General features: G+C 54.3%; 40 protein-coding genes, 2 pseudogenes and 2 CRISPR repeat arrays (1 of these 44 running past the window's edge). Of the genes and pseudogenes, 32 read left to right on the forward strand and 10 right to left on the reverse strand.

Features of this window, described 5'->3' with window-relative positions; translation table 11 throughout:
- Nucleotides 1-102: 102 nt before the first annotated feature.
- A CRISPR array of direct repeats spans nt 103-4,697; the repeat unit is 32 nt; unit sequence GTCGCACTCCTTGTGAGTGCGTGGATTGAAAT.
- 90 nt (nt 4,698-4,787) lie between these two features.
- A protein-coding gene (locus tag U9M73_RS19375) for an IS3 family transposase (RefSeq protein WP_323078635.1) occupies nt 4,788-5,938 on the forward strand; the annotation gives its coding sequence in 2 pieces (ribosomal slippage) (nt 4,788-5,043 and nt 5,043-5,938; 1,152 coding nt in all).
- Between the two features lie 63 nt (nt 5,939-6,001).
- A CRISPR array of direct repeats spans nt 6,002-6,840; the repeat unit is 32 nt; unit sequence GTCGCACTCCTTGTGAGTGCGTGGATTGAAAT.
- A 296-nt stretch (nt 6,841-7,136) separates the two neighbouring features.
- On the opposite strand, the pseudogene hepT reads toward U9M73_RS19375, so the two are convergent.
- Nucleotides 7,137-7,548, reverse strand: a pseudogene (gene hepT / locus U9M73_RS19380) (type VII toxin-antitoxin system HepT family RNase toxin).
- Nucleotides 7,545-7,958, reverse strand: coding sequence for a type VII toxin-antitoxin system MntA family adenylyltransferase antitoxin (gene mntA, locus U9M73_RS19385; protein ID WP_009223780.1), 414 nt, complete (start codon nt 7,956-7,958; stop codon nt 7,545-7,547). Before mntA ends, hepT begins: the two are co-directional and overlap by 4 nt.
- 129 nt (nt 7,959-8,087) lie before the next feature.
- On the opposite strand from mntA, the pseudogene U9M73_RS22280 reads away from it, so the two are divergent.
- Nucleotides 8,088-8,357 (forward strand): annotated as a pseudogene (locus U9M73_RS22280) (DUF6809 family protein).
- A 23-nt stretch (nt 8,358-8,380) separates the two neighbouring features.
- On the opposite strand, the gene U9M73_RS19395 reads toward U9M73_RS22280, so the two are convergent.
- Nucleotides 8,381-9,679 (reverse strand): arsenic transporter, encoded by a 1,299-nt coding sequence (locus U9M73_RS19395; protein ID WP_323078637.1) that lies wholly within the window; start codon nt 9,677-9,679, stop codon nt 8,381-8,383.
- 430 nt (nt 9,680-10,109) lie between these two features.
- Between U9M73_RS19395 and U9M73_RS19400 the strand changes: the two genes are divergently transcribed.
- The 20 genes from U9M73_RS19400 (at nt 10,110) to U9M73_RS19495 (ending at nt 36,285) form a co-directional block, all read left to right on the forward strand.
- A complete protein-coding gene (locus U9M73_RS19400; RefSeq protein ID WP_323078639.1) occupies nt 10,110-11,786 on the forward strand; it encodes a TIGR02677 family protein in 1,677 nt (558 codons plus the stop codon).
- On the forward strand, nt 11,787-12,995 hold the full coding sequence (locus U9M73_RS19405) for a TIGR02678 family protein (protein WP_260070113.1): 1,209 nt from the start codon (nt 11,787-11,789) through the stop codon (nt 12,993-12,995).
- A gap of 38 nt (nt 12,996-13,033) precedes the next feature.
- Complete coding sequence (locus tag U9M73_RS19410; protein WP_323078641.1) at nt 13,034-17,239, forward strand: TIGR02680 family protein; 4,206 nt, start codon at nt 13,034-13,036, stop codon at nt 17,237-17,239.
- A gap of 11 nt (nt 17,240-17,250) precedes the next feature.
- On the forward strand, nt 17,251-18,687 hold the full coding sequence (locus tag U9M73_RS19415) for a TIGR02679 domain-containing protein (RefSeq protein WP_164744097.1): 1,437 nt from the start codon (nt 17,251-17,253) through the stop codon (nt 18,685-18,687).
- A 290-nt stretch (nt 18,688-18,977) separates the two neighbouring features.
- Nucleotides 18,978-21,284, forward strand: coding sequence for an AraC family transcriptional regulator (locus U9M73_RS19420; RefSeq protein WP_407673959.1), 2,307 nt, complete (start codon nt 18,978-18,980; stop codon nt 21,282-21,284).
- Nucleotides 21,285-21,593: 309 nt separating this feature from the next.
- Nucleotides 21,594-23,231 (forward strand): ABC transporter substrate-binding protein, encoded by a 1,638-nt coding sequence (locus U9M73_RS19425; protein WP_323078646.1) that lies wholly within the window; start codon nt 21,594-21,596, stop codon nt 23,229-23,231.
- Nucleotides 23,232-23,246: 15 nt separating this feature from the next.
- Nucleotides 23,247-24,158 (forward strand): ABC transporter permease, encoded by a 912-nt coding sequence (locus U9M73_RS19430; protein ID WP_009223789.1) that lies wholly within the window; start codon nt 23,247-23,249, stop codon nt 24,156-24,158.
- Nucleotides 24,159-24,187: 29 nt separating this feature from the next.
- Nucleotides 24,188-25,129, forward strand: coding sequence for a carbohydrate ABC transporter permease (locus U9M73_RS19435; protein ID WP_232228317.1), 942 nt, complete (start codon nt 24,188-24,190; stop codon nt 25,127-25,129).
- A gap of 442 nt (nt 25,130-25,571) precedes the next feature.
- Nucleotides 25,572-26,708, forward strand: a complete 1,137-nt coding sequence (locus tag U9M73_RS19440; protein ID WP_323078649.1) for an ABC transporter substrate-binding protein — start codon at nt 25,572-25,574, stop codon at nt 26,706-26,708.
- 95 nt (nt 26,709-26,803) lie between these two features.
- Complete coding sequence (locus U9M73_RS19445) at nt 26,804-27,724, forward strand: ABC transporter permease (RefSeq protein ID WP_323078651.1); 921 nt, start codon at nt 26,804-26,806, stop codon at nt 27,722-27,724.
- A complete protein-coding gene (locus tag U9M73_RS19450; RefSeq protein WP_009223793.1) occupies nt 27,724-28,533 on the forward strand; it encodes an ABC transporter permease in 810 nt (269 codons plus the stop codon). Before U9M73_RS19445 ends, U9M73_RS19450 begins: the two co-directional genes overlap by 1 nt.
- On the forward strand, nt 28,530-29,573 hold the full coding sequence (locus tag U9M73_RS19455) for an ABC transporter ATP-binding protein (RefSeq protein ID WP_009223794.1): 1,044 nt from the start codon (nt 28,530-28,532) through the stop codon (nt 29,571-29,573). Before U9M73_RS19450 ends, U9M73_RS19455 begins: the two co-directional genes overlap by 4 nt.
- Before the next feature lie 5 nt (nt 29,574-29,578).
- Nucleotides 29,579-30,367: a DeoR/GlpR family DNA-binding transcription regulator gene (locus tag U9M73_RS19460; RefSeq protein WP_260070106.1), complete on the forward strand. Its 789-nt coding sequence runs from the start codon at nt 29,579-29,581 to the stop codon at nt 30,365-30,367.
- A 16-nt stretch (nt 30,368-30,383) separates the two neighbouring features.
- Complete coding sequence (locus U9M73_RS19465) at nt 30,384-31,220, forward strand: alkaline phosphatase family protein (RefSeq protein WP_323078654.1); 837 nt, start codon at nt 30,384-30,386, stop codon at nt 31,218-31,220.
- 17 nt (nt 31,221-31,237) lie between these two features.
- Complete coding sequence (locus U9M73_RS19470) at nt 31,238-32,257, forward strand: PHP domain-containing protein (protein ID WP_323078655.1); 1,020 nt, start codon at nt 31,238-31,240, stop codon at nt 32,255-32,257.
- A gap of 77 nt (nt 32,258-32,334) precedes the next feature.
- Nucleotides 32,335-32,484: a hypothetical protein gene (locus U9M73_RS19475; protein WP_009223798.1), complete on the forward strand. Its 150-nt coding sequence runs from the start codon at nt 32,335-32,337 to the stop codon at nt 32,482-32,484.
- A 183-nt stretch (nt 32,485-32,667) separates the two neighbouring features.
- Nucleotides 32,668-33,357, forward strand: coding sequence for a PspA/IM30 family protein (locus U9M73_RS19480; protein WP_174844467.1), 690 nt, complete (start codon nt 32,668-32,670; stop codon nt 33,355-33,357).
- 40 nt (nt 33,358-33,397) lie between these two features.
- The gene (locus tag U9M73_RS19485) at nt 33,398-34,429 is read left to right on the forward strand and encodes a TFIIB-type zinc ribbon-containing protein (protein WP_028538570.1); all 1,032 of its coding nucleotides are present in this window, start codon (nt 33,398-33,400) and stop codon (nt 34,427-34,429) included.
- A complete protein-coding gene (locus U9M73_RS19490; RefSeq protein WP_085169381.1) occupies nt 34,426-35,229 on the forward strand; it encodes a TPM domain-containing protein in 804 nt (267 codons plus the stop codon). Before U9M73_RS19485 ends, U9M73_RS19490 begins: the two co-directional genes overlap by 4 nt.
- A gap of 21 nt (nt 35,230-35,250) precedes the next feature.
- On the forward strand, nt 35,251-36,285 hold the full coding sequence (locus tag U9M73_RS19495; protein ID WP_009223802.1) for an SPFH domain-containing protein: 1,035 nt from the start codon (nt 35,251-35,253) through the stop codon (nt 36,283-36,285).
- Between the two features lie 62 nt (nt 36,286-36,347).
- Here U9M73_RS19495 and mscL read toward each other — a convergent pair whose 3' ends face one another.
- Nucleotides 36,348-36,743 (reverse strand): large conductance mechanosensitive channel protein MscL, encoded by a 396-nt coding sequence (gene mscL / locus U9M73_RS19500; RefSeq protein WP_009223803.1) that lies wholly within the window; start codon nt 36,741-36,743, stop codon nt 36,348-36,350.
- Nucleotides 36,744-37,126: 383 nt separating this feature from the next.
- Nucleotides 37,127-38,035 (reverse strand): DMT family transporter, encoded by a 909-nt coding sequence (locus U9M73_RS19505; RefSeq protein ID WP_260070102.1) that lies wholly within the window; start codon nt 38,033-38,035, stop codon nt 37,127-37,129.
- Nucleotides 38,036-38,225: 190 nt separating this feature from the next.
- On the opposite strand from U9M73_RS19505, the gene U9M73_RS19510 reads away from it, so the two are divergent.
- Nucleotides 38,226-38,414, forward strand: coding sequence for a hypothetical protein (locus tag U9M73_RS19510; RefSeq protein ID WP_036644358.1), 189 nt, complete (start codon nt 38,226-38,228; stop codon nt 38,412-38,414).
- 57 nt (nt 38,415-38,471) lie between these two features.
- Here U9M73_RS19510 and U9M73_RS19515 read toward each other — a convergent pair whose 3' ends face one another.
- Nucleotides 38,472-39,158, reverse strand: a complete 687-nt coding sequence (locus tag U9M73_RS19515) for a hypothetical protein (RefSeq protein ID WP_323078660.1) — start codon at nt 39,156-39,158, stop codon at nt 38,472-38,474.
- Nucleotides 39,159-39,356: 198 nt separating this feature from the next.
- Here U9M73_RS19515 and U9M73_RS19520 point away from each other — a divergent pair, with 198 nt between their 5' ends.
- Entirely contained in the window at nt 39,357-39,569 is a 213-nt protein-coding gene (locus U9M73_RS19520; RefSeq protein ID WP_009223806.1) for a DUF378 domain-containing protein, read from the forward strand.
- Between the two features lie 53 nt (nt 39,570-39,622).
- On the opposite strand, the gene U9M73_RS19525 is transcribed toward U9M73_RS19520, so the two are convergent.
- The 3 genes from U9M73_RS19525 to U9M73_RS19535 form a co-directional block, all read right to left on the reverse strand.
- Complete coding sequence (locus U9M73_RS19525; RefSeq protein WP_323078663.1) at nt 39,623-40,291, reverse strand: SGNH/GDSL hydrolase family protein; 669 nt, start codon at nt 40,289-40,291, stop codon at nt 39,623-39,625.
- Between the two features lie 129 nt (nt 40,292-40,420).
- Nucleotides 40,421-42,256 (reverse strand): ABC transporter ATP-binding protein, encoded by a 1,836-nt coding sequence (locus U9M73_RS19530; RefSeq protein WP_323078665.1) that lies wholly within the window; start codon nt 42,254-42,256, stop codon nt 40,421-40,423.
- Entirely contained in the window at nt 42,246-44,000 is a 1,755-nt protein-coding gene (locus U9M73_RS19535; protein ID WP_323078666.1) for an ABC transporter ATP-binding protein, read from the reverse strand. The genes U9M73_RS19530 and U9M73_RS19535 overlap by 11 nt, the downstream gene beginning before the upstream one ends.
- A 315-nt stretch (nt 44,001-44,315) precedes the next feature.
- On the opposite strand from U9M73_RS19535, the gene U9M73_RS19540 reads away from it, so the two are divergent.
- The 7 genes from U9M73_RS19540 to pgmB all read left to right on the forward strand — a co-directional run bounded on the left by U9M73_RS19540 (nt 44,316) and on the right by pgmB (nt 55,583).
- On the forward strand, nt 44,316-46,154 hold the full coding sequence (locus tag U9M73_RS19540) for a cache domain-containing sensor histidine kinase (RefSeq protein WP_323078667.1): 1,839 nt from the start codon (nt 44,316-44,318) through the stop codon (nt 46,152-46,154).
- Nucleotides 46,154-47,752: a response regulator gene (locus tag U9M73_RS19545; RefSeq protein ID WP_036644364.1), complete on the forward strand. Its 1,599-nt coding sequence runs from the start codon at nt 46,154-46,156 to the stop codon at nt 47,750-47,752. Before U9M73_RS19540 ends, U9M73_RS19545 begins: the two co-directional genes overlap by 1 nt.
- A gap of 113 nt (nt 47,753-47,865) precedes the next feature.
- On the forward strand, nt 47,866-49,203 hold the full coding sequence (locus tag U9M73_RS19550) for an ABC transporter substrate-binding protein (RefSeq protein WP_323078670.1): 1,338 nt from the start codon (nt 47,866-47,868) through the stop codon (nt 49,201-49,203).
- A 216-nt stretch (nt 49,204-49,419) separates the two neighbouring features.
- A complete protein-coding gene (locus tag U9M73_RS19555; RefSeq protein WP_009223813.1) occupies nt 49,420-50,322 on the forward strand; it encodes a carbohydrate ABC transporter permease in 903 nt (300 codons plus the stop codon).
- A gap of 19 nt (nt 50,323-50,341) precedes the next feature.
- Entirely contained in the window at nt 50,342-51,172 is an 831-nt protein-coding gene (locus tag U9M73_RS19560; protein WP_009223814.1) for a carbohydrate ABC transporter permease, read from the forward strand.
- 45 nt (nt 51,173-51,217) lie between these two features.
- Nucleotides 51,218-52,561, forward strand: a complete 1,344-nt coding sequence (locus tag U9M73_RS19565; RefSeq protein WP_009223815.1) for an FAD-dependent oxidoreductase — start codon at nt 51,218-51,220, stop codon at nt 52,559-52,561.
- A 49-nt stretch (nt 52,562-52,610) separates the two neighbouring features.
- Entirely contained in the window at nt 52,611-55,583 is a 2,973-nt protein-coding gene (pgmB, locus tag U9M73_RS19570; RefSeq protein ID WP_323078674.1) for a beta-phosphoglucomutase, read from the forward strand.
- A gap of 255 nt (nt 55,584-55,838) precedes the next feature.
- Here pgmB and udk read toward each other — a convergent pair whose 3' ends face one another.
- On the reverse strand, nt 55,839-56,462 hold the full coding sequence (gene udk, locus U9M73_RS19575; RefSeq protein ID WP_009223817.1) for a uridine kinase: 624 nt from the start codon (nt 56,460-56,462) through the stop codon (nt 55,839-55,841).
- A gap of 246 nt (nt 56,463-56,708) precedes the next feature.
- Here udk and U9M73_RS19580 point away from each other — a divergent pair, with 246 nt between their 5' ends.
- Nucleotides 56,709-57,671: the start of a calcium-translocating P-type ATPase, PMCA-type gene (locus tag U9M73_RS19580; RefSeq protein WP_009223818.1), read on the forward strand. The gene runs 1,671 nt beyond the window's last position; the window shows 963 of its 2,634 coding nt (coding positions 1-963); the start codon lies at nt 56,709-56,711; the stop codon falls past the right edge of the window.

A 57,671-nucleotide genomic window follows, 5' to 3' on the forward strand; every position in this document is an offset into this window, starting at 1 on the left:
GAGTTTTTTGTTGGAATAAACAATAACATTTCGCACTCACAAAACAGGTTCGCACTTCTGGGCATGTGAGGCCTTGTGGCTCAAGGCTTCACAAGGCCCGCAGTCGCACTCCTTGTGAGTGCGTGGATTGAAATTTCGTCGAATCGCACACTCGCAATCTCGCCAGTATTCGTCGCACTCCTTGTGAGTGCGTGGATTGAAATATTGAGCCATACGAGTTTTTGGGCGTTGGTAAATGTGTCGCACTCCTTGTGAGTGCGTGGATTGAAATAATCTTTTTGCCGTCAACGTATACTTTTGCTTTTGTCGCACTCCTTGTGAGTGCGTGGATTGAAATGCCCCGTATTGGCTAGCGTCTACGCCCATCTGTGCAGTCGCACTCCTTGTGAGTGCGTGGATTGAAATGCTACCGATGACTGTACCCGCTGTTAACGTTCCGTCGCACTCCTTGTGAGTGCGTGGATTGAAATACGTAATGGGAGCCAGCTCCAGCAATCGGCTCGGTCGCACTCCTTGTGAGTGCGTGGATTGAAATTAGCCGGTATGGACGGTCAAGCAAATTGAAGAAGTCGCACTCCTTGTGAGTGCGTGGATTGAAATTCCTGTAGGTGAGGGGAAAATCCCTCCACCTAAGCCGTCGCACTCCTTGTGAGTGCGTGGATTGAAATACCGGTATTCCAGCAGCACGCCGCAGGTAATTCGTCGCACTCCTTGTGAGTGCGTGGATTGAAATCAGTCGCCTGTAAACACACCAGCGATGAAGTTGATGGTCGCACTCCTTGTGAGTGCGTGGATTGAAATTTCCCAGACAAACGTAGGCGCGACACTCACAACGGCGTCGCACTCCTTGTGAGTGCGTGGATTGAAATAAACAGCTCGTAAAGCTCCATAGGGCTTAGCTGTCGCACTCCTTGTGAGTGCGTGGATTGAAATATATCTTGCGCAGTTAGCCCAAGGGACAACATGACGTCGCACTCCTTGTGAGTGCGTGGATTGAAATATCTGCTTTACTCTGCTGCGCTTCAAGGTCCGACGTCGCACTCCTTGTGAGTGCGTGGATTGAAATACTAGACTCTGTGCTTGCTCTCCGCCCGGGAGATACCGTCGCACTCCTTGTGAGTGCGTGGATTGAAATTTTTCTTGCAGCTCCAAGGTCAGGCGCTCCGGCGGGTCGCACTCCTTGTGAGTGCGTGGATTGAAATGTCTTCGTCATCCGATCGGAACGGGAACGGCAGCGGTCGCACTCCTTGTGAGTGCGTGGATTGAAATCCTCCGGAGGTTCACGTCCATCTCCCTTAAAACGTCGCACTCCTTGTGAGTGCGTGGATTGAAATTTCGTGTTGTTTTCCGGATTTGCCTTAACCCATACGTCGCACTCCTTGTGAGTGCGTGGATTGAAATTCCTGCGAGAAAGCATTCACCCAAGAACCTCCCTGTCGCACTCCTTGTGAGTGCGTGGATTGAAATCTTTCCGGTCAGCTAAACTGACCTCAGAGAGATTTGTCGCACTCCTTGTGAGTGCGTGGATTGAAATAGAGAATGCGGCGTGCTCGTCCAGGTAGTCTATCGGTCGCACTCCTTGTGAGTGCGTGGATTGAAATATTGAGCCTGTTTTGCTTGCTCTCCGTATCTGAGTCGCACTCCTTGTGAGTGCGTGGATTGAAATTTTTGCGCCGGTAACGCTACCATCTTCGCTAACCGGTCGCACTCCTTGTGAGTGCGTGGATTGAAATTTGTTGACCAGTGTCGTGAAATGCTGATTGAGCGGTCGCACTCCTTGTGAGTGCGTGGATTGAAATAGAGTCCATAGCTGCGTTATATCTTGTAAAATCGGCGTCGCACTCCTTGTGAGTGCGTGGATTGAAATCAGTCGTGGCTTACCGGATCGCGCGCCACAATATCGTCGCACTCCTTGTGAGTGCGTGGATTGAAATCGAAAATCTGACCGGCTGTAATCTTCCCGAGATTCGCGTCGCACTCCTTGTGAGTGCGTGGATTGAAATCGTTATTCCGAAGATCATGGTCGGCGCGGAAGTTGTAACGTCGCACTCCTTGTGAGTGCGTGGATTGAAATATGGCGCGGTAATTAGAGAACCGGACAATCCGCAAGTCGCACTCCTTGTGAGTGCGTGGATTGAAATCTTGTCCTGTACCCTGACCATAGCACCTGTTCTGTCGCACTCCTTGTGAGTGCGTGGATTGAAATGAAAGCGCATTTGCCGGGGTACGCAAGACTGTGGATGTCGCACTCCTTGTGAGTGCGTGGATTGAAATATGAGACAACCCTCCTTTAAGACGGGCAGTTTAGAGTCGCACTCCTTGTGAGTGCGTGGATTGAAATTCCGAGCCAGGGCTCATAGGAGCGGAATGGACGTTCTCGTCGCACTCCTTGTGAGTGCGTGGATTGAAATGCAAGGGCGTTGGTCGGGGCAAAACGCACTGATGTCGCACTCCTTGTGAGTGCGTGGATTGAAATAATGTTGAGTCGTTTGTTACGGGCAAACTGCCGGGTCGCACTCCTTGTGAGTGCGTGGATTGAAATACCAGCTCGGTGACGTTTTGGATCGGCTTGCTCGGTCGCACTCCTTGTGAGTGCGTGGATTGAAATTCCTCGGCCTCTTCAACACTTTCCTTCTGTCGTAGTCGCACTCCTTGTGAGTGCGTGGATTGAAATACCCGGCAAGCTTCGACCGCTTTTTGAGAGGTTTAGTCGCACTCCTTGTGAGTGCGTGGATTGAAATAGGTATCCGGGGCCGAGCTGCTCATGATCAACTACAGTCGCACTCCTTGTGAGTGCGTGGATTGAAATCTTCTATCATCTGCCGTCTTGATCATATGACATCGTCGCACTCCTTGTGAGTGCGTGGATTGAAATGATTATTTACTTCGAGAGAAGTTAGAACAAGCGGAGTCGCACTCCTTGTGAGTGCGTGGATTGAAATTACCAGTCGAGCCAGATCCTCCAGCGCCAGGACGTCGCACTCCTTGTGAGTGCGTGGATTGAAATTTGTCATCATAAAGCCACCTATATAGTGAAGGGGTGTCGCACTCCTTGTGAGTGCGTGGATTGAAATCCTTCGTAGACCTCAAGCACCGGCTCCGCGTCCTTGTCGCACTCCTTGTGAGTGCGTGGATTGAAATTTAGCATCTGGTGTATGATCCTTCACGTGCTCATCCGTCGCACTCCTTGTGAGTGCGTGGATTGAAATGATGCTGCGAACGGTAATGGTGCGCTGGGGGTCGCGAGTCGCACTCCTTGTGAGTGCGTGGATTGAAATACGGCTGTGGCGAAGGTAAACAATTTCAGTGATCTCGTCGCACTCCTTGTGAGTGCGTGGATTGAAATTCTTCGTTTAGGAACAGCATTATTGCCCTTGTGCCGAAGGGTCGCACTCCTTGTGAGTGCGTGGATTGAAATAACGAATATTGGAACATCTTGATAATTCGATGGATGGTCGCACTCCTTGTGAGTGCGTGGATTGAAATGAAGAGTTGAAGCAGGGAACGAACGAGAAATTGGAAGCGTCGCACTCCTTGTGAGTGCGTGGATTGAAATTTTATCTACTGATTATTTATCAGGCAGCTTTAAAGTCGCACTCCTTGTGAGTGCGTGGATTGAAATTATCTGATTTGGTTGAAAAAGTGTATGCGCCGGAGTCGCACTCCTTGTGAGTGCGTGGATTGAAATCCCACTTTTAAGGTATTCCAAACAGGACCAAAGAATGGTCGCACTCCTTGTGAGTGCGTGGATTGAAATTCAATTGTTCGAATCTGTGCGCCGTTGAAATTGGTCGCACTTCTTGTGAGTGCGTGGATTGAAATAGCAAATCTAAATTTAGAAGATCCATTAGATCAAGCGTCGCACTCCTTGTGAGTGCGTGGATTGAAATATCGCCCAGCAGCATGTACACCTCACCGATCTGGTCGCACTCCTTGTGAGTGCGTGGATTGAAATTTTGCAAAAAAATCCAATGCCACCTGCCAACCGAGTCGCACTCCTTGTGAGTGCGTGGATTGAAATCTTACTCACGATCACCATTTGTACGCCGTCATCCCGTGTCGCACTCCTTGTGAGTGCGTGGATTGAAATAGGAGAACAAGTCGCGGATCATTAGGCTCCTTGGTCGCACTCCTTGTGAGTGCGTGGATTGAAATCATTCGTCCAACTGCATTAAATCCATGGCTACATCGTCGCACTCCTTGTGAGTGCGTGGATTGAAATAACCCTGTCCCTAAGCCATCATATCGCCGCAGAAAGCGTCGCACTCCTTGTGAGTGCGTGGATTGAAATCCCATCGCGAAGTCAACGCCCATATAAACGTCAAACGTCGCACTCCTTGTGAGTGCGTGGATTGAAATAAACCGGAAATTATCGCTTTCTCGACATACTCGTCGCACTCCTTGTGAGTGCGTGGATTGAAATAGAGAAGGCACAGCAGGGGCTCTACAAGGCCCGGCACGTCGCACTCCTTGTGAGTGCGTGGATTGAAATCCACCTCTACTAATATACCAATGTTAAGCGCAACGCGTAGCACTCCTTGTGAGTGCGTGGATTGAAATAGCACTATGGGCTATTGATTTGGAATCTAAAGGCATTGTCGCACTCCTTGTGAGTGCGTGGATTGAAATGATGATCGACCAGTTGTTTTTAATAAAAGAGTAAAGTCGCACTCCTTGTGAGTGCGTGGATTGAAATCAATAAGAGGGTTGATGCTGATAGACTAAAAAGTAGACATGGAGAACCGAGAATCGGGTAAAATGAATCTATCCAAATTCGAGGTGCTACCATGACGAAAAAATACGATAAAGAATTTAAACTGCAAACGATTCAGATGATCCAGGAAGAAGGAAAGGTGGTGGCGCAGGTCGCCCGCGAACTGGGGATCAGCGACAACACTCTGTATCGTTGGATGGCGGAATACAAGAAAGACGGCGCACAGGCCTTTCCAGGCAGTGGGCAACTGAAAGCCGACGATAAAGCAATGAGAGATCTTCAGAAACGCCTTCGTGATCTGGAAGAGGAGAACGACATCTTAAAAAAGGCGATGCACTACTTCGCCAAAGACCGGCGCTGATCTATACTTTCATCCACGATCATCGCTTCAAGTGCCGAGTCTCGAAGATGTGCGAAGCCTTTGAAGTATCCCGAAGCGGCTATTACAAATGGACCCAGCGAAAAGCCAGCAAACGTGAAAAGCGACGTCGCAAGCTGGAGCGGCGGATCCGTCGTATCTTTCTAGAATCCCGTCGATTATATGGAAGCCCCAAAGTAGCAAAAGAACTGCACAAGCAGGGCATACGAGTGTCCGAGAAAACAGTCGCTCGGATCATGAAGGAGCTGGGTTTACGTTCTCGCACGGTGAAGAAATACAAGGCCACAACCAACTCGAAGCACAACCTGCCTGTCCAAGAGAACGTGTTGAACCGCGAGTTTAATCCGTCCGCTCCAAACAAGGCCTGGGTGGCTGATATTACGTATATCCCGACCGATGAGGGTTGGCTATACCTGGCAAGCATCATGGACCTGTACAGTCGTAAAATCGTTGGATTTCACATGGATGAGCGAATGACGAAAGAACTCGTGTTAACGGCGCTGGACCGCGCCCACAGCCAGCAGCGACCGCGCGGAGAGGTTCTGCATCATTCGGATCGCGGCAGCCAGTACGCTTCCCATGACTACCAGGCGCGGCTGCGCACCTACAAGATGAAAGGCAGTATGAGCCGCAAAGGGAACTGCTACGATAATGCGTGTATTGAATCGTTCCACAGTGTGCTCAAGAAAGAGCTTGTCTACTTGGAGAAGTTCAAAACACGCAAGCAAGCCAAGAAACGCATTTTTGAATATATTACCTGCTTCTACAATGGAAAACGAATCCATTCCGCGATTGGGTATTCTACGCCCAATGAGTGCGAACGTATGTACCGATCTGCCGCATAATTTTCTCGATTCTTTGTGTCTACTCTATTGACAGAGGTACATGATGTCACAGCAACTGTGCTGGTCGCACTCCTTGTGAGTGCGTGGATTGAAATTTGAGCATCCGGCGAAATCCCTGGTCGAAGTAATTGGTCGCACTCCTTGTGAGTGCGTGGATTGAAATTCCCATCTACAGGAAGAAAGTCTATCGATGATCTTTGTCGCACTCCTTGTGAGTGCGTGGATTGAAATCGTCCGGTGTACCGCCTCAGACCGCGCCCGCCCTCCGTCGCACTCCTTGTGAGTGCGTGGATTGAAATCCGATCCACTGTTTAACCGCTGGGATCACGGCTGAGTCGCACTCCTTGTGAGTGCGTGGATTGAAATTCTCGCGTGCTAGACGGCAATTACCCGGATACGTCGTCGCACTCCTTGTGAGTGCGTGGATTGAAATAGAGAGCTTGTATTACAAGGGAGGGTTGTCCATGATGTCGCACTCCTTGTGAGTGCGTGGATTGAAATATTACGTCAATCTTGGGCCGATGAATCCGCAATCATGTCGCACTCCTTGTGAGTGCGTGGATTGAAATAGCCCGAAGCGGTAACCCCGGCGCCCAGTCAATCGTCGCACTCCTTGTGAGTGCGTGGATTGAAATCCAAATGTAACTCTCTCCACCCCATAGGCTTCGCGTCGCACTCCTTGTGAGTGCGTGGATTGAAATTCACAAGGGCGGCATGTTTGAACAGCTTGAAAACCCGTCGCACTCCTTGTGAGTGCGTGGATTGAAATTCTGGCGACGTTCATGAAATTGTTAGCCGTTGATTGTCGCACTCCTTGTGAGTGCGTGGATTGAAATTCGTATCGCTCCCTAAAAGCCCTAATGACTTTAGGTCGCACTCCTCGTGAGTGCGTAGATCGAAACAGGAGCCGTACTCCGGATGACCGGATTCACTTGTTACTGATTACTCGGGAGTCAAAGTACAGACTGGTCATGGCATTTGTTTGCTTGTGCTCCGGTTGGGAGCGGCTGTTGGTTGATAATTTACAGGATCATAGTCTCGATGCAATGAATGGTCGCAAGTGTCTTTTTCCAAATAGGAAAAAAACTCCACAAACGCATTGCGGGTATTGCGTGGATTTGTTGCAAAAGGGCGGCAGAATGGAGTGGGGGGGGGGTAGATACTAGCCCCTGGAAAACATAGTTTCTTTCCGGAGGCTTTAAGCACCAAAATCTCTGACTTTTGATGCAAAAAGAACGAAATCTCCGAGGTGGTGATCAAGAATGGCCTGGACGATTTCGATTTGTATACTTCGATAATCGTGTACGGCTATGTTACTAAAACCAACCATGGCTTTCAGATTACGGTTAAGTTCTTTGTCAATCACTCCATTATCTAATAGAAGATCAAAAAGCCTCCCGACTGCTCTGAGGGATTCCCCATTTATTTTCTGAGACCAGATGCATGGCTAAATCGATACAAGCTTCACAGGCCCGCTGTAGGTTCAAGATAATGGAATCCTGTTTGGTGTAATTTTCGAGGTTCTCTCGCTTTCCTTCATACTCTTCATGGATCCGTTTCAGGCAACGGTTGATCGTTTCTGTTTTGTTCGCTAGTATATCGCGGTTCAATTGGCTCCCCCTCTCTGGTAATTCTCCATGATTTCTTTGCGCTCGTCGTTAAGCAGGGCATATTCCTTGAGGGCTTGCATAAATGCGGTCTGCCGGACATAAGGCTCGACATCTTGCAATACCTCACCTGTTCCAATGATCTGTGCTTTGAAGACGGGATTCGCCTGGGGAAAATAAATCAGGTCTACCTCACGCCCTACCCGATTGGCTAGTTCAGAAGCAGCCATAAATAGTTCATACGCGGAGTGAGGTGGATCTTCAGAAATATAGGCAATATCTACATCGCTGTCTTGGCGCATCTCCCCCCTTGCTGCTGACCCGAATAATATCACGGTATGCGCATTGAAACGCTCGTTTAAATAATCGATTATGGCGGATATTTGTTGTGGTTCAAGTCTTGGATTAGGCATAAGACACCATCCATTCATTCTGTCAAATTGGAACCTTATCTTGAGCGTATCCAAATGTGCTTGAAAATACAAGTGTTTCGCAGATACGTACCACATGCGGCCACCGATTTTGCTATTCTTTTTTTTTCGATGCCATCCTTTCTGGAATCTCTCTACTACGGTCATCTCATCCCCGAGCAGATGGCCCCCAAAGACCCGCAATACCGCCAACTCAGCAACGCATTATCCGAAGCCAACAATGGCTTGGAGAGAGAAACGATCTGGTGAGGATTTTACCAAATTGAGGCGCTAATCGACTTACAGCAGCAAATTCAAGAGATGGAGATGGCAGCCGCGTTCGCGCAGGGTTTTAGGTTGGGTGTGGGGTTGATGATTGAGGTGCTGTTATTCGTGGAATGAAAAGAGGGGGCAATTTGCCCCTCCTAAAACACCCACAACACCACCCACAACCTCAACAACGTCGCAAACAAAATCGGGATCGTCAGCACGATGTCAACTTTGAAATACGTGCCCCAGGAGATGCGGACGCCCTTCTTGGCGAGGACATGGAGCCAGACGAGAGTGGCGAGTGAGCCGATGGGTGTGATCTTCGGGCCGAGGTCGGTGCCGATGACGTTGGCGTAGATCAGTGACTCGCGGATCGTGCCGGAGGTGGCCGTGTCGGCGATGCCGAGTACGCCGGTCATGACGGCCGGCAGGTTGTTCATGATCGACGATAGGAACGCCGAGATGTAGCCCATGGCCATCGTGGATACGAATAGGCCTTGATCTGCCACCGTTTGGAGGAGCTTGGCCAAGACTTCGGTCAGCCCGGCATTGCCGAGGCCGTACACGACAACGTACATCCCGATCGAGAAGACGACGATGTTCCATGGCGCGCCTTTCATGACGGCCTTCGTATCGACCGCTTGGCTTCGGCGGGCGATGGCCCAGAAGATCAAAGCCACGGTGTCGGCGAGCAAGGATACCGGAAGATGAAGGAACTCGCTCACGAGGTAGCCGATCAACAGGACTCCCATCACCACCCAAGATATGCGGAACAGGCGCTGGTCTTTGATGGCCTCAGATGGTGCTTTCAGCTTGGACGGGTCATAGGTGCGAGGAATACCTTTGCGAAAATAAAGCAGCAGCACCGCCACCGTTGCCCCGAGCGAGAACAGGTTTGGAACAATCATCCGAGCGGCATATTGCGCGAAGCCAATTCCGAAATAATCCGCTGACACGAGGTTCACCAGGTTGCTGACAACCAGCGGTAAAGAGGTAGTGTCCGCGATAAACCCGCTCGCCATAATGAACGGGAAGATCATTTTCTCCTCAAAACTCAAATGGCGAACCATCGCCAGCACAATCGGCGTGAGGATTAAGGCTGCCCCATCATTGGCAAAAAACGCCGAGACCACCGCCCCCAGCAAGCTGACGTAAATGAACATGCGGATGCCGCTGTTTTTTGCAGCCCGGGCCATGTGCAGCGCTGCCCATTCGAACAAGCCGATCTCATCCAAGATCAGCGAAATGATGATGATTGCGATAAACGTTAGAGTGGCGTTCCACGTGATCTGCACGACTTCCCCCACATCGTCAAAGCCGACGACGCCGGCAAGCAGCGCCAACACCGCACCGCCGCACGCGGACCACCCGATATTCAGCCCCTTCGGCTGCCAAATCACAAAGGTTAAAGTCATTCCAAAAATAAGTGCTGCCGCAATGATGTCAAATCCCATCGGTTTCTCTTCTTCCCCCAAAAATCTCTCTCTGTAAACAAGCCGTTTATCATTGTCTCACTGCTTTCCTTTTTTGTACATAGGGTGGAGGGGACTAGCGTCCCAATTCGGAGGATTTCTGATGTCGAATCAAATGAAATTTGGGATCGGCTTGAAGAGCCGGCGGCTGTTTTCTTTTGCTATAGAAGCCCCATTCGATCGAAGACGGAGCATCATTCCCAGCCAAGCCAGGACTAGCCGATGGTTGCTGGCTCTGTTTTACTTGTTATACATCGCATTTCCAAGGTACCGTTTTTTTGTGGTTTCAGTTTGTCCCCGATCCATCAACGACAAGTAATAACATCGTATGACTTCCCCCCTCTCGGCTTGTCACAAGGTGGCGGGTATTTTAAGATGAAAGTAGTTTTCTGAAAGGAACGGGGGGGCGAGAATGGAGTCTCATTTGCCGGGGTTGCCGGTGCAATCGTTGCGCGGGATACCCGAGTTGAAGTATGTCAATGCTGACAACGTGGTTCGCTACCGGGCGATCATGCGTTTTTTCTATCAGGAGTATAAAAGACTGCGGTATTGGCTGAAGCCGGAAGACGTCTTTGAAGCGGTCAAGGCTTGGAACGTGTGGCCGGATTATACACTTGAACTGTGCCAAGGCGACCTGGATCAATTGGTGGAGTGGCAAAACCTGACTGCCCGTCACGACGGTGGACGCTCCTCCACGCTGGAAGAGTATCTCAAAAAGAAGATGCAGTATTTGCTCCGCCCGTATTCCATCGAAATCGAACGGCTGCTGGAGACGCTGGAGAAGGTAACGGGGTATGGCGGTTCGCTGGAAGCTTCCTTATTCGACACGATTGCGGATAAACTGTTTGACATTCGTAGCCAGGTCGGAGAACTGGAGCCGGACGCGGCGCTGGAGCTGTGGAACGTCTTGTACCGTTCGTTTGTTAACCTCCATGAAAATGCGGCGGACTATATCGCTAGCCTGCATACGGCTCGGGCGGAAGAGATGATGGTGACGGAAGCTTTCTTGATCTTTAAGGAAAAGTTGACCGATTACCTGCAAAATTTCGTACAGGCGCTACAGCGGAGCGCTTATAAAATCGAAGGTAATTTGCAGCGAATTAACGATTCGGTACGGGATCTGTTTTTAGAGCAGGTCGTGGAAGGTGAGCTCCGAAAGCCGCGGCTGGAGGACGAACCGGATCGGGAGGAACTGCTGGAAGAACTTCGTCAAGGCTGGACGAATATCCGGCGCTGGTTTGTGGGCGAGGGGGCTGCGCCCAGCGAGCTCACCTTGCTGGAGCGGGCGACGAAGGATGCGATTGCCCGTATTGTACGCAGCGCGATTCGTATTCAGGAACGGAAGCGTTCGGGACTAAGCCGCAAAAAGGAGCTAGAGCACTTGGCCCGCTGGTTTGCTTCGATCGAAACGGTCGAGGAGGCGCACAGGTTGTCCGCATACGCTTTCGGATTGTTCCCGACGAGGCACTTGCAGGGCGAGGATCTGCGCGACTCGGACCGGGCGGACATGTCGTCCTGGGAGGAGCGGCCGATGGTGCGCATGCTGCGTTCGCGCAGCCGCAAGCGCGGAGAGCGTCAGCCGGCGGACGCGGTGCGTGACAACGAGCGGCGGAAGCAGCGGGAGCGGGAAGCGTTCAAACTGCGGCAGGCAGAGGAATGGCGGATGATCGCGGCGTTACTAGAGCGGAGCTCCGTCAAAGTGTCGGAGCTCGGGCCGGTGACGGCCAAGGAGCGGCTACGGTTGCTGCAGTGGATCGGCCGGTGCATGACGACAGGAAATGGCCACTCGTTTGTTACGCCGGAAGGCGTGTTGATTCGGATGAGCAATCCGCGTACGGCGGAGCGGACAATCTTGCACGCGGAAGACGGCGAGTTGGAAATGGCAAACTACGAGCTGCATTTTAGGCTGACGGAAGCGGCGAATGGCTTGGCCGTGGGAACAGCCGCAAAGCAGGGGGCAAACGGGGCCGATATTGCCGCTGCGGAAGCGGCTGCGGCGGCCGATACGGCAGAAGTCGAGGGAGAAGCCGGATCAAGATTTGAATCGGAGGTCCGATCCGAAAACGAGGCGGAAAGGCAGGGGCGGTAGATGGCTGGAGGTGCGCTCAAAAGACTAAGCAAACGGGGAATAAACGCCGAGCAGGCGGCCGAACGAAAGCGCGCGTGCATGCACGCGCTCTTGAACCGTCCGTGGGTTGCAAAGGAGGAAGACCCGGACTTGTATTTTGCCATCCGGGACCATTACGAGGAGCTGCGCGACTGGTTTATGGATAAGGCAGGTTTTCCGCTGATTATGACCCGGACAATCGCCAAGCTGGACAAGACGCCTGTGAAGGCGCACCCGTGGATGGGTTTTCCTGAGTTTCGCGAAAAGCGGGACTACGTTTTTTTTACCTATGGACTGTGGTATTTGGAAGGAAAAACGGAGTTGGACCAGTTCCTGCTCACCGACATCGTGGAGGAAATCCGCGAGCAGATGCTGAGCGCGGGGCTGGAGGCCGACTGGCGGAATTACTATGACCGCTTGTCGATGGCCAGAGCGCTGAAGAAGCTGCGGGCGCTTGGCGTGCTGCACAGCGTCGACGGCGATGAGGGCCAGTGGGCGCAGGACGCGGAGCGCAATGCATTGTACGAGTGTTCGCCTTTGGCCCGATATGTGCTTCGGCGCTTTCCGCGCGATTTGACGGGCTGCTCGCGGCTGGAGGAGTTGGAAGACCCCATTCCGTACGCCGACACACAGGACGGGCAGTCGATGCGGCGGCGGCACCGGATATACCGCCGGCTGCTATTGGAGCCGGCGGTGGTGGACAGGCACTGGGATGAGGAAGATTTGAATTATGTGCTGTGGCAGCGGCGGGCGATCATCGATCAACTGGAAAATATGCTCGGCTGGACCGGGCGGCGTTACCGGGAAGGGCTGTGGTTTTTCCATCCCGAGCTGACCGGCGAGAGCGAGCTGTTTCCGACGATGTCGGCCGCTTCGGATTTGGCGCTGCTGCTTGCGAGCGAAATCCGCAAGGAACTGGCGGAGGGAGGCGTATTGTACGTGGAGGACAACGGCACGGTCCGGTTGACCAAGGCGGATATCGAGACGCTTCTGTACAGGCTACAGCTTAAACATAAAGAGTTTTGGAGCAAGGATCTTCGGGAAGCTGCCTCCCAGGAACTGGCGGAACTGTGTATGAACCATTTAGCCGAATGGGGGCTGGGAGATTGGGAGGGCGAGACTTCGTTCCTGATCTCGCCCGTACTGGCTAGATGGAGTTCGGAATATGCAAATAACGATTTTGATACTTAGGTGTGGTGGATCAACATCCAAACGGGAGGATTTAACTGGTGGAACAGCAAATGGTGGAGCAGGAAAGCGGTCTGAGAGCGGACGGGGCTTCCGGTCAAGGCGGCCGAGCGGCCGCAAGGTGGCAGATGCATCGCGTCGGGATTTTGAATTTCTGGTATTACGATGAAGAGGAATTTCAACTCGAGGAAGGCCGGCTGATCTTGCGCGGCGCCAACGGGTCGGGCAAGTCGGTTACAATGCAAAGCTTCCTGCCGCTCGTGCTGGACGGCGACAAGCGGGCGCACCGGCTTGACCCGTTCGGTTCGCGGGACCGCCGCATCGAGTATTATTTGCTTGGCGAGGAGGACGGCGGTAAGACGGATACGACGGGCTACTTATGGATGGAATTCAAGCATGGTGCGACCGGAGCGTACAGAACGGTAGGCATCGGGCTGCGGGCGAGAAGAAACGCGGCCCAGGTGCAGTTCTGGGGGTTTTTGCTGGAGGATGGGCGGCGCATCGGGCGTGACTTCTGGCTTTACGACCGTAATGGATGGCTGGAGGACGGCGTACGCATTCCTCTCGACCGCAAGGAACTGGAAGCGAAGGTGGGAACGGGCGGCCAGGTCGTTTTGGATCAGAAATCGTATCAGGATATGGTGAACAAGCATATTTTCGGGTTCGCGGATACGGATGCTTATCAGGACTTGCTCCAACTCATGATTCAGTTGCGGAGTCCAAAGCTGTCCAAGGACTTCAAGCCGTCGGCGATCTATGAGATTCTCCATCAGGCGCTGCCGCCGTTGATGGAGGAGGAGCTGCGGCCGTTGTCAGAGGTGCTGGAGGACATGGACCAAATGACCGACCGGCTGGACGAACTGAAGCGGCATCGCGCCGAGATGGTGAAGCTGCAGGAGCGGTACGATTTTTACAACAAGCATGTGTTGTATACGAAATCTGAGGACATGTTGGAGGCCAAAGCTGCTTATGATGAAGTCGCTGCCAGAGTAAGAAGGTCCGAAGAGACGCTGGCGCAAGCGGAGGCGGAAAAGGCGGGGGCTGTGACAGAGCGCAGCGGCATCCAGAACCGGTTGCAGGAGATTGCCGTCGAGCGCGAATTGTTGGAGAAGCATGAAGCTATCGGCAAGCAACGGGAGTATGAGGCGGCCGCGGCGGCTTTGGCGGACACGGAAAAGCAGTTGGAACGCGCAAAGGAAAAAGCGGGCAAGGCCCGCATAAAGCAAGAGCAACTTGAGCGCGGGCTGCAGGAGGCCGAAGCCAAGCGGGACACCGCCGAACGGGAGCAACGGGAACTCCTGAACGAGTTGGAGGCGATTGCGGGCGACATGGAGTTTGCCGGGCATGTCGTATATCACCGGTATTGGACAGCGAACGTGCCGGTGGATGATCTGTGGAAAGAGGCGTGGCGAAAAGATCTGCGCACGCATCGCGATGCTGTGGAACGGGGCCTGGCCAAGGCGGCGGAGGAAAAAATGGCGGCTGCGCTGGTCAAGGAAAGCGAAATCGAGTTGGGTGAAGCGAGCCGAGCGCGGGATGAGGCGGAGCGCGAGCGCGGCGAGCGGGATAAGCGGTTTGCTGACAGCAAGGAGGCGTTTAAGGACGAGATTGTCGCCTGGCAAAGCGGGCTACGGCAACTGCCTTTTAATGAGGAGGCGCTGCGCGAGACGTTTGGGGCGCTACGCGAGTACGGACTGGAGCAGACCTCGCTGGAGCCGGTGCGGGGGCCGCTGCTGGACCGGTACGAAGCGGCCCGGGATCGTTTGGTGGCCCGCCGGCTCGATATGGAGAAGCAGCGGAGGGATTTGTTGGCGGAGCGCTCGAGCTTGCAGGAAGAGAAGCGCGGCTGGGAGCAAAGTCGGGAGCCGGAACCCGGGCGCAGCACAGCACGTGCGAAATTCCGCGAAGCTAATGCAGAGCGAGGCGGGGCGCCGCTCTTCGCTGCGTGCGATTTCCGGCCGCACGTAGGCGATGACACCAAGGCGCGGATCGAGGAAGCGCTGGAGCGTTCGGGGTTGCTTGATGCCTGGCTGTCCCCGGACGGCCGGGTGCAGGAGTGTGGCAATGACGATGAAGAAGCCTGGATCGTACCTCGTCCGCAGGAATTCGGCTATACGCTGGCGGACATGTTGGTTGCCGATCCACCAGAGGGAAGCGGGCTCACGGCCGCGGCGATCGATGCGGTACTGCGCAGCTTTTTGTGGGACGAGGAAGGCGGCCTACTGGATGACGGCGACTGGAGCGGCATGATCGCAGCCGACGGCTCTTACCGGCTTGGCCCGCTCGCCGGGAAGGCGGCGGTGAAGGAGCGGGCGGAGTATATCGGCAAGGAGACGCGCCGCCGTACCCGCATGATGGAAATTGCCCGGCTGGGCGAGGCGATCGCCAGATTGGACGCCGTGCTGCGTGAGCTGGACGAACGGCTTGCCGGTCAGGAGGCAGCGGAAAGGCAGTTGGCGGTAGAGCGCGAGCTTTTTCCCGGCGGGGCGGACCTGGCTGGAGCCCTGCGCGAACTACAGGCAGCGGATTATCGGCTGCAGGCTGCGGCCCGGCAGGAAGCGCAGGCCAATGAGCGGTTCAAGGCGAAGTCGGCGCAGTGGCGCGAACTGCAGCGAGAGTTGGTAGAGCTGACCGCGAACTGGACCCGGTTGAAACGCGAGCCGGATCTTGCGGCGGCGGTTAACGCCTTGCGCGATTATGAAGCGTCGCTTTCGGACCTGCATTCCGCCTGGCGGCAGTACAGGGACGCTCACGCGTCTTGGGAGCGGTTCAAGGATGAGTTGGACGCTTTGATCCTGGAACTGGAGGATGAAGAAGCACTGGCGGAAGAGCTCGGCGAGCGGCAGCGGGATCAGCGCGCTCAGGTGGATACGTTGCGGAGGCTGATCGAGGAGTTAGGGTTGGCCGATGTTGCGCGGAGGCTGGAGGAACTGAAGCGCGAGCAATCTGCGTTACTTGTCCGCTTCAAAGAACAGGAGCGGCTGCTCGATGCGGCTAAAGACAAGGCATCCCGGGCGGAAGCACAGCTGGTGCTGCTGCGGGAGCAGGCAGAAGTGCTGCACGTCGAGTTGGAACGAATGCTGGAGCAACTGCTAGCAGAGCTGCGCCAAGGTCTGGTTGACGAGTGGCGGAGCGTAGCGACTGAGGCGGATACAGCGAACGCGGCGAACTCGGCCGCAGCCACAACTCGGGCAGTTTTCCTGCAGACCTCTGCCAAAGAAATTCTGCGGCAATACGAACCCTTGTTTACCGGGCGTAATGCCGAAAACATCGTTAACCGTTTGTTGGAGCAGTTTAATGCCGCGCGCATGCTGCTGACGGAGTATGTGCTGGAGACGGTTGCGGATGAAACAACCGGACGTTTGTTGCTGCTTTCCATGCGTAACCCCCGCCAGCCGCTGCCGCCGCAGGCGTTGCTGGAAGAACTCGAACAGCAGGAAGCGGAGCAAAGCGCTTTGTTAAGTGAGAAAGACCGCGAACTGTATGAGGAAATCATTCTCCGCAGTGTTGGCAAAGCGATCCGGCAGCGAATTCACCGTGCGGAGCAATGGGTGCGGGAAATGAACAAGCTAATGGAGGAGCGAGACACATCAAGCGGTCTTCGCTTGAAGCTTGAGTGGCAACCTAAAGTCGCGGCGGGGGAACAGCAACTCGATGTCTCCGACCTGGTCGAACTGTTGAAGCGGGATTCTCATAGGCTGCGCGAGGACGAAATCGACGCGATGATCGAGCATTTTCGTGGGCAAATCGTCAGCGCAAAACAGGCAGCCCAGGAGGAGCAGGAATCGCTGCGTCAACATCTCTACCAAGTGCTAGATTATCGCAACTGGTTCCAGTTTGAACTGAAATACAAAAAAGGTGAGCAGATTGGTTACCGTCCGCTCACCGATGCGCGCTTCAACGTGCTGAGCGGGGGCGAAAAGGCAATGGCCATGTATATTCCGCTGTTCGCCGCCACATGGTCGCGGTATTCCGACGCGAGAACCGACGCGCCGCGGCTTATTTCTCTTGACGAAGCGTTCGCGGGCGTGGATGAGGAGAACATGCGGGATATGTTCAAGCTGCTGACGGATATGGGCTTCGACTATATGATGACCTCCCAGGTGCTGTGGGGTTGCTACGATACGGTTCCAAAGCTGGCGATTTATGAGATTTACCGGCCGAAGGACGTCGATTTCGTTACCTTGTTCCGCTACCGTTGGAATGGCAAAATCAAGGAATATATAGAAAGCGGTGCAGAAGAATGAGCGGCGGGCGGATGAACGATCGTTCAGATCAGGCGGCCAAAGCCCGGGACTATTTTTCTCGTCCCGGGTTCAAGAGAATGCTCGAAGCCGTCTGGAAGCGATACGCCAGTCTGGAGAAGGCGGGCGGGCACGCCGTCATCAGTAGATCTACTGCAGCGGAATGCGAGGCGATCAATACCTTTTTTGGCTGGTACAAAAAACCGGGGGACGATATCCGAGTACCACTTGCGGATTTTGAACAGGAATTGCTGGAATCGGCATTTACCTTCACGATTACCGAACTTCATGAAGTCCTGACCGGCGAGCCGCTGCGAACCAAATCGGATCGGGAATTGCTGGCGATGCAGGAGTGGGGGAGGTTGTTTGAGACCCTGGAAGCCCAGTTTGCGGAGCAAGGAACGCCACTCCAGCCGGCTGTGGCGGAATGGTTAAGTGGTTTGCGCCACGGCCGTGCAGCCGGTTACCGCACCTTGCGTGAGCTGTGGCGCGCTGCTCCCGAGACGGCGCAAAGAGAGCTGGCGAGTGCCACATGCGCGTGGAACCTGCTGCTTGCGGGGGATGCAACAGCAGGTTTGGGCGAGAACGGTAGCCCACCATCAGCTGTCCGCCTACCGGTGCTGGCCGCGCAAACTACCGGCGATCCGCATGCGCTGGACCGGAACGTCCCGGCAGGGCGGCTGCTGTTCCAGGCCTTACGCTCCAAGGAGCTTGGGAAGCAGTTTGCCGAAACGGATCAAACTGACCCATCAGATCCCGAGGCGATACCCGGCTTGTCATCCGGAGTGGATACCTTGGAGGCGCGGGAGATTTACCGCAGCGCGGGAATTTTTGATGACGACATATCTTCTCTCGTTCATATTTATTGCCCTTGGGACGGCGGTAACGGGCCATATGTTTTATCGTTAAGGCAAGTTGAGATAACCAGCGTGCTTTCTCCGATCACCGATTTTTATGTGGTAGAGAATCCAGCGGTATTTTCCACTTTGGTTGATTTGAATGAAGCCAATGAATCCGCCTATACTGCGGGACCGATGCTAGTTTGCACCAGTGGACCGGCAAGCGCAGCGGCATTGCGCCTGATCGATCGTTATTTGGAGGAAAACCTGGTTTCCGGCCACCTATATTACTCTGGTGATTTTGATGTTAAAGGGATTTCGATCGGAAATGTTCTGGCTTCCCGTTATGGGGACCGATTTACCGCCTGGCGTTTTAACCGGGAAAGTTACATGGAGGGGTGTGCCTTGGCGCTTCCCAATGGCGTAACCTTATCAACAGAAGAGCGGCTTCGTTTGGCTAAGATGCAGGCCATTTGGGATAACTCGCTGTGCAACACGATGCGCGATGTAGGACGTAAGCTATTTCAAGAGCAAATAATCGTAAATTTGATCAATGATTGGCGAAAAGCGGTCATAGGAGGGGAGATCGGCGGCCGTTTGCATTCCAAATGAAGTGCGCAATATCATGCAACGGATGTACAGAATTAAGCTGGACATTTATGAGCGATATGACGTTAAAGTGAAAGCTGTAAATGTATTCTTCTTAAGACCGGTGCTGTGGTTCTGTCTAGGAGCTGCCTCGTGCTGGTCTTATTTTTGTTTTCTGTTCTTTATTCCCATTTCTCGCGCCAACCCTGCATTCCTGTCCATATCGAGCACAAAGGACGTTCTCATTTCGGCACCGATCCCGTATGCTTAAAGTAACTTTGGTGTGGACAAGGACGGAAAGGAAGGTGATCTGCTTGGGGAAGAACAAGATCAATCTGCTGACCAAGCTGTTGATTTCCTATTGGCTTGTGCTGCTGTTTCCGGTGCTGATCATTTTGTTCTATTATTATCCGCAGTCGGCGACGGCGGTGAGAGCGAAGGAAATGGATTGGAACGCTCATATCACGGAGCAGTTCATGACGTCGATGGACACGTTCACGCGATATGTGTACAATCTGCCGTTCGAGCTGGCGCAGAATCGGGAGTTCCGGCTGTACCAGGCGGAGGAGAGCGATTACCAGCGGGTGCTAATTGCGAATGAAATGAAAAAATACAACGCCACCGATGCCTTCATTTACAACACCCTGCTCTATGTGCGAAACATCGGCATGTTATTCTCCAAAACTGGAAGCGCATACAGTTTGGAGGATATGGCCACTCCCGGGATCGGCTTCACCTATGAGGATTGGCAACCCGCCTATATGAAGGAGACGTTGAACACGTTGGACGCGCCTCTCGTCCGGCCGGTGGAGGAGATCGTCATTCCCGGCAACAACCGGGTGCGGATGCTGACCTTTCTGCAGCCGTTGCCGGTCGGCGGGTCCCATTCCCCCGGCGTGGTGATGATCCTGGTTCGGGAGGATACGATTCTCCGCATGATGCGATCGGTGTCCGAGCACTATCTCGGAGACTTTTTTATCCTCGACGGGCAGGGCCAGCCGTTGGTCGCTTCAAACGGTTCGCTGTACCGGAGCTCGGACGATCTGCCGAGTCTGGTGGAGCGAATGGAGCGGGAGAACGGCGGCGATCCCGTCTCCGGCATCCACCAAATCAACGGCACAACGTATATCGTCTCCTATGCGGTTTCGGACAAAAACGGCTGGAAATACGTCAGCCTGCTTCCGCTAACGGAATCGCTGCAGGATTTGCGCGCGATCCAGTTGAAAACCGCGCTGCTGGTCGGCTTCATCCTCCTGCTGGAGGTTATCGTGATTTACGTCTCGATCCGCAACAATTACCACCCGATCAAACGGCTGGTGGAGTTTGCCACCGGCTTGTTCGAGCCGCAGGAGCAAAAGCCGATGAACGAGCTCGAGACGCTCCGCTATACGCTTAGCGGCTTATCCGCCGCCAACAGCCGGCTGGACGAGGAAGTGAAGGGGACGCTTCCCTTGATGCGGGACAACCTGCTGCTCGAGCTGGTGAACGGACACTTCCTCGCTTGGGAGCCGTTCGCGAAGGAGGCGGCAAAGGTTGGGATCGGCCTGGACGGGCCGCTCCTTACGGTGGCCGTTATTTCCTGCGAAGCCGGAACGGAAGCGGCGGAGCGGATCTGGGGCGCTTGCCGAAGCGAAGAAGAGCGGTTTCCCGCAGGCGTGAAGGGGTATTTTTTCAAAAGCATCTATCACCACGAAATCGTGCTGGTCTGCGCCCATGGCGAGAATTTTGCACTCAAAGCGCATTTGGCGCGGCTGCAAGAGGAACTTCAGCGGCAGGCGGACGAAGTTGAAGATGATGGCGCCGGAGGAGGCCGGGCCATTATCGGCATCGGTCGTCCTGGCGAAGGGCGGAATCCCCAGGCCGCGCATGTTTCCTATTTGCAAGCGCAGCGCACAGCGGAGCAACTGAGGCTTCGCGGCGACAGCGCCTTGCTATGCTACGACGAGTTCGAAACGCCGTCAGCCGGGACGGTATCCTATTTCGCCGAGCTGCTGCAATCCCTGGAGCTGGCTATTCTGAAAAACGAAGCTGCTCAGGTGGAATCCCTGATTGAACGGCTCGCCGGTTACCTTAGCGGCAACGGGATGTCGCCGCACATGCTGCGCAGCGTGTACTTGAACACGGCCAGCGTGATCTTCAACGGGCTTCAGCGGTTCCGTCAGGACGACCAGAGTCTGCTGCGCCTGACCGACGCCGCGTTTGGGCCCCGCTACACGCTGGAGCAAATGGCCGGAATCTTGCGGGAGAGCGGGGACAAGCTGTGCGAGATGATCCGTGAGACGGTGCCCCAAAGCCGTATGGCTTCCCGGGAGGAATTGCTCGCAGCACTTGAAGAGATGGGCACGGACCCGAATTGTTCCCTGCAGCTAATGGCTGACTATTTCAGCATGTCGGCGTCTAACTTTAGCCATTATTTCAAGAAAACGGTAGGCCAGAACTTCAAGGAGACGCTCGACCGGCTGCGCATCCGGCAAGCTGCACGTTTATTACGGGAAAGCGAAGAGACCCTGGAGGCAATTGCTGCCCAGTGCGGATATACCAACCTCTCCAGCTTTATCCGCTCCTTCAAGAAGATTCTGGGCACCACCCCTGGCCAATATCGGCAAACCCACAAAGGCTAAGCATTCGTATCTATTTCTTTTTGAACTGGAGCCAGATCGGCGTTTTTTGAATATTTACAAAATTTGAATCGGGTTGAAAAGCCCGGTCCCGCAGTCTGGCTGATGACCCTAAAGTAATCGCTTTCAAAAAATGAAAATTGGTCCAAAACCGCCCGTTTACGCAGCTTGGCATTGCCCGTTAAAGTCTATGGTGCCTGGATTGGCCAGGCAAGGCAAAGACGGCGGCAGCCATCGTAGACGGAATCCGCGAAGAAATGTGAACGCTTTCGTACACGGCCGCCGCTCAAATCTAATTTGGGGGGAAAGGGAATGCGAAAAAAAGTAACCGTTTTCATGTCATCCGTGTTGGTCGTGGTGATGCTGCTGGCCGGATGCGGCTCGGGAGGAGGCAATGCTGGCAATACCTCGAGTTCGCCGGATGGCGCAGCCGGTACGCCCGGGAACACCACCGGGGAGAAGGTGAAGCTGACGGCGATCATGACAAAGCACCCATTAACCAAGCCGCTCGCCGAAATGGAGTGGCTGCAACAGGTGGAGGACAAGGCCGGCGTGGACATTGAATGGCAGGAGATCACGGCTGATTGGGGGCAGAAGAAAGGAACGATGCTGGCGAGCGGGGATATCCCAGATCTGTTCATCGGGCCGAACGTAATCACCGACGCGGATTTCGCTCAGTTCCAGGGGTTGTTCCAAGACCTGTCCACGATGCTGGATCAGGCCCCGAACGTGCAGGCCATGTTCGAGGCCAAGCCGGAGACCCGGCTGATCGCTACTCTACCCGACGGCAAAATCTACGGTTTGCCGAAGTATCAGCGGTTTTGGCCGGCCGCGTCCACCAGACAATACATCAACCAGAAGTGGCTGGATCATCTGGGGCTTCAGATGCCGACGAACTGGGATGAGCTGTATGACGTGCTTGTGGCGTTCAAGGAGAAGGACGCGAACGGAAACGGCGACCCGAACGACGAAATCCCGATGGATTGGCCGGGTGAGATCGGCGGCTACTTCAACCCGGCCGTACTGCTTGGCAGCACGGGGATGACCTTGTCCGACGGGAACGCGGAAGGCTACTTCGTCGAGGACGGTCAGGTGAAGAATTACCTGATCGATGACCGGTATAAACAGATGGTTGCCTTCCTGAGCAAGCTGTACAAGGCCGGGTTAATCAACCGGGAAGTGTTCACTCACGATTACACGAAATACCAATCCGTCGCCCGCGGGGAAGGAGATACGGCCAAGGTCGGCTTTACCTGGGGCTGGGTGGCGTCGGACCGATTCGGTGAGCAACTCGCTCCGCAATACACGTCCATGGCCCCGCTGAAAGTATCGGCCGCGGACACCGTAAAGCCCTCCTGGATGTACGATTACTACAACCTGAACTACGGCGTGAACCACATCGTCATGTCGGCCAAAGCGAAAAACAAGGAAGCCGCCATGCGCTTCATCAACGAGCTGTACGACCCCAAGGTCGGCATCCAGGTGTTGTTCGGCTCGATCGGCCCGAATATCCAGGACAACGGGGATGGTTCGTATAGCGTACTGCCGCCGGCCGATGCCAAGATGGACCCGGGTACGTGGAAATGGACGTCGACCATGGCGGACAACGGCGCTTTTTATATCTCGGACGATATGAAGCTGACCCTTGGCAAAGATATGCAAGAGGTGCTTGGCCAATCGGAACCGCTCAAGGAAGCGCTGCAGGTGGACCAGGAGAACGATATTTTCCCGGCGATGTTTATCAAATACTCTACGATGGACAACAACACGTTAAGCCTCAATAATACCAACATCATGAACCTCGCCAACGCTAATTTTGCCAAGTGGGTCACCAAAGGCGGCGTCGAGGCGGAATGGGACGCGTACGTGAAGGAAGCCCAGAAGGCCGGGATCACGCAGAATCTGGAGATCATGCAGAAATACTACGAGGAATACAAGAGCAAAAAGTAAGGGGGCCGATGTTGCATGCAGGTTCGCAAAGGGCTGCAGGCCCTCGTACGCGATTATCAATTATGGATCATGATCCTGCCCGCGATCGCCGTTATCCTCATCTTTAACTATATCCCGATGTACGGAATCCAGCTCGCTTTCCGCGACTACGATTTCAGCAAAGGGCTGACCGGGGGCGAGTGGCGGGGACTGGCCTACTTTCAGCAGTTTATCGACAGCTATCTGTTCACCGACCTGATGCGGAACACGTTTCTGATTAGCCTGGCGAGCATCGTGCTCGGCTTCCCGGCTCCGATCGTACTGGCGCTCATATTGAACCAGATCCGGCGCAAAAAAATGAAGCAGCTCATGCAAACGACGGTGTATCTGCCGCATTTTATCTCGGTGATCGTGCTGGTCGGCATGCTGAATGTGCTGCTGTCCCCCGAAACCGGGGTGGTCGGCTATATGTTCAAATATCTGGGGCTCGGACATATTAATCTGCTGGCATCCACCGAGACTTTCATCCCGGTTTATGTGCTTTCGGACATTTGGCAGCACTGCGGCTGGAACAGTATCATTTACCTGGCTGCCTTGTCTACGGTCGATCCCCAGCTCTACGACGCGGCCAAAATCGACGGCGCCACCCGGTGGCAGACAGTTCGCTTTGTTGACTTGCCGGCGCTCGTGCCAACGATCATCATTTTATTCATTCTCAGCATGGGGAACATTCTCAGCACCGGATTTGAGAAGATTTTCCTGATGCAAAACGCGCTCAACCTCCCAGTTTCAGAAGTCATTGCCACCTACGTGTACAAAATCGGGATCGTGTCCAACCAGTTCAGCCTAGCTTCGGCCATCGGCTTGTTCAATACGCTGATTAACTTCGTGTTCCTGTTTGCCATGAACGCGATTTCGAAACGGGCCTCCCATAACAGCCTGTTCTAAAATCGGAAGGAAAGGAGGAGACGACAGGCATGGGCCAAATCGGAACGCAAATCGGGGGCAAGGGGCCTGCGGTGAGAACTGCCGGAGCGCGGTCGGGCGGCGGGGAGTTGGTGTTTAAAATCGTGCTCGGACTGGTCTGTACCGTCATTTTTCTGTTGATTGCTTATCCGCTGTATTTCATCGTCATCGCTTCGTTCAGCGACTCGACGCTCGTCTCGACGGGCAAGGTACTGTTCTTACCGAAAAACGTCAGCTTATTCGGCTACCGCGAGATTTTTCAGGACGGGCGAATTTGGACGGGGTACCGGAACACGCTGTTTTACACCTTTTTCGGCACACTGGTCAACCTTCTGTTCACGCTGCCGGCAGCTTACGTGCTGTCCCGCAAGGAATTCAAGGCGAGACGGGTGATCATGTTCCTGTTCGTGGTCACGATGTTCTTCAATGGGGGACTGATCCCGACGTACCTGCTGATGAAAGACCTGCATCTGACCAATACGGTCTGGGTATTCATCGTGCCGTTTTGTGTGAACGTGTTCTACCTGATCATTGCGCGCACGTTCTTCGAAACCTCGTTGCCGCAGGAACTGCACGAGGCGGCAGTGATGGACGGGTGCTCGCATTTCACCTTTTTCGTGAAAGTGGCGCTGCCGCTGTCGAAGGCGCTGGTGTCCGTGATCGGCTTGTATTACCTCGTCGGGCATTGGAACGACTTCTTCACCGCGCTGATCTACATCCGGGACAACGACCTTCAGCCGCTGCAAATGGTCCTGCGGGACATCCTGCTGTCCAACCAGGTGTTCGCGAACGGGGCCGGCACGGGCGGCGACGCCGGCGGTTACGCGCAAAGGTATGCCGACCAGATCAAATATGGCGTTATCATCGTGTCCACGCTGCCGATCCTCGTGATTTATCCGTTCATTCAAAAATACTTCGAGAAAGGCGTGATGATTGGTTCGATCAAGGGGTGAGCGGCGGGTTGCCGTGAGATTACGATTTGCAAGCCCGGGGGCGGAGGCCTTCCGGGCTTTTTTTGCATGAGCGTGCCGTAAGTAATAAAGGTAAAAAAGGGCCTTATTCGCTCCAAAGATAGAGTTTGGCTTGAAATAGCGGACATTTTTACCCTTATCTTTGAAAAATGGGCGGTGAAGAGGTGAGTTTGACGGGAGTTCAGGAAAATAAGGCCACAAAATTCCCTTATTCAACGCAAAAAGGGACCAAAAGGTGAAATAAGGCCATAAAAGTCCCTTATTTCCGCCTGGGGTGACAATGTGCATGATTATGATGATTTTAATAAACTTCGCCATCTCCATTAATCCAGCGTAAACAGTCAAAACCTATACTCTTCTTGGGTCGAAATCAACAGAAATACATAGCGAACCCACAATAATCCACAGGGAGTGCATAGAAACCATGAAATTCGGATTAAAGAGGCAGTTAGCGCTGGGTCTGGTTTTATCCTTGTTTGTATTGATGCTGGCCGCTTGTGGTGCAGGGGGCAACGGAGGCAACGGGAGTAACGCAGCTGCAACGGATACAAGCGGGGCGGCGCAGGCGGAAGAGCTCTCGCTGGCCGATCTGGAAGCGAGGGCCAAAGAAGAAGGTTCCGTCGTGAGCGTTGGCATGCCGGACACATGGGCGAACTGGAAAGATACGTGGTCGGATCTGAAAACGAAGTATTCGTTGGATCACACGGATACGGATATGTCGAGCGCCGAAGAGATCGCCAAATTCGAAGCGGAGAAGGATAAGCCGACCGCGGACATCGGTGACGTCGGTATCGCATTTGGTCCGGTTGCGGTGGATAAGGGCGTAACTCAACCGTACAAAACCTCGTACTGGGACGAGATCCCGGATTGGGCCAAGGACAAGGACGGCCACTGGGTCGTAGGTTACCAAGGTTCCATCGCATTCTTCACGAACACGGACCTGGTCAAAAATCCGCCGCAAAGCTGGGAAGACCTGAAGAACGACGACTACAAAATCATTGTTGGCGATGTGACCAAAGCTGCGCAAGCGCAAATGGCCGTGCTGGCGGCCGCCATCGCCTACGGCGGGGACGAGACAAACATCGAGCCGGGGATTGCTTACTTCGAAGACTTGGCGAAAAAAGGCCGCTTGTCCAGTGCGGAAGCTTCGCTGGCCAACATCGAAAAGGGCGAAGTGCAAGTGACCCTGTTCTGGGACTTCAATGCCCTGAACTACCGCGATCAACTGGGCGGCGCGGACAAGTTTAACGTGGCGATTCCGAAGGAAGGCAGCGTGGTCAGCGGCTACGCCACGATCATCAACAAATACGCGCCGCATCCGAACGCCGCCAAGCTGACGCGGGAATACATCTTGAGCGATGCCGGCCAAATCAACCTGGCGAAGGGCTATGCCCGTCCGATCCGCGATAGCGTGCAGCTTCCGGAAGACGTTGCTGCCAAGCTGCTGCCGACTGAGGCCTATGCCAATGTGAAACCGGTCAGCGACTACAAGGCCTGGGAAGAAACGGCGAAGAAGCTGCCGCAGCTGTGGCAGGAGCGCGTGCTCGTTCATATGAACTAATCGGGCAAATCACGGGCCCGTGTTCAACCATTTGAAGGGGTGCGTCAAACGTTTTGGACGGGAGGCGCCCCTTTTTTTAACAAGGAGGGTGTGGCGTGAAGCGGAAAAATCGCCGGTATTTGCTTGGGCTCGTTCCTTTCGTCGTCATGGTGGCCCTGTTCCAGCTGGTGCCAATCGTGTCGATGATTACGGGAAGCGTCAGCATGGAGGACGGCGCCGGAATGACGTTGGGGTATTACACCCGAATTTTTCAAAGCGAGTATTATCTCAAAGCGATTCAGAACAGCTTGCTGATTTCGGTCTTTTCAAGCGTGATCGGGATTGCCGTTGGATTGGCCTGCGCTTACGCGGTGACGCGATTTGCACCGAGGATGCGGGACCGTCTGATCATGGTGTCCAATATGACATCGAATTTCGCCGGCGTACCGCTCGCCTTCGCGTACATTATTCTGCTGGGGAGTAACGGGGTATTTACTTTGCTCTTTAAGCAGTGGGGCTGGGACGTGCTTGCCGGTTTTAACTTATACAGCTGGTCGGGGCTGGTGCTGGTGTATGTCTATTTCCAGGTTCCCCTGGCTTTATTGCTGCTGTACCCTTCGTTTTACGGCATTCGTGAGCAATGGAAAGAGGCGGCATCGCTGCTGGGCGCAAGTCCTTGGCAGTTTTGGAGAACGATCGGGATTCCGGTACTGCTGCCAGCCGTGTTCGGTACGCTGGGGATTTTATTCGCGAATGCCATGGGTGCTTACGCGACTGCTTATGCCCTCGTCGGAAGTAACTTCAACCTGCTCGCCGTACGGATTGGCAACCTGGTTTCCGGTGACGTTGTAACCGAGCCGCAGCTGGGGAATGCGCTGGCAGTAATCCTAGGCCTGTCGACGCTATTGGCGGTGTATCTGAACCACAAGATGACTCAGCGGCTGCACCGGTTCCAACCCGGCTCGGCGGAACAGAAGGTCCGCAATCAGCGAAAATGGACAAAGCTGAAGTCGCCTGCGCTGAAGGAGGAATTGTGATGCAGACTTCAAGCAAAAAAGCAGGCTGGGCCCCGCGCACCCTGATGTCGCTGCTCATGATTTACTTGCTGCTTCCCTTGCTGGCAACGATGATCTACGCGTTTGCGAAAGAGTGGCAAGCAACCCTTCTGCCGGAAAGCTGGACGCTGGAATGGTTTGGTGAGATGTTTCAGGATGCGCGTTTTCTGGATGCGTTATGGAAGTCGCTGTACCTCTGCGCGATCAGCATCGTGCTTAGCCTAGCCGTCATGCTGCCGGCAGTGTTCATTATCACCGTCTATTTGCCCCGGATGGAGAGCTTCATGAAGGGAATTGTCGTGCTTCCTTATGCTGTGCCCGGCGTCGTTGCCGCAGTGGGGCTGATCCGAGCGTATTCCTCCGGCCCGATGAATATTTCGGGGACCGCTTATATTTTGATCGGCGCGTATTTCGTCATCGTCCTGCCTTATATGTATCAGGGTATCCGCAACAGCCTGCTCACCGTATCGGCACCAGAGCTGCTGAATGCCGCGGAGATGCTGGGCGCCGGCCGCATAAAGGCGTTTGTGACCGTGATTTTGCCAAACATCTGGCCGGGGGTGGTGACGTCGACGCTGCTGTCTTTTTCCGTCCTCTTTGGGGAGTTTGTCATGACGAACATGCTGGTGGGCGGTCATATTCAGACGATCCAGGTGTATTTGTCGCGGCGGATGAATGAAAGCGGGCATTTGGCCAGCGCGATTGCGATTTCGTATTTTTTGTTTATTCTGGCGTTGTCCATGGTCTTGATGAAGCTCGGCAAACAAGTAAACAGGGGGATTTCGGAATGAAGCCATATCTGAAGCTGGAAGGGATCCGTAAGCAGTTCGGATCGGCGGCGGTGCTGAATCGTGTGAATTTAGATATCCGCGAAGGGGAGCTGGTTACGCTGCTCGGGCCTTCGGGTTGCGGAAAAAGCACGCTCTTGCGCTGCATCGCCGGCCTGACGGAGATCGACGAAGGGCAGATCTGGCTGGACGATAAGGACATCGTCAACCTGCCTCCCCGCAGTCGGGAGATCGGCATGGTGTTCCAATCGTACGCCTTGTTCCCGAATTTGACGGTCCGCGAAAATATCGAATACGGCATGCGGATGCGCGGCATGGCCAAGGAAGCACGCCGCCAGAGATCCAGCGAACTGCTCGAGCTCATCGATTTGACCGATAAGCGGGACGCTTATCCCGCACAGCTGTCGGGGGGACAGCAGCAGCGCGTAGCGCTCGCCCGTTCCCTGGCCGTCCGTCCGAAGGTGCTGCTGTTGGATGAGCCGCTCAGCGCGCTTGATGCGAAAATTCGCAAAAATCTGCGCACAGAAATCCGCGAGATTCAGAAGCAATTCAACATGACCACGATCTTCGTCACGCACGATCAGGAAGAAGCGTTAACCTTGTCCGACCGGGTCTGCCTGATGAACCAGGGGAATATCATACAGCAAGGGACCCCGGAGGAGTTGTACGCCAAGCCCGCAACGGAGTTCGTTGCGCGGTTCATGGGCAGCTATAACGTGCTGACGCGGGCCGAAGCGTTACGGCTATTCGGCACGGTGCCCGGCGATGCGGAGAGTTACGCCATCCGGCCGGAGGCGCTCTCGCTTATTGGACCGGAGCAAGCGGCTGACCCGGCCCATGCGGGCAAGCCCATCGTGGAGGGCAACGTTCACTCGGCATCGATCCTCGGCAACGTTATTCGTTACGCCATCGATGCCGCCGGCATCCGCCTGACGGTGGATGTGCTGAACGATGGACGCTCTCGGCGGTTCGAGGAGAACCGCCCTGTCACCCTCGTTATGGATCACGCGCAATTGCTGCAGCTAGAGAAGGAAGGGGCTTAGGCAAGTTGTCAATTTCATCTGAGGAGCGCAAGCGCGTCATTATGGAGCAGTTGAAGCAGGAGGGACAGGTGAAGGTCCCGGAGCTGTCGCATCGTTTTACCGTATCGGAGGAGACCGTGCGCCGCGATTTGATCCTGTTGGAGAAAGAAGGTTTGGCTAAAAGAGTCTACGGCGGTGCGGTCCTCCCCAAATTGACCAGCTACGAGCCGCCGTATTTGCAGCGCCAGAAGGACAAGGCGGAGGAGAAGGAGCGGATCGGCCGCGCTGCTGCCGAGCTGATCGAATCTGGGGACACCATCGCCATCGACATCGGGACGACAACGCTGGAGATGGCCAAGGCGATCGCCGGCCGGGAGCGGCTGACGATCCTGACGAACTCGCTGGCGGTGGCGTATCACCTGATGGAGTCGCTGAATGGCGGGAGGTTTTCCGGGAAGATTTTTGTGGTCGGCGGGGAATTAAATCCGGAGCAGCAGTCGTTATCGGGGACAATTGGCGAGCACATTCTGTCGCAATTCCGGGTCGACAAGGCGTTTATCTCCATTGGCGGAATATCCTTGGAGCGGGGGATCAGCGATTATGACGTCGATGAAACGGGCATGTCGCGCCGGATGATCGAGGCGGCATCCCGTACGATTGTGCTGGCTGATGCGTCAAAGCTGGGCAAGGAAGCATTCGTGGAGATCGCGCCGCTGAGCCAAGTACACGCCATTGTCAGCGACGTTGCCGCCCCGAAGGAATGGCTGCAGAAGCTGCGCGGCCATCGCATTCAATGGATCGAGGCCACTAACTGAAGGGAGAGAGAGATGGATGTCATTCGCAAAGGCAGAAGCAGAAGCCAAGAAGCTCGTTGTGGTTGTGCTGGATGGATTAAGATATGATGCGGCCCGCAAGTATCTCGGGTATATGGAGCATCTTGTAGAGCAAGGGGAGGCGGCCTGCTATCAAGTGCAGTCGCAGCTGCCGAGCCTATCGCGCCCGCTCTATGAAGTGCTGCTGACCGGTACGCCGGTGACCCGAAACGGCATTACGGCGAACCATATCAGCAGGCTAAGCCGGGAGCAAAGCGTGTTTCACCTTGCCGTCGCCGCGGGATTACGAACGGCTGCCGCCGCGTACCACTGGGTCAGTGAGCTGTACAACCGCGCGCCGTTTAACCCGGTGACCGACCGGCATCAACATGACGAGAAGCAGCCGATACAGCACGGGATTTTTTATTTCGAGGATCACTATCCAGACAGCCATCTGTTCCTTGATGCGGAGCATTTGCGCACAACGTACGACCCCAACTTCCTGTATATCCATTCGATGAACATCGACGATATGGGGCATAAGCACGGCGGGGAAAGCAAGCAGTATGAGGGCGCCGTCCGGACGGTGGATGGGATTCTGGCTACGCTGGTACCGCTGTGGAGATCGCAAGGGTATGAGATTATCGTCACATCCGATCACGGGATGAACGCGATGGGGCAACACGGCGGCACTCAGCCGGAGGAGCGCAACGTTCCGCTGTATGTGTTTGGTGAGCTGCCGATTCCTTCGCCGAAGCTCCAGGGCGATCAGGGGCTGTCACAGCTCTACTTGGCTCCGCTGATGTGCCATTATCTAGGAATCGAGCCTTCCGAGGCCATGGTGAAATGGGAGTAGACAGGAGGAGTTTGCGGATGAAGGTTGATATGCATTTTCATCTGGAGGAAGGTCCGTATTCCTTGCGCTGGCTTTCGCGTACACTGCAAGGGTTGGCGGCGACCGAGCCGGGGCCGGATCCGGCCTTGGGGCATCATACGATCGAATATGCCGAGGAAATGACAAAGCTGTTGTCCCGGCGGATGGAGAAGGGATGTTATAGCGAAGAGTGGTTGGATCGCTACTTGATCCGGGGACGCGAACGCGGAATTCAGGAGTTTGGCGTCGTTGATCATTTATACCGGTTCCGGGAGTGTCGGCCATATTACGAAAAACACATGCTGCTGGACGACAGCCGGGTTGGCAAGCTGCAACGGGCCTGGTTGGATCAGGTGTGCGTAGCTTCCATCCAGGATTTCGTTGACTTTGTGACGGAAGCGAAGAAGACGCGGCCCGATCTCGCGCTTGGCATCGAGGCGGATTTCTTCCCCGGCGGCGAAGCGGAGTTGGGCGAAATTTTGGCGGGTTATGATTGGGATTACGTGATTGGCTCGGTGCATTTCCTGGAAGGATGGGGGTTCGACAATCCGGAGGCCAAGACAGGCTTCGACGGCCGGGACCCCGTGCAAACGTACGCAGATTATTATGAATTGCTGCGGCAGGCCTGCGTCTCAGGGTTGTTTCACATCATCGCGCACCCGGATAACTTGAAGGTGTTTGGGTTCCGGCCGGCCGATGAGAAGAAGCTGCTGCCGTATTACCGGAGCATCGCCAAGGAAATGGCGCGAAGCGGCGTAGCCACGGAGATCAATACCGGTCTCGCATACCGCTATCCTATCGCGGAGAGTTGCCCAAGCCCATTGTTCCTGTCCGTATTAGCCCATTACGGGGTCCCGTTGACGTTATCCTCGGACGCTCATTTTCCGGACGATATCGGTACGCTGCTTGATACGGCCTTGGCCGATGCGATCGATCAGGGATACAAGGAGATGGCAGTGTTTCGAGACGGGAAGCGGCGGATGGTGCCGATCTTCGCAAATCACACAGCGGCCAAGTAGGGGGCTTGCCAACCTCGCCTGCATAGAACCACGCTTTTCCGCGCAAGTTACCTAAAAAACAGGGAGGAGCGTGCATCATGCAGCAAGATTACGTATTCACGGATCTGGAAGGCCGGGAGTCGTTAGTTCAGGAGATTCGGAAGCTGGAAGAAAAAATCGAGCAGTCCATCGGAGAGAAGGTCAATCTGATCGCATATTCCGAGAAAAAAGAGCAGCCAAATCACTAGAACGCCATTTGCGAATTTGAGGATCGGTTGATCCCATGGTTCATGCGGTCTGCGATAACGCTTGTACGGGATAGCGCCCTTAGGGGCGTTTTTATTTTGCCCTGCCTTTGGTACCGCAATGAAACCAATCGGTTGGATCTGATGTATTATTAAGTAAGTGACCAACTGAAGGAGGGACGGGAAGTGGGGATGTTGTCGAGATTTAAAGATGTGATGCGGTCGAATCTTTCCGCCATGCTGGAGGGTTCGCAGGATCCGGCGGCGACGGTGGATGAATACCTGCGTCAATTACGGCTGGATTTAGGGCAGGTCAAGGCGGAGTCAGCTGCGGTTCAGGCGGCGGAAGACCGGGCGAATCGCGCGCTGGACGAATGCGCCGAGGAAGTCCGGAAGCTGCAGCGGTATGCGGAGAAGGCGGTGGAATCGGGCGATGAATCTGCCGCGCTAAAATTCCTGGAGCGGAAGGCGAAGCAGGCGGAACGGCTGCAGGAGCTGCAGACGGCCTATGAGCAAGCAGCGAATCAGGCCGCCCAGATGAAGCAGATGGAGGAGAGGCTGGTCTCCGATCTGCAGAAGCTGGAAGCGCGGCAAGCGACGCTTAAGAGCAAGCTGGCAGAGGCCGCTGCGTTGAACAAGGCCCAGGCTGCTGGGGGAACAGAAGCGGCGCTTCGCGAGCTGGAGGCGAAGGCCGATCAAGCGTTGAATGAAGCGATGGCTTTGGCGGAGCTTCGGGCGGGATCGCAGGAAGACGATCTGGACGCTATCTTCGCGGAGCTGGAGAAGAGCAATGCTGCGGGAGCGAAGCCGGAGGAAGCAACAGCATCGACTCCTGAAGATGAACTAGCGGCGCTCAAGGCGAAATTAAATAAATGAGCTACCTGAACTTGATTTTGGATGGATTGAGGTGAACGATTTGCCGGTCATTGAATACAAATGTCCGAGCTGCGGCAGCGGCATGACGTTTGACAGCACAACAGGTATGCTGTCCTGTCCAAGCTGCGGTCGCAAGGACAACATCGAGCAACTTCCCGACCCATTGAAGCAACAGGTGTTCACGGAGGACGAGGTTCGGGAATACCACTGCGAAAGCTGCGGGGCGGTCATCGTAACGGAGCCGGAAACCAGCGCAACGACGTGCAGCTTTTGCGGTTCCGCTGTGGTGCTTAGCGATCGCCTGACCGGGAAGCTGGCGCCGCAGCAGGTGATCCCTTTTGCGATCAGCAAGGAAGAAGCGATGGCGGCTTTCAAGAAATGGTGCCGAAAAGGGCTGCTTACGCCCCGCGGCTTCATGACCGCGAACCGCATCCAGGGGATTACCGGAATGTACGTGCCGTTCTGGCTGTACGATTTGCTGAACAATATCGATGTTCGCGGCCGAGGAACGAAGGTAAGAAGCTATCGCCGAGGCGATTATCAATATACCGAAACCGATCATTACGAGTTTTACCGGAGAATTCGGCTGAATTATGTCCGGCTGCCGATCGATGCCTCGGCGAAGATGGACGATGAGCTGATGGATAAGCTGGAGCCTTTTCCCTACGACCAATTAAAGACGTTTAAGACGCCATATCTTGCGGGATACATTGCTGAAAAATACAACTATACCAGCGAGCAGCTTACCCCGAGAGCTCGGGAAAAAACGATGCCTTATATCGAATCCTATATTTCTTCAACCGTTTCCGAATACACGACGGTAAGCTACGCGGACAAACAGATCGATACGACGGTCAAACGAGCGAATTATGTGCTGCTTCCGGTCTGGATGGTCTATTACAACTACAAGGGGAAGCAGTACACGTTCGCGATGAACGGCCAAACAGGCAAAGTGGTCGGAAAGCCGCCGCTAAGCAAAGGGAAAATGGCGGCATGGTTTGCCGGCGTTTCGGCCCTCTCTTTTGTTGGACTTAAAATATTGGCCTGGCTGTGGGGAGGCGTATTCTTATGAACAAGCGATGGGTCGTGGTGTACTCGTTGCTGCTCTTGATCATGCTAAATATGCTGACCCCGTTAACGGCTCAGGCTGAATCGCCGCTTGCGAATAAGCAGCTGATTTATGACGAGGCCGAACTTCTCTCTCCGGGAGAAATTGAAGACCTAAACGCGTTGGCGAATGAATATGGGCCCAAAAGAGAGCTCGACATCATCATCTATACCACGGACAATCCTGAAGGCGAGGATGTTGTGAAGCTGACGGAGGATTTCTACGATGAACGGGCTCCGGGTTACGACAAACCGCATGGCAACGCCGTGATTTTGACGTTGGATATGCTGAACCGGGATCTATATCTGGCAGGGTTCTATAAAGGGGAGAAATACCTGGACGACAGCCGTTTGGACAAAATCCGCAACAAGATTACCCCGATGCTGTCCGCAGGCGATTATCACGGTGCGTTTGCAGAATACATACGCACGGCCTACCGGTACGCGGAGTTTCGGCCGGGGGTGAATCCGGATAACCCGCTGTTCAACACCGGCATTCAGCTTGTGATTGCACTGGTGATCGGGGCGGGGGTCGTCTTCATGATGGCGTTCCGAAGCGGCGGTCGGATCACGGTGAGCGGTCGTACCTATGAGGATTCGGCCAATTCTGGCGTCATTTGGCGACAAGACAATTATCTGCATACGACGGTAACGAAGACGAAGATTGAGAGCAGCAACAGCGGCGGCGGTGGCAGCAGTGGAGGTGGCGGCGGCGGTACAACCAGCGGCGGACACTCCCATAGCGGAAGCCGAGGATCATTTTAAAGGAAGGGGCAGGAAGAGCTGATGAGTTTTTTTAAGAGCCAATTTGCCAATGTCGTGGAGTGGGAAGAATTCCGGGACGACATGATTTTCTGGAAATGGAGCAACCGTGAAATTAAAAAAGGGAGTAAGCTGATCATCCGCTCGGGGCAGGACGCGATTTTTATGAATAACGGGAAAATCGAGGGGATTTTTAAGGAGGAAGGCGAATATAACATTGCCTCGGAGATCGTGCCGTTCCTGTCCACGCTGAAGGGGTTTAAGTTCGGCTTCAACAGCGGGATGCGGGTTGAGGTGTTGTTCGTCAATACAAAGGAGTTTACCGTCCGGTGGGGCACGCAAAATCCGGTGTTAATCCCTACGCCGCAGCTCCCCGGGGGGATGCCGATTCGTGCGAACGGCACGTTTAACTTCAAGGTCAACGACTATGTGACCTTAATCGATAAGATTGCAGGGGTCAAGCAAAGCTATTTGGTGGAGGACGTCAAGCTTCGGATCACCTCCGTGCTCGATCAACTGCTGATGAAGTGGATTAGCCGGGAAGGCAAAGATATGTTTAATCTGCAGGCTAACGCCGCGGAGATCGCACGAGGCATTCGGGAAGACCTCGATATGCAGGTCATGGACGACGGGTTGGCCATCACAGGCTTCCAGGTGATGAGCTTCAGTTATCCGAAGGAAATTCAGGAGATGATCACGAAGACGGCGTCGCATGAAATGATCGGCAATTTAGCGAAATACCAGCAGGTCAGCATGACGGACGGCATCGCCTCAGGCAAGGTGCAAGGCGGCGGGGCCGCTTCGGATATGGCGGGGATGATGATGGGGATGAACCTGGCCAAGGAAATGATGAAAAACCTGAATCCGGAACCGGGTCAGGGGAAAGATCATCCGCAGCCGCAGTCCCAGTCGCAAAACTCGGGGGCGAGCCAACCGTCGCAACCTGCAGCGCCTTCCGCCTCGGAAGCGGACTCTAAGCGGCCGAACTTCTGTCCCAACTGCGGGAATAAGAACGAAGGCGCGAACTTCTGTCCGAATTGCGGGCAGAAGCTGGTGTAGGCGCATACGAGAAAACCCGCCTAAGCATAAACGGCTCGGGCGGGTTTTTGGCTTCAAAGGAGTCACTTCTCCTCCAACGCTCTTTGCTTTAACAAATCACGGATTTCGGCCAGCAGCACCTCTTCTTTGGAAGGGGCGGGCGGCGCTTCGGACTTGGGCTCCTCTTTCTCTTTGCGTCTCAGTTTGTTGATACCCTTGACGAAGAGGAAGATGGAGAAGGAGACAATAAAGAAATCGATGACGGTTTGCAGGAAAGCTCCGTATTTCAACACCGTGTCTCCGTATTGAAACTGTAACTCTTTCAAGTTAATACCGCCTACCAGCAACCCGATAACCGGCATCAGCATGTCGTTGACCAGGGAAGTCACGATGTTTCCGAAGGCGGCACCAATAATCACCCCGATGGCCAGATCAAGCACGTTCCCTTTGAGCGCAAAGGCTTTAAATTCCTTCCACATGATGGAGTACCTCGCATTCGGCATAATATTAGCAGTATACCATAAGCGAACCGGAGGTAGTCCATAGGAGGGAAGGCAGGGTGTTCTAACGGACACTAGAGACGTTAATAGGGAGCCATCGGGGACTTCTGGAACGTAACGGACAGAGATGACGTTATTTCAGGGTAGTCACCGTGAATTGCAGCTCTCCAAGCCGAATAAGGCCCGTGAAGTCCGTTACACTGGGAAATACCCGGGAAATGTGCGAATAAGGTCATTACGGTCCGTTACGTGTTAAGGCAAGCAGTTACAGCAATAGCTACTGCGGCCAACTCGTTACGCGGCCCCTCACTCAGCCCCTCACTCGGCCCGATGCTCGCCTTGCCGAGGTCCCGCGCCTCACCCTACAGCTCGTCCGCCAAGCCAAGCAAGGCGATCCCCGCCAGCACGAGTACGATGACTGCATATTGCAGCCGGCTGAGCCGTTCTTTAAGGAACAGGCGGGATAAAATCACCGAGAAGACGCTGTACGAAGCGATCAGCGGAGCCGCCACGATGGCGTTGCTGGCCATAGCGAATACGTAGAAGAACTGGCCGGCCGTCTCGAAGATCGCGGCAACGCCTTTGACGCGTTCTCTCCAGAGGTTGAACCGCTGTTTTTTGACCGCAACCAAGTAGATATAGACCACCGCAGCACACAGGAAAAACGTGAACTCGTAAGCCAGAAGTGCAGCATCTTCCCCAATCAGCTTCAGCTCGTCCAGATAAATGCCGTCGGCAAACGTGCCTAAGCCGTCAAGCAGACAGTACAGCAGCGGAAAGGTGATCGCCATCACGCCGATTTGATATTTGGCGTTAAGGTTCTCAGTCCCGGATTTCAGAGCCATTCGCTCTTCCTGCTTCTCCAGAATGGCCAGCCCTACAACGCCGAAGGTAATGATCGCTACCCCTGTAATGTCCATCCATCCGAGATCATGGGGGAAGAACAGATACAGCAGGATCGCTGTCACCGCCCCGGACGAGTTCTGTACCGGCGATGCGATGGAAAGCTCGATGTACCGGAGCCCGAAGTAGCCGATCGCCATCGATAAGATGTACAGCGCCGATACCGGCAAATAACGAATCATATCGATCGGATCAAAGGACAGCCCTTGGATCAACAGATAGGCTGTGCCGTGAATCCCCATCACCAGACCCACCATGACGACGATTTTCAGATGACTGAACGGGTCCCGGCTGTCGCTGCCTTTTTTATAGAACAGATCGGCACTCCCCCAAGCTAGAGACGTCAGTAGTGCAAATAGAAACCACATGTCTTTGCTCCTTCCATGAAAATAACAATCTTACTGATTATACAAACCAGCCTGCGGGGAGTGTCTATGAAAAAACTTACCGTGAGCCGGCCGCACCCCGTAAAAATGCAAACGCTCTCTACTTATGGTAAAATGCTACTAACATGAAATCATAGATTCGTTGAAAATAAAGGGGCAGGAGTGTCGCGGTATGAGAGGATATAACTTGTGGCGGCCGGTATTTTTGATCTTGATCGCGCTGCTGACCAACGGTTTGGTGACGAACCTTTGCATCTTGTTTGGAATGTCGACTGAAGCTGCCGGGAATATCGGATTCGTGGCGATGATGCTCGCCGCTTTGATCGTGTATACCCGATTTTCGAAGAACCGCCGCAAGTAATAGACAAAGAGACGCAGGATTTGCGTCTCTTTGTTGTTTGGAGCCATTCCTAATAGGTCAGACCATCAAGGCTTTGATGCCGTTAAACAACGGGATAATCGATTTGATGGCGTTATAGCCCATCTTCATCAGGGGCACGTATTTTTGCACTTTTTGCACCATTCCGAGAATGGCTGGCCGGCGGGGTCTTTCCAAAGGAGAGGTCTCCGTGTTTTGCTCCTGCGTTCCGCCGGAGTCTCCGTTTGATCCGCCAAAGCCAATTAACCCGGGTCTCCGCGGACGCCCTGGCCCTCCAGCGAAGCCATAGCCAAAGGGTCCGGGGCCGGGTCTTCCTGGAATTCCACTAAAGCCATAATAACCTCCGGGTCTTCCCCAACCTCCGTTAAAGCTTCCGCCATAGCTCAGTTCCCGGGGTCTACCCCAATTGCCGCCAGGGCCATATCCCATGGGCACGCCGCCTAAACCCCAGCCGACGCTGGGACGAATGCCCTCGACGAAGCGGGGATCCCTTGGGAAGCCACTGTCAAATGGCTGCTGGATGGCCGATGACCGTGCTTTTTTGCTGCGGGCTGCCGTTTTTTTCTTCGTTTTCTTCTTGCCGCGCGGGGGCACGGAGAGAAGCAGGCCGTTCGGATCCAGCCCGGCGATCCATCCGATATAAGAACGCCCGTCTTGCAATACCACGCGAACCGGCTGGCCCTTCAGCTGTTTCGCACGTTTGCGAATGTTTGCCGAACTTGCCATGCAAGGATCACCTCGGTGCTAAAATTTTTACGGTAGACGTTTTGCTCGATATATCTTACTTCCGAATTTGGTGCGCTGCCTGTGCTTGTTCCTCAGTTTTTGGCCCGTTTCGTGATATTTGCCGGCACCTGAATAAATTTTGGGCAACTTGGAAATTTAACTAATGAATAAAAAATTCGACCGAGGAGTTGGCCCGGAATGAAAACGTTAAACGCAATAGCGCTCGCACTACTGATTGTGGGCGGATTAAACTGGCTGTTGGTGGGGCTCTTTCAATATGACTTAGTGGCAGGCATTTTCGGCGGGCAAGATTCGACCATGTCGCGGATCATCTACACGCTCGTCGGCATTTGCGCCATCTATGCGTTTAAGTTCTTCAACGATGTCACGGACGATGAAGTCGCCAGATAAGCCGGGGAATCCGTGGAAGTATGCGGGAAGTCCGGGATGCGGGAGCATCCCGGCTATTTTTTCTTCGAAGACACATTGGTTTTAGGAAAAAGATAGGGCGCAAGGCCGCTCGCAATCACCCGATGCCCCCGATTGTTCGGATGAATCGGCAGCGTTCCGCCGAGGATGTCCTCCAATTGGCCTCCTCGGTACCCGTCGATCAGTTCAGCTTGCTTCCCTTCGAACCATTTGTGCGCCGGTGCGACTTTGGCGCCGTAAGCGGCGGCGATGCCATGGGTCGTCTGGTTCAGGCGGCCGATCCACTCGACGGCAAGTGAACTGCTCGGGAACGGGTTGTACTGCGTGCAGCATACGATCCGGGCGGAGCTGGTTTTGCGGATACGCTCCAGGATGGCGCTCAGATTCCGGCGGAATTGGAAGAGCAGCTCCATATTCGGAAACGGACCGCCATTCACAAGCGGCGTAATCGCCGAATTTGCCAAATCGACGCCGCCAATCCAGACCGATACGACAGAGGAGCGTCTAATCATGTCCGAGCCTTGCCACAGCACGGCGTCCAGCAGATTGCTGCTGGTCCAGCCGGACCGGGCTAATACATAACCCCGGATAGGCCGGGGGTTAGAGCGATTATAATCCGATACGATCAACTGAGGATAGGCCAGCCGCGGCGAGGAAGCGTTATCGCCATACGTAATGGAATCCCCAAGTGCGGTGTAAATCATCTCCAGGTCACCCACCTAAGATAGACTTTACAACTATAGTATTGCGAACAAGGTGGGGAGGTGCAGGTTATAAAAAAGGGCTGGCCCGATTCCATTCGGACCAGCCCTTAGGCATGATACCTGATAGATTTACCTGCGCGGCGCTAGCTGCTGCAACTCCACACGACCTTGCCGTGAGTGGCGTACCAGCTCCGCATAGTAGCCGCCGCGGGCCAGCAACGTTTCGTGCGTGCCCTGCTCGGCGATCCGACCGCTTTGGATCACGAGGATGCGGTCAGCGTGCTGGACGGTGGACAGCCGGTGCGCGATGACCAGCGTTGTCCGGCCAGCCGACACCACGCTTAAGGCATTCTGGATCAACAGCTCGGTTTGGGAATCCAGGTTCGCCGTCGCTTCATCGAGAATGAGGATTTTCGGACGGAAGACCAGGATCCGTGCGAAGGAGATCAACTGGCGCTCTCCGGCGGACAGTCCGCTGCCCCGATTGGACAACCGGGTGTCGTAGCCGTCCTTCAGCCGCGTGATCATGGGCTCTGCGCCGATGCGCCGGCAGGCCTCGATCACTTCTTCGCGGCTGATGTCTTCGCGGAAGAGGCGGACGTTGTCAATAATGGACCCGGCGAACAAGAACGGGTCCTGCTGCACCAGTCCGACGATGCGATGCAGCGAGGCTTGCGGCAGGCGGCGGATGTCCGTGCCGTCGATTTCGACGCTGCCATCGTCTACGTCATAGAACCGCGTCAGCAGGTTTACCAGGGAGCTCTTGCCTGCGCCGGTCGTGCCTACGATGCCGATGAACTCTCCTTCTCGCACATGAAGGTCGAGGCCATGAAGCACCTCCTGGCCTTCCGTGTATGAGAAGCGGATGTGATTGAAATCGATCCGCCCGCGAACCGCCTGGGCCTGCAACGTCTTGGCTTCCTCCGGCGCAGGGTCTTTCACCTCCGGCTCAGCGGAGAAGATTCGCCACAGGCGATCTACCGATACGATGGTGGACTGCAGCGTATTCCACTGCTGGGTAATCTGGTTGATTGGTTGAAAGAATTGGCGGATATAGCTGATGAAGGCGTACAGCACACCAAATTCGATGCGATGGCCCAGCACCGCGAAGCCGCCGATCCAAACGACGAAGGCCACCGACAAATTGCCAAGCACATCAAAGGAACGGTTAAACAGGACCGTGGCCTGCACTTCCCGCAGATTCGCCTTCAAATAAGCGGTGTTCCGCTCCCCGAAGCGGGATGTTTGCTCCCCTTCTTGATGGAACGACTGAATCAAGCTCATCCCGCTCAGATTTTCGGCCGTAAACGCGATGAGCCGGGACAGCAGCGAGCGGGCCCGCTGATAGCTGGTGCGCAAATACTTGCGGAAGGCGATCGCAATGACCGTGATGATTGGAAAGAGAATTAAACAATATAAGGCCAGCTCGACATCTAGCGCAAACATAAAGACGACAACCAAGATGAGCGATAATCCGTCGCGGACCAGACTCAACAGCACCTGGGTAAAAAACTGGTTGATCGTCTCTGTATCACTTGACTCATTCGTGACGAGGCCGCCAGCCGAGTTGCGATCGAAGAAGGACATCGACTGCCTTGTGATCTGTTTAAACAGGTCTTTGCGCAGCAAGGCGACGATGCTTTGCCCGGCCCGTTGCAGCAGGTTTGCCTGCCAATAAGAGAACACGCCGCTCACCGCCTCAAGCGCGAGGTAGGCCAAAGCGAGGCCAAGCAGGATGCTTGGTCCGTGTACGCCAAACAGTACCTTCTCATCGATGGCATATTTGATCAGGAACGGCTGCAGCAAGTCAGCGGAAATGGCCAGAAATGCAAAGCCAAACACGGCGAGGAACGCTTTCCGGTGCGGTTTGGCATAGGCGAGCAGCGCCGCAAACGCCTTCCGCCGTTGCTCCGGAGTCACCTCGTATTTCCTGCGGGTATCGGCCGTTTCGGAATTAGTTGACATCGCGATCGTCTCCTTCCTGCAGGTGATGCAGGTCAGCGTACAAGCCCCCGGCTTGCAGCAGCTGCTCATGCGTTCCTTGCTCGGCAATCCGCCCGTCGTCCAGCACGAGAATGCGGTCGGCATGTTTCACCGCACTGATGCGGTGGGCGATGATCAGCGTTGTTTTTCCCTTACGGACTTCCTGCAGATTGGAGAGGATACGCGTCTCCGTTACGGAATCTACCGCACTGACGCTGTCGTCGAGCAGCAGGATCGGAGCGTCCTTGATCAGCCCTCGGGCCAAGCTGGTCCGCTGGCGCTGCCCGCCGGACAACGTCAAGCCGCGTTCGCCCAGCTCGGTATCAAACCGCTTCGGGAATTTTATAACGTTGTCATAGAGATCCGCCAGCCTTGAGGCATCCTCCACTTTGCGCAGCTCGGAGGTTCGGTCGAAGAAGGCGATGTTGTCGCGGAGCGTCGTGCTGAACAGGAAACCGTCCTGCGGCACGTAGGCAATCCGGGTACGCAGGCTCTCCAGCCTCAAGCTTCGGATATCGCGGCCGCCGATGAAGATCGTGCCGCGGGGAGGATCGTATACCCGCAGCAGCAGCTTGACGAGCGTCGTTTTACCGCTGCCGGTCCGGCCCACGATACCCAGCGTTTCTCCGGGGTTGAGCCGGAGATGAATGTCCTGCAGTGAGGCGCGGGCAGCGTCCGGATAGGTGAAGGTCAATCCGCGGATCTCGATGCTGAGGCTGCGCGGATCCTCCGGCAGCGGCAGGGCCCCGGTTTCATCGTAGATGTCCGGCTTCATAGACAGCAGGTGGTTCAGCCGGTCAAGTGAAGCACGCGCACGCTGCATGAAGTTAATCACGTTGCCGATGAGCCGAAGCGGGTTCATTATCATCCGCAGGTATAAGGTTAAGGCAACAAAATTGCCGAGCGACAGCTCGCCACGCGAGACGAGCAGGCCGCCGTAAGCGATGGCCACGGCCATGGAAACCGCGCCGGTAAACGGCAGCAGCACCTGAAATAGCGAGCTCATCCGGACCAGCGACAGCTGGCTGCTTAGGATGCGGTCCACGGTTTGCCCAAACCGGGCGCGGGCAATCTCTTCGGTCGCGAAGCTCTTCGTCACTTTGATGCCTTCAAATTGTTCTTCCGCGGCTTCCGTCATCGCTGCAAGCGACTCCTGCACCTTCCGCGAGTTATCGCGGATTTTGGGGCCGAATCCGCTTACGATAAACGGGATCGCAAGCAGCGGCAAAACACATACCACGATCAAAAGCGCCGGAATATCGCTGACTGTCATCATCGTAATGACGGAGATCAACAACACCGACGCATTGGTTAATTGGTTCAACCCGTTGGCGATCGACTCCCGCACGCCGGTGACGTCATTCATCACGTAGCTGAGCAGCTTGCCGATCCCGTGTTTCGAGAAGAACGCTTCGCTTAATTGAGTAAAATGCCGAAACAACTGGTTCCGGGCACGAAATTCGAACATTCGCCCCAGGCGATGATTCATGTACTGCCCGAATCCGAAGCACAGGCCATAAGCGACGGCGATGGCAGCCAGAGTCAGCGCGTATCGGCCCACTCCGCTTCTCGTCAGCCCGCCTTGCTGGAGGTGATCCGTAAAATCCCCCAGGACCTTCGGGAAATACGAATACGTCACATTGGCGGCCGTCAGACATAGCGCAGCCGTCAAATACAGCGGAAAATGCGACTTCATGTGGCTAAGCAACAAGGTTTTTCCCCGCATCGGGCATCCCGTCCTTTCCCAGAAAAGGTTATTGTTATTCTTCGACCTCCTTGTATTCAGTCTCAGCTTTTTAATCATACTGCGAATTTCCAGATCCATCAAACCGTTGGACACGTTATTTTGTATATTTATGCATTGAAGATGCAGGTGTAGAGCGGGGAGGAAGAAGGTTAGGATAAAAGTAGGAGGCTATGCTACAATACGAAGGCAAATAACAAAGAAATAGCAGGAAGTTGTCAACAATCCCCCCTTTTCAAAGACATTCGATATGCTATGTTAGGTTCATATCCCCATGAATAAAGAAGGTCGTTTCCTATGAAAAGACTAAATGTTCCTTCCCGCTCGATTCGGGGGAAGATCTTGGTCTCTTTTTTTGTTTGCATCGTGATTCCAATCGTAACGATTTTTTATTACTACTATACGTCGTCGAGTCGTGTCGTCATGGACGAAGCCCGGCGCGGCAATGAAGAAGCGCTGCGTCAGGTGGTCGGCAATATGGACGATCTGAGTGAACGGGTGCTGAAGGCTTCCAACTTAATTATGAACGACCCGGAATTTAACGAATTTCTGGAGTCGGAGGCGGACTGGGAGACGAATTACATGTCCCTGCGACGTTATAACAACATTCAGCAAAAATTGGTTAATATTCGCGACATCCTGCTGGACAGCAATGCGATCATCGCGGTGATCGACGACCGGGGCTACGTGCATTCGACGGCTTACGGGCCCAATAACCGCAGTAGAGAGAAGGAGCTGCTCCATAAGCTAAGCGAAGAGTCGTGGGCGGAATTAACGAGGGCGCGCAAAGGCTGGCCAGTTTGGCAATATCCGTATACCGGGGAAATCAGCAAGCTGACCGACTTAAACGAGCCTTATTTCACGATGAGCCGCCGGATCATTGGGAGGCAGCAAGAAGGGGAGGACCTGCTCATGATTGGGATTCCCAGCTCGGCCTTTTTTGGGAATCTTCCGGCGCAGACGAAGGGCGGCGGGAGCTTCTTGCTGACGGATGGGGAAGGCCGCCTGCTTGGCGGAGCCTCGCCGCTAAACGATGAACAAACGACAAAGCTGCTGGAAAAGATTCGAAGTGCCGACACGCGTCAGGCTCAAGAGGGAGCGGCTTCGTTTGGCGATTACTCTGTAAACCGCGAGGAAATCCCTCGGCTGGGTTGGCAGGTGATCCAGCTCATTCCGCAGACGCTGTACCAGCAGAGGCTGGGCGGCCTGCGCAACCAATCGATCCTCTGGCTGATGGGCGCCTCGATTCTGTTTTCCATCGTGTTCATTTACTTTATGATTCGCTTCACGAAGCCTTTGCAACAGTTAGTCCGCTCGATGAACAAGCTAGGCGATGGCGACCTGCAGGCCTATGTGGAAGTGAATGGAGACGACGAAATTGCGATCGTTGGCAAGCACTATAATCGAATGCTAACGCGATTACAGCAGTTAATTGATCGGCTGTCCAAGGAGCAGCAACGCAAGGAGGAAGCTCGGTTTCAGGCGCTACAAGCGCAAATCAACCCGCATTTCCTGTTCAACACGCTCAACTCCATTAAGTGGATGGCCGCTTTGTCCGGCGCAGAGCATGTGGGCAAAATGATTACCAATTTGGGCCGACTGCTGGAATATACGATGAAAACACAGCAAGAGGTTGTCACCCTGGAGGAGGAATTAACCTATCTGAAGGTGTACCTTGATCTGCAAAAAATTCGCTTCCATGATAATGTCCAGTTCGAGGTGGATGTGCCGGATGAGCTCAGGTCCAACGCGATTCTGAAATTCACCCTGCAGCCGATCGTCGAAAATGCCATCATCCATGGCAGGCGGACGCCGCTTGCCATCGGCATTCAAGGCGAGGAGACGGAGCAAAAATTAGTGCTGACGGTCTCCGACAACGGCGTAGGGATCGCTGAGGCGAAACTGAAAGAACTGTCCAGTCAGTTGAACCAGGACCATTCGAGATACAGCGGTATTGGCATCTATAACGTGAATGAACGTATCAAGCTGCACTTCGGACAAGACTTCGGCCTGGAAATGAGCAGCATGATTGGGGAAGGAACTCGCGTCAAGATCCGGCTTCCGCGGTTGGATCGCCAGGCTCTTGCGGATGAGAATCCCTTCTCCCGCGATGCGGATCGAAAGGAGAACGATTGATGATTAAAGTATTGATTGTCGATGATGAAATCCTCGTGCGTATCGGGTTAAAGACGATCATTCCTTGGGAAGACAATGGCTTTGAATTGATTGGGGAGGCCGCCAACGGGGAGGAAGCGCTAAGGCTGCTGAAAGACAATCCCTGCGACATCGTCCTGACTGATATCCGAATGCCCGGGTGTGACGGGCTGCAGCTGATGGAAGAGATCCGTAAGCTGTCGCCGCGAACGAAATGCTTGATTCTCTCCAACCACAACGATTTCGAATACGTCCAGAGGGCGTTGCGGCTTGGGGCGGCCGACTATATCCTCAAGCTAACGATGGAGCCCTCAGAATTAATGGATAAGCTCAACTCCATGAAGGAGATGATCCGCCAGGAAGCGGAGCAGTCGCTGGAGACTTCGCGATTGCAAGTCAAGGTCAGTAAATACAGCAGGGAAGCCAAGGAGAAGCGGCTGAGAGAACTCTTAATCAAACGGCAAGGCACGCGCGCCGAAGTGGAAGAAATGATGCAGGAGTTTGGCTTGCGTGCCTACGAGCCGCCGATTTACGTGATCAGCCTTCGGCTGGATCGGTATCCGAAGGTGCTGGAGGAGAACAATTTCCGCAGCGAGCACTTACTGCATTACACGGTTGCCAACATCCTCAGCGAGGTGTTCAAAAAATATTCCGATGGCGAACTGCTCGACATGGGAGACGGGCTGTTTACGATCCTGACCGACCGCTATCAGGAAGCGATGGTTCGGGAGATGCAGGATGCCGTGTCCACCTTCCTGAAGCTGTCAGCCAGCGTGGGGGTATCCAGTCCGTTTGAGGATATTCTGGACCTGCATCAAGCTTACGACCAAGCGGAGAAAGCCCTCGCATACCGTTTTTACGTCGGGACGGAAGCTTTGGTGTATTTTGACCGTATCCATTACGCCGAACCGGACGCCAGTTCAGCGCCGTGGCTTCAGGAGCAATGGGAGAAGTTGTTGGACATTCGCGACGAGGCAGCACTGTTGGATTATCTGGACCGGTGGTACCGTTCCGTTCTAGATGGTCCCAAATTGTCACCGGATGTCGAGCGGGAAAATTGGGTGCACTGGATCCATCTGATGGACGGCTTTGCCCGACGGCTTGGCGGGGACCTGTATTCGGCTCCGCTGCACGAGGAGATGTATCCGTATTCTGCCGTGCGCAGCCTGGAGACGTTGGAGGATATCTACTTGTGGTGCAGAGGCTGGCTGCCGATGTATCTCAATTATATTCGGTCGCTTTCCCATCAGCATGTCCGCCCGGAGATCCAGGTTGTTCTGGATGTCATCAGCAAGCAGTACAACCAGCCGCTGAAGGTATCAGAGCTGGCTAAGCTCGTCGGGTTTACGGAGAACTACCTGAGCATCCTGTTCAAGAAAGAGACCGGGCAAACGATCATGGACCATCTCACCCGAATCCGCATGGACCGGGCCCGGGAGCTGCTGAAGGACCAAACCTATAAAATCTATGAAATCTCCGAGATGGTCGGGTACGGGGATTCGAACTACTTCAGCAAGCAATTCAAGCGAATGGAGGGGGTGTATCCCCTCGAATTCCGCAGGTTGTATCTGGGGAAATAGATTCGATAAGAATTACCCTGTTTTGCCGAGGATTACGCCATGTTCTCCCCGGACAGGCTTTGTTACTTTATTCATAGCAAGAGAAACAATCCACAACCTGGGGGGACTTAGGAATGAAGCAATGGTTGAAAGGCGTTATGTCCTTGGCATTGGCAGCTACCATCGTAGTTACCGGTTGCTCCAATGGCAAGGAGAACGCAAATAGCAACACTGATGCAGGCGGCAATGGAGGCAGCAGCGTCGTGAACTTGACTGTTTGGGGAGCGGTTCCAGAAGAGAATGGTCCGCAAACCGTCATCGACAAGTGGAACGCAGCTCATCCTGACATTCAAGTAAAATACGTGCGTTACATCAACGACGATTCCGGCAATACGAAGCTGGATACCGCACTGATGATGCAAAGCGACGCGCCTGATATTTTCTTCAGCTATGGGGAGAACAATCTGTTCCGCCGTGAAAATTCCGGTATGACAGCTCCGCTGGATGAGTTGATCAGCGCGCAAGGGTTTGACGTGGACGGCGTGATTGGCAGCGAAAACCTGCTGAAATACAATGATCAAATCCACTACCTGCCGGCTTATAAAAACATCGACTTCGTGGTGTTGAACAAATCAGCTTTGGATGAAATCGGCGAACCTGTACCAACGGACTGGACTTGGGACGATTTCGCTGACTTGGCCCTCAAGCTGAATAAGGACGGCCGTAAGGGCGCGTTTGTTACACCGGGTGCAGATTTGCTGATCGGCAAATTTACGCTGGTGTCCAGCCAACCGAAGGATTCCTTCTATAACGCGGAAGGCTTGTCGAACTTCAACAACCCGGCGATGAAGAAGGGCTTGGAAATTCAGAAGAAGCTGTATGATGAAGGCGCTATGGTGAGCTGGGGCGAAGGCATCGCCAACAAGCTGGATCCGGCAAACGAACTGCTGACGGGCAAGGCGGCGATGGTATACGGCGGCGCTTGGATGATGAGAAGCTTGAAGGATACGGACACTTGGCCGCGCGACTTCGCTGTAGCGTTCGCTCCGGCTCCGCAATACGAAAAAGGTACCAACGTCAACAACGGCGGCATGAACGATTTCATGTCCATCAATAACAACAGTGCCCATAAGGAAGAAGCGTTCCAATTCATCTCCTGGTATCTGCAAGAAGGCAATATGGACATGATTCCGGGCGGACGCATTCCGACGAACAAAACGGCCGATTTCGATCAAGTGACTCAGATGATCGTAGGCGACAAGCAGGACGTGATCGATCAGGAATCGTTGGGGAATGTGCTGAAGGCGAATTACACGTTTGCGGTTCGCGAGAAAGCGACGGCGTTCCCGCAAATCACCACGATCACTAAGGAAGAAGCGGAGAAATATTTCATGAATCAGCAATCGGTGGACGAGACGCTTAAAGCGATGCAAGAGCGCGCCGACAAAGTGATCCAATCCGAAAGCAAATAATTCATATCGCAAGACAAGACAAGGCAAGGAACCCCAACCGGGCTCCTTGTCTTTTTATATTTTAGGAGAGAATTCTTGACTTCCCCCTGCTATTTCTTTGGGCGCTCGTAAGTTCTTTGCGAAAGGAATCGGACGGAAAACGTCAAGTCCTGTCCATTCCGAGAGGGGGCGATTTTTCTTAGGATACGGTTATGAGAGAAGGGAGCTGAACCAACCGTGAAAAACGGAATCCGCAAAAACCGTTACAAGGATAATCTGGCGGGATATTTGTTTATTCTGCCGAATTTTTTGGGCGTCTTTATCTTCATCCTGTTTCCTCTATTGATCAGCTTAGCCATGGTGTTCATGGATTGGGACTATTTGCGAGGCTACGCCGGGATCGATTGGGTCGGGTTCGATAATTTTAAACAGTTGTTCCAGGACGAATATTTTTGGCAGTCGCTGAAAAATAACGTCATCTTCACCGGAGTCACCGTACCGGCGGCGATGATCGTCGGGTTGATTGTGGCGGTCTTCCTGAATTCATTCGTCTATATGAAGAATTTCCTGCGAGTGTTGTTTTTCCTTCCGTACGTCAGCAGCATTGTGGCAATTTCCGTCGTATGGAGCGTCATGTACAACCCGTCGGAAGGACCGATTAACCAGTTTCTGCGGGGGCTTGGCCTCCATAACGTCCCGGGGTGGCTGGCCAGCCAGCATTGGGCGTTGCCGGCAATCATCATCATGGTCGCTTGGACTTACACCGGCTATACGATGGTTTTGTACATGGCCGGGATTCAGGGCATCCCTAAAGATTTGTACGAAGCGGCTGAGGTGGATGGGGCCTCCAGAATAAGACAATTTTTCAGCATTACGATCCCGCGGCTAAAACCGACGAGCTTCATGATCGCCATCACCTTGATCATTTCCACGTTCCAGGTTTTTGCTGCCGTATCCGTTATGACCAAGGGCGGGCCGCTGAATTCCACGATGGTGTTGTCCTACTACATCTACATTCAGGCCTTCCAATATTATAAGGTCGGCTACGCGGCAACCGTATCTTGGGCGCTCTTCCTGATCATCTTGCTAATCACGTTGGTGCAATGGAAGGGTCAAAAAAGATGGCAGGACGAGTTCTAAACAGGAGGGGACGAAAGAAATGACATTACAACGCAAGCTCATGAAGTGGGTTTTCACGATCGTGTTTGCCGCGCTGGCGGTCTGCATGATCCTGCCGTTCTTATGGATGACTTCGTCATCGTTTAAGCTGCAATCGGAAATGTTCCAGACGCCGATCGACTGGATTCCAAACACGTTCCATTTCGACAGCTATATCGAAGTGTGGGCCGGGAAATACCCGTTTGCCTTGTATTACTGGAACTCGATTAAAATTACAGCCATGACCGTGCTCGGAACGCTCGTGACCAGCGCTTTGGCCGGCTTTGCCTTCGCCAAGCTGGATTTCCGAGGTAAAGAAGTGATGTTCCTTCTTTACCTGTCGACGATGATCATTCCAACGCAAATTTTGCTCGTACCGCGATTCATTTTGTTTGACAAGCTGCATTTGGTGGACAGCCATTTGGCAATTATTCTGCCCGGCATGTTCTCTGTGCTTGGCACATTTATCATGAGGCAGTTCTTCAGTACCTTGCCGAACGAAATCTTGGAAGCGGCTAAGGTGGACGGCGCCGGTGTCTTCCGTACCTTCTGGCAAGTGTGTCTTCCTCTGACGAAACCGGCATTGGTCTCGTTGCTGATCCTTAGCTTCACCTGGCACTGGAACGAATACGAGGGACCATTGATTTTCCTGCGAACGAACGAGCTGTATACGCTGCCGCTGGCGCTGACGAACTTCGTGGACGAAAATACGACCAATTATACCGCGATCATGGCAGCTTCTGTTTCGGCTCTGCTGCCGCTGATTCTCCTGGTGGCGTTCTTTCAGCGCTGGTTCGTGGAGGGGATCGCCAGCTCGGCGGTCAAAGGCTGATTTAGGGCATATCGAAGCTGAAGCTTCAAGAAAGGGTGGTACTTTATGCATAGTATTTTAGAAGCGGATGTCGTTGTTGTTGGCGGCGGACCGGCGGGAATTAATGCCGCTTTGGCGGCGGGGCGGCAAGGGGCGCGAACCGTATTGGTCGAGCGCTACGGATTTCTTGGCGGCATGTCCACGATCGCGCTCGTCTATCCGTGGATGACGTTCCACACGATGGATGGCAAGCGGGTGATCGGCGGGATTGCTCAGGAGATCGTCGAACGGTTGGCGGCGCGAGGGGCTTCGCCCGGCCATGTCCGCGATACCTGCGGGTTCGTCCATACGGTGACGCCTTATCATCCGGAAGTGTACAAGCTGCTTGCGTTAGAGATGCTGCGGGAAGCCGGGGTCAAGGTGCTTGCCCATAGCTTCATGCACGAAGCGGTGAGCGAGACCGGAATTATTCGGGCGGTTCGTCTGGCGACCAAATCCGGGCCTGTAGAGTTGCGGGCCAAGCAGTTCGTTGATACGACGGGCGACGCCGACTTGGCCTTCTTTGCCGGTGTGCCGGTCCTGCAAGGCCGGGAGTCGGATGGCAAAACCCAGCCAATGACCATGAAATTCCGCATGAAGGGCGTAGATCTGCAGGCCGTTAAGCAGTACATGATCGAGCATCCGGACGAATTTTACCGTAAGACGCCGATTGACGAACTGGAGGAGCTTCCGTTGACGGCGGTGCAAGGCTTTTATAAGCACTGGAAGGAAGCCGGCCTGCCGATCAATCGCGATCAGGTGCTGTTCTTCACCGGTCCAGGCGAAGACGAAATCGTCGTGAACATGGTTCGCGTGCAAGGGCTGGACGGCACCGATGTGGAGCAATTGACCGAAGCGGAGGAGCTTGGGCGTCAGCAGGTCATGATGATCGCCGATTTCATGAAGCGGTGTCTCCCGGGCTTTGCCAAAGCCGAAATCACGCAGGTTGGTACGCAGATCGGCGTTCGGGAGACGCGCCGGGTCGTCGGCCGTTATGCACTGGCAATGGAGGATGTGGTAGAAGGACGCCGTTTCGAGGACGTGATCGCCCGCAGCGGGTATCCGATCGACATTCACGATCCGTCGGGCAAAGCGGTTCAAGCGGCTTGGATCAACGGAGACGGCGCCTACGACATCCCGTACCGCTGCTTGCTTCCAAAGGACATCGACAATCTTCTGATTGCGGGCCGTTGCATCTCTACAACGCATGAAGCGCTGGCTACAACCCGGTTGACGCCAAGCTGCATGGCAACCGGGCAAGCCGCAGGCACGGCCGCCGCAATGGCGGCAGCGCAGGGCATTTCGCCGGCAGAGGTGGATATCCGTTCGCTGCAGGAGACGTTAACCCAAAACGGGGCAATTTTGGTCTAGATCTAAGAGAGCCCGTCTTGGATGCGGGAGAAGGAGGAGAGAGAAACACATGCGGTCAGGACAAGTCATCTATCCATTTGAGCCTTGGACGGTAACGGAATCGTCATTTGATGTAGAGACGAATCAGCGGGATGAAACGGTATTTGCCGTTGGCAACGGTTATATCGGGATTCGCGGCAACTTCGAGGAGGGGTATGACGGCCCTCCGGGAACATCGTTGCACGGCACGTATCTGAACGGGTTTTACGATTCTTCTCCTATCGCCTACCCGAAGGCCCGGCATTATGGACATCCCCAGCTGCACCAGACGATGCTGAACGTGACGGACGGCAAAATTATCGAACTGTACGTGGACGGTGAGAAATTCAGTTTGTTCGCGGAGCGGATCAGCGATTACAGCCGCCGGCTGGACATGCGGAAAGGGACGGTCGTCCGGACGCAAGTGTGGGAAACGACGACGGGCAAACAGCTGCGCATTCGCATCGAGCGCTTTGCTGCCCTTAGCCGCAAGCATTTGGCAGCGATCCGTTATGAAGTGACACCGCTGAATTTCTCGGGAGAGATTCTGCTTGTGTCGGCGGTTGACGGGCGTGTGGCCAATCAGGCGGGGGGAGGTGACCCGCGTGCGGGCTCAGCCTTCAACGGGCAAGTGCTGCAGACGAAGGAATCGTATGAGCATCGGACGTTCTGTGCTTTGCTCCAATCGACGAGCATGACACATTTTGCGGTGCTGTGCGGCATCGAGCATGCTCTCAACCATGCTTACGAACTGGAAACGGTCGCGTTGGAGCAACGAGTCGAGAAGCGCTTCCATGTACAGGCCGAGGAGAACGGCACCGTCGTCCTGGATAAATTCATAACTTACTTTACCTCCAAGGATGATCCGGAGGAGAAGCTGCTGCAGCTGGCCACGGATGAGCTGGAGGCTGCCATGACGATGGGATATGCCGAGTTGGCCGCCTCGCAACAAGCCTTCTTGGATGAGTATTGGAAGACCGCAGACATCCTGGTGCAGGGGGACGCCGAGCTGCAGCAGGCGCTGCGCTTCAACGCTTACCATCTGCTGCAATCCGTTGGACGGGACGGCCGGACCAACATCGGGGCGAAAGGCATCACAGGCGAAGGCTACGACGGTCACTATTTCTGGGATACGGAAACCTATATGCTCCCGTATTTCCTGTACATTCAACCGGAGATTGCCAAGCAGCTGCTAAAATACCGGCATTACATTCTCCCTAAGGCCAAAGAACGGGCCCGGGAAATGGGCGAACAAGGTGCCCTTTACGCCTGGCGGACGATCGGCGGGGAGGAGACCTCGGCATACCCGTCCGCCAGCACGGCTCAAATCCATATCAATGCGGACATTTGCTATGCGTTGAAGAAGTACGTGGAAGTGACGGGAGACAAACCCTTCTTATATGAGGAAGGGGCGGAAATCTTATTTGAAACGTCGCGTTACTTTGCTGGGGCGGGGGCGTGGATCGAAGGCCGCGGCTTCTGCTTTACCGGCGTAACCGGGCCGGATGAATATACAACGGTCATCGATAACAATACCTATACGAATCTGATGATCAAGGATCAGCTCGAATTTGCGGTGCGAGTTGCGACGGCATTGCGGGAGGAACGTCCGGAGCGCTGGGCGGAGCTGGTTGCTACCATGGGGATCAGTGAGGAAGAAGTGAACCGGTGGAACGAAGCGGCGGCCGGCATCTACATCCATCGCCAGAACGGGTTGATCGGGCAGGACGATTCCTTCCTGAATAAGCCGGTGTGGGACTTTGCAGCAACGCCAAAAGAGCACTACCCGCTGATGATGCACTATCATAGCTTGCGGATCAACCGCCACCAAGTCCTGAAGCAAGCAGACTTGGTTATGGCGATGTATACCCAAAGCCAGCGGTTTACGATGTGGGAGAAGCAGCGGAACTATAACTATTATGAGCCGCTGACAACGCATGACTCCTCCTTGTCCACCTGTATCCACGGGATCATTGGCGCGGAGCTCGGCTATATGGACAAAGCTTATGACTTCTTCCAGCAAACGGCTCGCGTCGATCTGGACGATTATCATCTTAACGTCAAGGACGGGATCCATACCGCTTCGATGGCTGGCAGCCGGCTGATGATCGTCGACGGCTTCGCCGGGATGCGGCAGGTGGAGGGGGAGCTGCATTTTGCACCAAACATCCCTGATCAATGGACGAGCTATGCGTTTAACTTGCGGGTGGCAGGCAGCATGTTGTCCGTTCAGGTGACGAAGGACAAAACCATCTACAGGCTGGTTGAAGGCAGCCCGCTGACGATCTGCCATTTGGGCAAGCGAGTTGAGATCGACGGCGAAGTTGCGCTGCCCAACCGGGAGCTGGAGGCGGTGATCTTCGATTTGGACGGAGTTCTGACCGATACGGCTGAATTTCATTACGAGGCATGGCTGGAATTGGCCAATGAACTGGGGATTCCATTTGATAAGGAGTACAATGAAAACCTGAAGGGCGTTGACCGCCGAACCTCGCTCGAATTTCTACTGAAACGTTCGGACCGCATCTATTCGGAAGCCGATAAAGAGCGATTCATGCAGCGCAAGAACGAGCGATACCAGGAGCTGATCCGCCGCATCCGTCCAGAGCATCTGCTCCCGGGGATCAAGGAACTGCTGGAGGAGCTGAAGGCTCGCGGCATCCGAATGGCCGTCGCATCGGCAAGCCGCAACGCCCCGGCTATTCTGCAATCGCTGGGCATTACCGGCTACTTCGACGAGATCGTAGATGCCGGCATTCTGGAACGGGGCAAACCCGATCCGGAAATCTTCCTGCGCGCAGCCGAGGCGCTGGGCGTTCCGCCGAGAAATTGTCTCGGCATCGAGGATGCATACTCCGGCATCGCCGCGATCCGGGATGCCAATATGGTAGCCATCGGCATTGGCGACCCCGGGAATCTGGGCAATGCCCACCGAGTGCTCGAATCCACAGGGCTGCTCAACTTCGAACTATTATCCGATACGTATCATTCCATCACTCATTAACGAAAACCGGCATCCTCCTCGGGTGCCGGTTTTTTGTATAAACCCCGCCATGCTGCGGAATCTTAAAGGAAAATGATTGAAATCGAGGGGATGTTTGTGAAGCGTTCCGAAAAAAAGCTGGACCGGGGACAGGCGACCCTGGATCTAGCTTCAAACGGGGCAACGGCAGAGCAACAATACAGAGAATGAGTTTAGCATCATGGGGCCGAAGCTTGGATTTGTGCTTTAGACAAGCGGTGATCCGCGCCGTCCCCTCTAGGATTTGAACCCGCCGGACAGGTGTTTCTCCGTCAGAATGGCCAGCATTTGGATGCCAACTTCGTTATGCCCGCCTTCGGGGATAATGAGGTCGGCATATTTTTTTGACGGCTCAATAAATGCTTCATGCATCGGCTTCACCGTTGCCAGGTACTGCTGGTGGATGGAATGGATCGAGCGGCCGCGTTCTTCCATGTCGCGCAGTACGCGCCGAAGGATGCGCACGTCGGAGTCGGTGTCCACGAACACCTTGATGTCGAGCATCTCCCGCAGCTTCTCGTCATACAGGACGAAGAGTCCCTCGACGATAATGATGTTATTGGGCAACAGCTTGATCGTCTTATCAGAACGGGTATGCTTCGTAAAATCGTACACCGGAGCATAGGCGGCTTGTCCGTTCTTGAGCTGGTTCAGATGCTCCACCAACAGCTCGTTATCGAAGGCGAAGGGATGGTCGTAGTTCGTCTTTTCCCGTTCGGCCATGCTGAGGTGCGATTGGTCTTTATAGTAGTTGTCTTGCGAAATAAACGTAACTTTATCGGTGTCCAGCTGGCCGATAACCGAGCGGGCCACCGTCGTTTTCCCGGACCCGGTGCCGCCGGCGATACCTATAATTAACATGAAATGAAATACCCTCCTAGAATGACATCCCTCTAAACGTTCCCGTTTAACATCTCAGTATTGTAGCATAGCCCGGGCATTTTTTCATCTTCATGCAGCTTGCTCAGGGTCCTTCATATTATGGCAATTTTGTGGCGGGATATCGATGTGTACTGTTGCTTATTTTTTCTCATAATTTCCTGTGGATTCGGTTTACAATAATGGTAAGTTCATGTCTATCAAATTCAAGTAAAGAGGTGCTGCTGCATGTGGCATACAAAAACCCGGGAGGCCGTCCTGCAAGAGCTGCAGGTGGATCCCGCTGCCGGACTGTCTTCGGAAGAAGCCGGGAAGCGCCTGTCTAAGTACGGGCCAAATCAGATTAAAGGCAAGCCGAAGCCGGGCTTATGGTCGCTCTTCTTCGCTCAGTTGAGGGATATGCTGATTTATGTGCTGCTGGCTGCCGCCATCGTTACGCTGATTGTCGGAGAATACATGGATGCCATCATCATCTTGGCTGTTGTCCTGTTGAACGCGATCATCGGAGTCATTCAGGAACAGAAAGCGGAGAAAGCGATTGAGGCGCTGCAGCAAATGACCACCCCCAAAACGCTGGTAAGGCGTGACGGCAATGTGAAGGAGATCGATTCCGGGGAAATCGTTCCAGGCGATATCGTGATCCTGGATGCCGGACGATTCGTCCCAGCCGACCTGAGGCTGCTTGACAGCGCCAACCTGCAAATTGAGGAATCCGCGCTGACCGGCGAGTCTGTACCGTCGGATAAAAATGCGGAGGATGTGCATCAAGAAGCGCAAACGCCCATCGGGGACCAGAGCAACATGGCGTTTATGTCTACGCTCGTAACGTATGGCCGCGGCGAAGGGGTTGTCGTCGGGACGGCGATGAATACGGAGATGGGCAAAATCGCCAAAATTTTGGACGAAGATACGCAGGACTTGACTCCGCTGCAGAAAAAGCTCGAAGAGCTCGGCAAAATGCTTGGCTACATCGCCATTGGCATCTGCGTCGTGATCTTCGTGATCGGCCTCATCCAGGGACGGGATCTGTTCGAGCTGTTCCTGACGGCGATCAGCCTGGCGGTCGCAGCGATTCCAGAAGGGCTGCCAGCGATCGTAGCGATTGTACTCGCGCTTGGCGTTACCCGCATGTCCCGCGTCAACGCTATCGTCAAGAAGCTGCCGGCCGTTGAAACGCTGGGTTCGGTGAAC

It is taken from the genome of Paenibacillus phoenicis, from assembly GCF_034718895.1.
In the GTDB taxonomy this organism is placed as follows: domain Bacteria; phylum Bacillota; class Bacilli; order Paenibacillales; family Paenibacillaceae; genus Fontibacillus; species Fontibacillus phoenicis.

Coding starts and splice junctions, on each gene's coding strand:
- mntA (WP_009223780.1), bottom strand. CDS start 7,958: ATGCCTAATCCAAGACTTGAACCACAACAAATATCCGCCATAATCGAT.
- U9M73_RS19395 (WP_323078637.1), bottom strand. CDS start 9,679: ATGGGATTTGACATCATTGCGGCAGCACTTATTTTTGGAATGACTTTA.
- U9M73_RS19400 (WP_323078639.1), top strand. CDS start 10,110: ATGGAGTCTCATTTGCCGGGGTTGCCGGTGCAATCGTTGCGCGGGATA.
- U9M73_RS19405 (WP_260070113.1), top strand. CDS start 11,787: ATGGCTGGAGGTGCGCTCAAAAGACTAAGCAAACGGGGAATAAACGCC.
- U9M73_RS19415 (WP_164744097.1), top strand. CDS start 17,251: ATGAACGATCGTTCAGATCAGGCGGCCAAAGCCCGGGACTATTTTTCT.
- U9M73_RS19425 (WP_323078646.1), top strand. CDS start 21,594: ATGCGAAAAAAAGTAACCGTTTTCATGTCATCCGTGTTGGTCGTGGTG.
- U9M73_RS19430 (WP_009223789.1), top strand. CDS start 23,247: ATGCAGGTTCGCAAAGGGCTGCAGGCCCTCGTACGCGATTATCAATTA.
- U9M73_RS19435 (WP_232228317.1), top strand. CDS start 24,188: ATGGGCCAAATCGGAACGCAAATCGGGGGCAAGGGGCCTGCGGTGAGA.
- U9M73_RS19440 (WP_323078649.1), top strand. CDS start 25,572: ATGAAATTCGGATTAAAGAGGCAGTTAGCGCTGGGTCTGGTTTTATCC.
- U9M73_RS19450 (WP_009223793.1), top strand. CDS start 27,724: ATGCAGACTTCAAGCAAAAAAGCAGGCTGGGCCCCGCGCACCCTGATG.
- U9M73_RS19455 (WP_009223794.1), top strand. CDS start 28,530: ATGAAGCCATATCTGAAGCTGGAAGGGATCCGTAAGCAGTTCGGATCG.
- U9M73_RS19465 (WP_323078654.1), top strand. CDS start 30,384: ATGTCATTCGCAAAGGCAGAAGCAGAAGCCAAGAAGCTCGTTGTGGTT.
- U9M73_RS19470 (WP_323078655.1), top strand. CDS start 31,238: ATGAAGGTTGATATGCATTTTCATCTGGAGGAAGGTCCGTATTCCTTG.
- U9M73_RS19475 (WP_009223798.1), top strand. CDS start 32,335: ATGCAGCAAGATTACGTATTCACGGATCTGGAAGGCCGGGAGTCGTTA.
- U9M73_RS19490 (WP_085169381.1), top strand. CDS start 34,426: ATGAACAAGCGATGGGTCGTGGTGTACTCGTTGCTGCTCTTGATCATG.
- U9M73_RS19495 (WP_009223802.1), top strand. CDS start 35,251: ATGAGTTTTTTTAAGAGCCAATTTGCCAATGTCGTGGAGTGGGAAGAA.
- mscL (WP_009223803.1), bottom strand. CDS start 36,743: ATGTGGAAGGAATTTAAAGCCTTTGCGCTCAAAGGGAACGTGCTTGAT.
- U9M73_RS19505 (WP_260070102.1), bottom strand. CDS start 38,035: ATGTGGTTTCTATTTGCACTACTGACGTCTCTAGCTTGGGGGAGTGCC.
- U9M73_RS19510 (WP_036644358.1), top strand. CDS start 38,226: ATGAGAGGATATAACTTGTGGCGGCCGGTATTTTTGATCTTGATCGCG.
- U9M73_RS19515 (WP_323078660.1), bottom strand. CDS start 39,158: ATGGCAAGTTCGGCAAACATTCGCAAACGTGCGAAACAGCTGAAGGGC.
- U9M73_RS19520 (WP_009223806.1), top strand. CDS start 39,357: ATGAAAACGTTAAACGCAATAGCGCTCGCACTACTGATTGTGGGCGGA.
- U9M73_RS19525 (WP_323078663.1), bottom strand. CDS start 40,291: ATGATTTACACCGCACTTGGGGATTCCATTACGTATGGCGATAACGCT.
- U9M73_RS19530 (WP_323078665.1), bottom strand. CDS start 42,256: ATGTCAACTAATTCCGAAACGGCCGATACCCGCAGGAAATACGAGGTG.
- U9M73_RS19535 (WP_323078666.1), bottom strand. CDS start 44,000: ATGCGGGGAAAAACCTTGTTGCTTAGCCACATGAAGTCGCATTTTCCG.
- U9M73_RS19540 (WP_323078667.1), top strand. CDS start 44,316: ATGAAAAGACTAAATGTTCCTTCCCGCTCGATTCGGGGGAAGATCTTG.
- U9M73_RS19545 (WP_036644364.1), top strand. CDS start 46,154: ATGATTAAAGTATTGATTGTCGATGATGAAATCCTCGTGCGTATCGGG.
- U9M73_RS19550 (WP_323078670.1), top strand. CDS start 47,866: ATGAAGCAATGGTTGAAAGGCGTTATGTCCTTGGCATTGGCAGCTACC.
- U9M73_RS19560 (WP_009223814.1), top strand. CDS start 50,342: ATGACATTACAACGCAAGCTCATGAAGTGGGTTTTCACGATCGTGTTT.
- U9M73_RS19565 (WP_009223815.1), top strand. CDS start 51,218: ATGCATAGTATTTTAGAAGCGGATGTCGTTGTTGTTGGCGGCGGACCG.
- pgmB (WP_323078674.1), top strand. CDS start 52,611: ATGCGGTCAGGACAAGTCATCTATCCATTTGAGCCTTGGACGGTAACG.
- udk (WP_009223817.1), bottom strand. CDS start 56,462: ATGTTAATTATAGGTATCGCCGGCGGCACCGGGTCCGGGAAAACGACG.